Annotated in this window: 38 protein-coding genes, 1 rRNA gene and 1 pseudogene; 12 read left to right on the top strand and 28 right to left on the bottom strand. The window is 74.0% G+C overall.

Annotated elements, in window-relative coordinates; translation table 11 throughout:
• Both AB0O82_RS32340 and AB0O82_RS32345 read right to left on the bottom strand, forming a co-directional pair.
• A 16S ribosomal RNA gene (locus AB0O82_RS32340) occupies window positions 1-83 on the bottom strand; the annotation flags it as partial.
• 572 nt (window positions 84-655) lie between these two features.
• Window positions 656-1,660, bottom strand: a complete 1,005-nt coding sequence (locus AB0O82_RS32345; RefSeq protein ID WP_063349146.1) for a stage II sporulation protein M — start codon at window positions 1,658-1,660, stop codon at window positions 656-658.
• 294 nt (window positions 1,661-1,954) lie between these two features.
• Here AB0O82_RS32345 and AB0O82_RS32350 point away from each other — a divergent pair, with 294 nt between their 5' ends.
• The gene (locus AB0O82_RS32350; protein ID WP_363587580.1) at window positions 1,955-2,971 is read left to right on the top strand and encodes an RDD family protein; all 1,017 of its coding nucleotides are present in this window, start codon (window positions 1,955-1,957) and stop codon (window positions 2,969-2,971) included.
• 46 nt (window positions 2,972-3,017) lie between these two features.
• Here AB0O82_RS32350 and AB0O82_RS32355 read toward each other — a convergent pair whose 3' ends face one another.
• Window positions 3,018-3,668, bottom strand: a complete 651-nt coding sequence (locus tag AB0O82_RS32355) for a hypothetical protein (RefSeq protein ID WP_350886472.1) — start codon at window positions 3,666-3,668, stop codon at window positions 3,018-3,020.
• 112 nt (window positions 3,669-3,780) lie between these two features.
• On the opposite strand from AB0O82_RS32355, the gene AB0O82_RS32360 reads away from it, so the two are divergent.
• Complete coding sequence (locus AB0O82_RS32360) at window positions 3,781-4,680, top strand: sigma factor (protein WP_363587582.1); 900 nt, start codon at window positions 3,781-3,783, stop codon at window positions 4,678-4,680.
• Window positions 4,681-4,760: 80 nt separating this feature from the next.
• Here the strand turns inward: AB0O82_RS32360 and ahcY are convergent, their stop codons facing one another.
• From ahcY to AB0O82_RS32390, 6 genes are all read right to left on the bottom strand, one after another.
• Complete coding sequence (gene ahcY / locus AB0O82_RS32365) at window positions 4,761-6,209, bottom strand: adenosylhomocysteinase (RefSeq protein WP_363587584.1); 1,449 nt, start codon at window positions 6,207-6,209, stop codon at window positions 4,761-4,763.
• Window positions 6,210-6,561: 352 nt separating this feature from the next.
• Entirely contained in the window at window positions 6,562-7,539 is a 978-nt protein-coding gene (locus AB0O82_RS32370; protein WP_363587586.1) for a cation diffusion facilitator family transporter, read from the bottom strand.
• Window positions 7,540-7,616: 77 nt separating this feature from the next.
• On the bottom strand, window positions 7,617-8,891 hold the full coding sequence (locus tag AB0O82_RS32375; protein WP_363587588.1) for an SIS domain-containing protein: 1,275 nt from the start codon (window positions 8,889-8,891) through the stop codon (window positions 7,617-7,619).
• A gap of 66 nt (window positions 8,892-8,957) precedes the next feature.
• The gene (locus tag AB0O82_RS32380) at window positions 8,958-9,140 is read right to left on the bottom strand and encodes a Trm112 family protein (protein WP_280686052.1); all 183 of its coding nucleotides are present in this window, start codon (window positions 9,138-9,140) and stop codon (window positions 8,958-8,960) included.
• An 83-nt stretch (window positions 9,141-9,223) separates the two neighbouring features.
• Window positions 9,224-10,609, bottom strand: a complete 1,386-nt coding sequence (locus tag AB0O82_RS32385; protein ID WP_363587590.1) for a phosphomannomutase/phosphoglucomutase — start codon at window positions 10,607-10,609, stop codon at window positions 9,224-9,226.
• 190 nt (window positions 10,610-10,799) lie between these two features.
• Window positions 10,800-11,243, bottom strand: coding sequence for a DUF3499 domain-containing protein (locus AB0O82_RS32390; protein ID WP_079136306.1), 444 nt, complete (start codon window positions 11,241-11,243; stop codon window positions 10,800-10,802).
• Window positions 11,244-11,327: 84 nt separating this feature from the next.
• Here AB0O82_RS32390 and AB0O82_RS32395 point away from each other — a divergent pair, with 84 nt between their 5' ends.
• Window positions 11,328-11,780, top strand: a complete 453-nt coding sequence (locus AB0O82_RS32395) for a metallopeptidase family protein (RefSeq protein WP_079135840.1) — start codon at window positions 11,328-11,330, stop codon at window positions 11,778-11,780.
• Window positions 11,781-11,833: 53 nt separating this feature from the next.
• Here AB0O82_RS32395 and AB0O82_RS32400 read toward each other — a convergent pair whose 3' ends face one another.
• The 3 genes from AB0O82_RS32400 to AB0O82_RS32410 all read right to left on the bottom strand — a co-directional run bounded on the left by AB0O82_RS32400 (window position 11,834) and on the right by AB0O82_RS32410 (window position 17,894).
• Entirely contained in the window at window positions 11,834-13,546 is a 1,713-nt protein-coding gene (locus AB0O82_RS32400; RefSeq protein ID WP_363587592.1) for a DUF5719 family protein, read from the bottom strand.
• A gap of 6 nt (window positions 13,547-13,552) precedes the next feature.
• Window positions 13,553-17,404 (bottom strand): glycosyltransferase family 2 protein, encoded by a 3,852-nt coding sequence (locus AB0O82_RS32405; protein WP_363587594.1) that lies wholly within the window; start codon window positions 17,402-17,404, stop codon window positions 13,553-13,555.
• A 217-nt stretch (window positions 17,405-17,621) separates the two neighbouring features.
• The gene (locus tag AB0O82_RS32410) at window positions 17,622-17,894 is read right to left on the bottom strand and encodes a WhiB family transcriptional regulator (RefSeq protein WP_045702141.1); all 273 of its coding nucleotides are present in this window, start codon (window positions 17,892-17,894) and stop codon (window positions 17,622-17,624) included.
• Window positions 17,895-18,516: 622 nt separating this feature from the next.
• Here AB0O82_RS32410 and AB0O82_RS32415 point away from each other — a divergent pair.
• The 3 genes and pseudogenes from AB0O82_RS32415 to AB0O82_RS32425 all read left to right on the top strand — a co-directional run.
• Window positions 18,517-19,140, top strand: a complete 624-nt coding sequence (locus tag AB0O82_RS32415) for a cysteine dioxygenase family protein (RefSeq protein WP_363587596.1) — start codon at window positions 18,517-18,519, stop codon at window positions 19,138-19,140.
• 92 nt (window positions 19,141-19,232) lie between these two features.
• On the top strand, window positions 19,233-20,192 hold the full coding sequence (gene cofD / locus AB0O82_RS32420; RefSeq protein ID WP_363587598.1) for a 2-phospho-L-lactate transferase: 960 nt from the start codon (window positions 19,233-19,235) through the stop codon (window positions 20,190-20,192).
• Between the two features lie 25 nt (window positions 20,193-20,217).
• Window positions 20,218-21,513 (top strand): annotated as a pseudogene (locus tag AB0O82_RS32425) (coenzyme F420-0:L-glutamate ligase); the annotation flags it as partial.
• Between the two features lie 4 nt (window positions 21,514-21,517).
• On the opposite strand, the gene AB0O82_RS32430 reads toward AB0O82_RS32425, so the two are convergent.
• The 3 genes from AB0O82_RS32430 to AB0O82_RS32440 are packed head-to-tail and all read right to left on the bottom strand — an operon-like array spanning window position 21,518 to window position 23,020.
• The gene (locus AB0O82_RS32430; RefSeq protein WP_363587600.1) at window positions 21,518-21,787 is read right to left on the bottom strand and encodes a type II toxin-antitoxin system RelE/ParE family toxin; all 270 of its coding nucleotides are present in this window, start codon (window positions 21,785-21,787) and stop codon (window positions 21,518-21,520) included.
• Window positions 21,784-22,056, bottom strand: coding sequence for a type II toxin-antitoxin system Phd/YefM family antitoxin (locus AB0O82_RS32435; RefSeq protein ID WP_363587602.1), 273 nt, complete (start codon window positions 22,054-22,056; stop codon window positions 21,784-21,786). Before AB0O82_RS32435 ends, AB0O82_RS32430 begins: the two co-directional genes overlap by 4 nt.
• A 46-nt stretch (window positions 22,057-22,102) precedes the next feature.
• Window positions 22,103-23,020 carry a DNA-3-methyladenine glycosylase gene (locus tag AB0O82_RS32440; RefSeq protein WP_107452921.1) on the bottom strand — a complete coding sequence of 306 codons (918 nt, stop codon included), beginning with the start codon at window positions 23,018-23,020 and terminating at the stop codon, window positions 22,103-22,105.
• A gap of 54 nt (window positions 23,021-23,074) precedes the next feature.
• Between AB0O82_RS32440 and AB0O82_RS32445 the strand changes: the two genes are divergently transcribed.
• Window positions 23,075-23,566 carry an SgcJ/EcaC family oxidoreductase gene (locus tag AB0O82_RS32445; protein ID WP_363587604.1) on the top strand — a complete coding sequence of 164 codons (492 nt, stop codon included), beginning with the start codon at window positions 23,075-23,077 and terminating at the stop codon, window positions 23,564-23,566.
• Between the two features lie 19 nt (window positions 23,567-23,585).
• On the opposite strand, the gene AB0O82_RS32450 is transcribed toward AB0O82_RS32445, so the two are convergent.
• Window positions 23,586-24,698, bottom strand: coding sequence for an N-acetylmuramoyl-L-alanine amidase (locus AB0O82_RS32450; RefSeq protein WP_363587606.1), 1,113 nt, complete (start codon window positions 24,696-24,698; stop codon window positions 23,586-23,588).
• A gap of 104 nt (window positions 24,699-24,802) precedes the next feature.
• Between AB0O82_RS32450 and AB0O82_RS32455 the strand changes: the two genes are divergently transcribed.
• The 3 genes from AB0O82_RS32455 (at window position 24,803) to AB0O82_RS32465 (ending at window position 28,804) form a co-directional block, all read left to right on the top strand.
• A complete protein-coding gene (locus tag AB0O82_RS32455) occupies window positions 24,803-25,594 on the top strand; it encodes a TIGR03089 family protein (RefSeq protein ID WP_363587608.1) in 792 nt (263 codons plus the stop codon).
• A 36-nt stretch (window positions 25,595-25,630) separates the two neighbouring features.
• Window positions 25,631-26,956 carry an LCP family protein gene (locus AB0O82_RS32460; protein WP_363587610.1) on the top strand — a complete coding sequence of 442 codons (1,326 nt, stop codon included), beginning with the start codon at window positions 25,631-25,633 and terminating at the stop codon, window positions 26,954-26,956.
• A 192-nt stretch (window positions 26,957-27,148) separates the two neighbouring features.
• Window positions 27,149-28,804: an LCP family protein gene (locus AB0O82_RS32465; RefSeq protein ID WP_363587612.1), complete on the top strand. Its 1,656-nt coding sequence runs from the start codon at window positions 27,149-27,151 to the stop codon at window positions 28,802-28,804.
• A 25-nt stretch (window positions 28,805-28,829) separates the two neighbouring features.
• On the opposite strand, the gene AB0O82_RS32470 is transcribed toward AB0O82_RS32465, so the two are convergent.
• From AB0O82_RS32470 to ssuE, 6 genes are all read right to left on the bottom strand, one after another.
• Entirely contained in the window at window positions 28,830-29,444 is a 615-nt protein-coding gene (locus AB0O82_RS32470) for an acyltransferase (protein WP_363587614.1), read from the bottom strand.
• A gap of 97 nt (window positions 29,445-29,541) precedes the next feature.
• Window positions 29,542-30,582, bottom strand: coding sequence for a glycosyltransferase family 2 protein (locus tag AB0O82_RS32475; RefSeq protein WP_063349120.1), 1,041 nt, complete (start codon window positions 30,580-30,582; stop codon window positions 29,542-29,544).
• A gap of 236 nt (window positions 30,583-30,818) precedes the next feature.
• Window positions 30,819-32,819: a hypothetical protein gene (locus tag AB0O82_RS32480; RefSeq protein WP_363587616.1), complete on the bottom strand. Its 2,001-nt coding sequence runs from the start codon at window positions 32,817-32,819 to the stop codon at window positions 30,819-30,821.
• Between the two features lie 176 nt (window positions 32,820-32,995).
• The gene (locus AB0O82_RS32485; protein ID WP_363587618.1) at window positions 32,996-35,563 is read right to left on the bottom strand and encodes an FtsX-like permease family protein; all 2,568 of its coding nucleotides are present in this window, start codon (window positions 35,561-35,563) and stop codon (window positions 32,996-32,998) included.
• A gap of 18 nt (window positions 35,564-35,581) precedes the next feature.
• On the bottom strand, window positions 35,582-36,370 hold the full coding sequence (locus AB0O82_RS32490) for an ABC transporter ATP-binding protein (RefSeq protein WP_363587620.1): 789 nt from the start codon (window positions 36,368-36,370) through the stop codon (window positions 35,582-35,584).
• A 333-nt stretch (window positions 36,371-36,703) separates the two neighbouring features.
• Window positions 36,704-37,258 (bottom strand): NADPH-dependent FMN reductase, encoded by a 555-nt coding sequence (gene ssuE / locus AB0O82_RS32495; RefSeq protein WP_363587622.1) that lies wholly within the window; start codon window positions 37,256-37,258, stop codon window positions 36,704-36,706.
• A 921-nt stretch (window positions 37,259-38,179) separates the two neighbouring features.
• Between ssuE and AB0O82_RS32500 the strand changes: the two genes are divergently transcribed.
• Window positions 38,180-39,112, top strand: a complete 933-nt coding sequence (locus tag AB0O82_RS32500; RefSeq protein ID WP_363587624.1) for an LCP family protein — start codon at window positions 38,180-38,182, stop codon at window positions 39,110-39,112.
• A 71-nt stretch (window positions 39,113-39,183) separates the two neighbouring features.
• Here the strand turns inward: AB0O82_RS32500 and AB0O82_RS32505 are convergent, their stop codons facing one another.
• Window positions 39,184-39,741, bottom strand: a complete 558-nt coding sequence (locus AB0O82_RS32505; protein ID WP_363587626.1) for a hypothetical protein — start codon at window positions 39,739-39,741, stop codon at window positions 39,184-39,186.
• Between the two features lie 225 nt (window positions 39,742-39,966).
• On the bottom strand, window positions 39,967-40,461 hold the full coding sequence (locus AB0O82_RS32510; RefSeq protein WP_363587628.1) for a peptidylprolyl isomerase: 495 nt from the start codon (window positions 40,459-40,461) through the stop codon (window positions 39,967-39,969).
• A gap of 152 nt (window positions 40,462-40,613) precedes the next feature.
• On the opposite strand from AB0O82_RS32510, the gene AB0O82_RS32515 reads away from it, so the two are divergent.
• Window positions 40,614-41,006 (top strand): MerR family transcriptional regulator, encoded by a 393-nt coding sequence (locus AB0O82_RS32515; protein ID WP_363587630.1) that lies wholly within the window; start codon window positions 40,614-40,616, stop codon window positions 41,004-41,006.
• Between the two features lie 83 nt (window positions 41,007-41,089).
• On the opposite strand, the gene AB0O82_RS32520 is transcribed toward AB0O82_RS32515, so the two are convergent.
• From AB0O82_RS32520 to AB0O82_RS32535, 4 genes are all read right to left on the bottom strand, one after another.
• Window positions 41,090-41,539, bottom strand: coding sequence for a MarR family transcriptional regulator (locus AB0O82_RS32520; protein WP_363587632.1), 450 nt, complete (start codon window positions 41,537-41,539; stop codon window positions 41,090-41,092).
• An 86-nt stretch (window positions 41,540-41,625) separates the two neighbouring features.
• A complete protein-coding gene (locus tag AB0O82_RS32525; protein ID WP_363587634.1) occupies window positions 41,626-43,218 on the bottom strand; it encodes an alpha/beta hydrolase in 1,593 nt (530 codons plus the stop codon).
• A 121-nt stretch (window positions 43,219-43,339) separates the two neighbouring features.
• Entirely contained in the window at window positions 43,340-43,993 is a 654-nt protein-coding gene (locus AB0O82_RS32530) for a class I SAM-dependent methyltransferase (RefSeq protein WP_363587636.1), read from the bottom strand.
• 142 nt (window positions 43,994-44,135) lie between these two features.
• A partial coding sequence (locus AB0O82_RS32535; RefSeq protein WP_157849844.1) for an acyl-CoA dehydrogenase family protein occupies window positions 44,136-44,231 on the bottom strand: 96 nt, incomplete at its 5' end.

Here is a 44,231-nt window from a genome sequence, read left to right on the forward strand (position 1 = left end):
CCCGAAGGGCTTCACCGTTCGACTTGCATGTGTTAAGCACGCCGCCAGCGTTCGTCCTGAGCCAGGATCAAACTCTCCGTGAATGTCTACCCGCAATCGGGCGGCACTCGCGTTGAGCGGCACGGCAACCACCGGAATAGGGCGGTCCCGCGCACTGCGTCCTCGCTAGTGTTTTACTTCAAAAGGAATCTCCAACCCCGATCAAACGATCGAGGCCGGGGATGTCAACATATCTGGCGTTGACTTTTGGCACGCTGTTGAGTTCTCAAGGAACGGACACTTCCTTCGGACCGCCTTCCAGCGGGCCCTCCGGGCGCTTCGTTCTTTCGTGTTTCCAGCTTATCAGATCCTCGCGGCCGTTCTTACCGGCTTCGTTTCTCCGAATTCCCGCTGGCGGGATTTCCTTCGAACTTCGCTCCGAAGCTTATCAAAGCTTTCGATGTGCTCAGTCCGCGGGATTTTGCTTCGTCGAAGGATGCGCATTCATAAAACGCGCTCACCTCGATTTGGCGGTGTCGTAGACACTAACGCCCGGGACTGACCGTTGTCCAGTCTGTCCCAACCGTTCAAACCTACTAGCCCACCCTCACCACGTCAATGGTTTGGTCGGGATGCGAGAAGACTACCAGGTCAGAGGCATGTCGATCACCTCGCCTCAGGCCGCGACGGGTTGCAGATCCGCCCGATCGGCCGCGTCCAGATCACCGACTTCGCCGGCCTCGGCGGCCTTTCGGCCCCACACCAGCGCGTAGAGAAGGAATGCCGCCTCGGCCAGCACTCCGATCGAGATGCGTGCCCAGGTGGGCAGCCCGGAAGGGGTGACGAACGCTTCGAGCACACCGGAAACGGCCAGCACCGTGGCAAGGCCGATGGACATGCCGATGATGGAGCGGCCCTGTTCGGCCAGGGCCGTTCCACGGGTGCGCGGGCCGGGGTCGATGACCGTCCAGCCGAGGCGCAGACCGAGGCCTCCGGCCACGAACACCGCGGTCAGCTCCAGCAGGCCGTGCGGGATGAGCAGGCCGAGGAAGACGTCGAGTCGCCCGGCGGAGGCCATCAGCCCGACGCCGACACCGAGGTTGACCACGTTGGTCCACATCACCCAGAGCACCGGGAGACCCAGCGCGATCCCGAACAGCAGGCACTGCACGGCGATCCAGGCGTTGTTCGTCCAGACCTGCGCGGCGAACGAACTCGCCGGGCGGTCCGAGTAGTACGACTCGTACTGCCCGCCCGGGCGGGTCATCTCCCGCAGGTGATCCGGGGCGACCAGGCTGTTGCGGACCTCGGGGTGGGTGGCCATCCACCAGGCGAGCACCGCGGTGGCCAGCAGCGAGACGACCGCGACCGGCACCCACCAGCGGCGCGCGCGGTACAGCGCGGCCGGGAAGCTCACCGTGTAGTACCGGGCGACGTCGTGCCATCCGCTGCTGCGCGATCCGGTCACCGCGCTGCGGGCCCGCGAGACCAGGCCGGTCAGCCGGCTGAGCAGGGCAGGGTCCGGTGCGGCGGCCTGGACCTTGGCCAGGTGGCCGGTGGCGCGCTGGTACAGGGTGACCAGTTCGTCGGCCTCCTCTCCGCTGAGCCGGCGCCGTCGGGCGAGGGCGTCCAGCCGTGCCCACTCCCCCTGGTGGGTGGCGACGAAGACGTCCAGGTCCATTCGGCGGCTCCATGGTCGGCGGTGGGCGCGAGGGGGCCCGGTCGCGGGCGGGTGGACGGGCGGGTACGTACGGATACGCGCGGCCCAGCATGCCAGCAGCGGTGGGCCCCCCGACCGCCGGGATCTCACTTCCCGTGCGACCACCGGGCGCCGTATGTTTGCGGCTGCGGATCAGACTGCGGAGAGCAGGTCGTGGGGGCCGGTCCGGATGACGCCCCTCCCCTCGTCCGTGCCGCCCTCGGCGGCCTCCATGAGTGAGCTGTACGGCTCCACGAACGTGAACGGACAGGTGTCTTGAGCGACCTGGTGACGGGTGAGGCGGTCGTCCTCGACCTGCAGACGGCGAAGCTTCCCAGCCGGGCGCTGGCGATCACGCTGGACCTGCTCGTGGAGTTCGCTGCCCTGTTCCTGGTCTCGCTCACCCTGAGCGTCGCCCTGATCGGACTGGACGGTGCGGCGCTGGCGGCCACCCTGATCGGGCTGCTGGTGTTCTTCCTGGTGGCCGTGCCGGTGATGGTCGAGACCTTCACCCACGGGCGCTCGCTCGGCAAGGCCGCGCTCGGCCTGCGGGTGGTGCGCACCGACGGCGGCCCGGTGCGGTTCCGGCACTCGCTGGTGCGCGGGCTGGTCGGCTTCATGGAGCTGGTCGCCATGACCGGCGTGCCGGCGGTGATCACCTCGGCCGTGAACGTGGACGGCAAGCGGCTGGGCGACATCTTCGCCGGGACGGTGGTCGTCCGCGAGCGCACCCCGGGCGGGGGGACGCCGCCGCTGCCGCCCGTGCACCCGCACCTGCTCCAGACGATGGGCCGGGAGCTGGTCGCGATGGACCTGTCCGCCGTGCCGGAGCCGCTCTGGCTGGCGATTCGCCAACTGCTGGGCCGCATAGGCCAGTTGGACCCCACGGTGGCGCTCCAGATGTCCACCCGGCTGGCCGGCGACCTGGCCGCCCGGACCGGTCATCCGGTGGCGCAGGGGCTGCACCCGGCGGCATACCTGGGCGCGGTGCTCACCGAGCGCCAGCGCCGGGAGTGGACGCGGGCCCAGGCCCAGTGGCAGCGGCAGCGGACCGCGGCCCCCGCACCCGCCGCGTGGCCGGCTCCCGCGCCCCAGCCGCCCACCGCGGACGGCGGGCCGCTGCGCGTCCTCGGCGTCCCGACGACGACCGCGGCAACGACCCCGACGACGCCCGTGGCCCCGGCCGCCCCCTCCTTCGAGAAGCCCGCCCCGCCCACCGCCGACCAGCCGTCCCCGACACCGGCCCCAGCCTCGACACCGGCCCCCGGCACCGGCTTCGCGCCGCCCGCCTAGGCTCACCGCGCCGTCGGGCCCGCCGCCCGACCCACTCAGCCCGGACCTACTCCCCGAACTGCGCCGGCCAGGCGTTCGGCGGCGACGCCAGCTCCTCCAGTTCGATCCCGTCGGCCGCCAGCACCACGTCCCCCGCGAGGTGCACGACCTGCTGCTCGCCGGTCTCCAGGTCCGCGACCTGGTACCGCTCGACCAGCAGCGGCCCGGAGTCGGTCTGGTGCGTGTCGACCCCCTCCAGCAGCCACCCCTGGTCGAAGGTGCGCGGCGCCAGCACCGGTTCGGTGAACGCGACCAGCCGCACCCGTGCACTCGCCCCCTCCCGCAGCCGCAGCAGCCGGGCGGTGGCGACCAGGAAGGCCGGCGAGCCGCCGGTGAACCCGTGCGCCCGGTCGTGCCCCTCCACGCTGTGCTCGCCGCCCGGGTCCGCCGCGTCCGTCCGGACCCAGGCGACGCCGTCCACCGCGCCGCCGCGCACCTGCCAGCCACCGGCCCGCAGCTCCATCCGCAGCGGGCGGGCCCGCGAGTCCAGGGTGAGGTCGACGCTGCCGATCACCCGCCCGTCCGGCGCGTAGGTCTTGGAGACGTACCGCCAGCCGGCCGCCCCGGGGGCGCAGCTGAAGCGCTCCTCCCCGAGCAGCACGCGGTCGTGACCCAGAGGAGTCATGGCTGTATGGAGCGAGTACCGGCCGTTGGGCATGCCCGAAAGCCTACGTGCGCACTTCGCATGCAACGTTCGGGGCGGGTGCCCGCATTAGGGGGGTGGACGGCGCGCACGAGCGCCGACGGTACGCGGGAGAAGGGGGGCGCAGATGGCGAAGCAGGCACGCGACGAGGAGTTCACGGAGTACGTGACTTCCAGGAGCGGCTGGCTGCGCAAGGTCGCCTATCTGCTGTGCGGGGACTGGCACCGCGCGGACGACCTGGTCCAGGAGACCATCACCAAGCTGTACGTGAACTGGTCGCGGGCAGGCCGCATGGAGAACCTGGACGGCTACGCCCGCAGGGTGCTGGTCAACACCTTCCTGGCCGAGCAGCGCACCTCCTGGTGGCGACGGACCAGCCGGCCGGGCACCGCCCTCGACACCGAGTCCGTGCCCGTCGACCTCGACGCCTCGCTGGACCTGCGCCACGCCCTGGCGACGCTGCCGGCCCGCCAACGGCGGCCGGCCTACTGGCTGGTCGACTCGGGCGGTACGGCCGCCCCGACGCTGCGCTGGCTGACCCCCGACGGCCGGTGGGCGGAGATCAGCGGAAACGGTGGCGGCCGCCTCGAAAACTTCTCCCAGGAGATTCTGCTCAGGGTCGCGGCCGATGTCCGGTACGGCCACTGGGACGTCCCCCTGCCGGTGCGGTTCACCGGCCTGCCCGAGACGTTCAAGGCCACCGACATCTCGCTCTGGCGGCCGGACACGGACGGCGTCGGCGCCTGGAGCCTGTGGCTGATGTTCCAGGTCGAGGGGAAGAACGTCTCGGTCACCCTGCGGCCGATCGGGCCGCGCCCGGTCTACACCAGCACGGACGGCTCGCCCTACACCGACCCGCACCCGCCCTTGGAGTCCGTCCAGAACGGGGTGGAGATCTCCATCGGCACCGGAGCCGGCGATCCGCCCTCCCTGGAGCAGCTCGGCGGCCTCCCCTGGATGCTCGCCCACACCGAGGCCCTCGGCCCGGACGCCACCGACTGGACCACCGACGTCATCGTGCCCTGAACCGCCGACGGCCGACCGAACGCGCCGGTGGCCGGCACCCCTGCGCAGGGGTGCCGGCCACCGGCGTACGGCTCACCGCATCAGTAGCGGTACTGCTCCGCCTTGTACGGGCCCTCGACCGGGACGCCGATGTAGTCGGCCTGCTCCTGGCTCAGGGTGGTCAGCTTCACGCCGAGCGCGTCGAGGTGCAGCCGGGCGACCTTCTCGTCCAGGTGCTTGGGCAGCACGTAGACGCCGATCGGGTACTGCTCGGTCTTCGTGAACAGCTCGATCTGGGCGATCGTCTGGTTCGCGAAGGAGTTGGACATCACGAACGACGGGTGGCCGGTCGCGTTGCCCAGGTTCAGCAGGCGGCCCTCGGAGAGGACGATGATGGTGCGGCCGTCGGCCTTGCGCCACTCGTGGACCTGCGGCTTGACCTCGGTCTTCACCACGCCGGGCAGCTGCGCCAGGCCGGCCATGTCGATCTCGTTGTCGAAGTGGCCGATGTTGCCGACGATGGCCTGGTGCTTCATCCGGGCCATGTGGGAGGCCATGATGATGTCCTTGTTGCCCGTGGTCGTGATGAAGATGTCGGCCGTCTCGACGACGTCCTCCAGGGTGGCGACCTGGTAGCCGTCCATCGCCGCCTGGAGCGCGCAGATCGGGTCGATCTCGGTGACGATGACGCGGGCGCCCTGGCCGCGCAGCGACTCGGCGCAGCCCTTGCCGACGTCGCCGTAGCCGCAGACGACGGCGACCTTGCCGCCGATCAGGACGTCGGTGGCGCGGTTGATGCCGTCGATGAGCGAGTGGCGGCAGCCGTACTTGTTGTCGAACTTCGACTTGGTGACCGAGTCGTTGACGTTGATCGCCGGGAACAGCAGCTGGCCGTCACGGTGCATCTCGTACAGGCGGTGGACACCGGTGGTGGTCTCCTCGGTCACGCCCTTGATGGTGGCGGCGACCTCGGTCCACTTGTTCGGGGAGTCCTTGAGGGTGCGGTTGAGCAGCTCCAGGATGATCCGGAACTCGTCGTTGTCCGCGGTGGACGGGTCCGGCGCGGCACCGGCCTTCTCGAACTCGACACCCTTGTGGATCAGCAGGGTGGCGTCGCCGCCGTCGTCCAGGATCATGTTCGGGGTCTTGCCCTCGGGCCAGGTCAGAGCCTGCTCGGTGCACCACCAGTACTCGTCCAGGGTCTCGCCCTTCCAGGCGAAGACCGGCACGCCCTGCGGGTTCTCCGGGGTGCCCTCCGGGCCGACCGCGATGGCGGCGGCCGCGTGGTCCTGGGTGGAGAAGATGTTGCAGGAGCACCAGCGGACCTCGGCGCCCAGGGCGGTCAGGGTCTCGATGAGGACGGCGGTCTGCACGGTCATGTGCAGCGAGCCGGTGATGCGGGCGCCGGTCAGCGGCTTCGACTCGGCGTACTCGGCTCGGATCGACATCAGGCCGGGCATCTCGTGCTCGGCCAGCTGGATCTCCTTGCGGCCGAACGGCGCCAGGGAAAGGTCGGCGACCTTGAAGTCACCGGTGGTGTCGGTCGACATGCGTCTGCTCCTCGCTGATGGGGTGGGCGTGGCCAAGGTCCTGTGTGTGCGGTCGCAGCGGGGGCGGGGCCGTACGGGTGCACGGCTACGCCGGGGCGGCCGGATCCGTGGTGGCGGACCGGTTCCCTGCTGCGCAGCACAAACCGTCGGAGGACCTCTCTCCCTCGACCGGGGCACACCCCACAGGGGCGGACCGCCGATCAACCGCCATCAGCAGCGACGTTCTGGCTCTGGTGACGAATCTACACCGGCGGCCCCACCGGCCGTCCGCCGATGAGCGATTTCGGCCTCGGACCGGACGGGTCCTCAAGCGGATCCCAGCCGACCCCGGCCGGCGGCGGACCGGCGCCGGTCAGTGCGAGGCGCCGGGCCCGGGCCCGCCGGGGGTGGCCGCCGGGTCCTCGCCCGCGGCGGCCTTCTCGGCGCTGTAGACGTCGGGCTCCAGGTAGATCGCCCGCGCGATCGGGACGGCGGCCCGGACCCGCTCCTCCGCCGCGTCGATCGCCCGCGCGACGCGGGCCGCGCTGTCCTCCGCGTTGACGGCGATCTTGGCGGCGACCAGCAGTTCCTCCGGCCCCAGGTGCAGGGTGCGCATGTGGATCACGCCGGTGACGGCCTCGCCGTCCACCAGCGCCTCGCGGATCCGGCGCACCGAATCCCGGTCGGCGGACTCGCCGAGCAGCAGCGACTTGGTCTCCAGGGCGAGCACCACCGCGATCAGCACCAGCAGGACGCCGATGCCCAGGGTGCCGACGCCGTCCCAGACGCCGTCGCCGGTGATCACGGTGAGCGAGACGCCGAGCAGCGCGAGCACCAGGCCGATCAGCGCGCCGGCGTCCTCCAGCAGCACCACCGGCAGCTCCGGGGCCTTGGCGGTGCGGATGAACTGCACCCAGCCCTGGCCGCCCTTGGCCTTCGCCGACTCGCGCATCGCGGTGAGGAAGGACCAGCCCTCCATCGCGACGGCGAAGATCAGCACGCCGACCGCCCAGCCCCAGGAGTCCAGCTTCTCCGGGTGGTTGACCTTGTGCCAGCCCTCGTAGATCGCGAACAGGCCGCCGACGCTGAAGAGGACGATCGCCACCAGGAAGCCGTAGATGTAACGCTCGCGGCCGTACCCGAACGGGTGCTCCTCGTCCGCCGCCCGGCGCGCCCGCTTGCCGCCGATCAGCAGCAGCACCTGGTTGCCCGAGTCGGCGACCGAGTGCACGCCCTCGGCCAGCATCGACGACGAGCCGGTGAAGCCGAAGGCGGTGAACTTGGCCGCCGCGATCGCCAGGTTCGCGGACAGTGCCGCGACCAGTGCCTTGGTGCCGCCTTCTGTACTCATGCTCCGGGTCCCTCCGCCGCAATGGCTGGTCGCGCTGCTCCGTCGAGCGCTTACCGTACCGGCCGTGCGACGCCGGCTCAGGACTGCGCGGCGGCGAGCCCGAGGTAGACGGCGGCGAAGTCGGTCAGCGCGACCAGGTCGGCGAGCGCGTGCAGCGGGTCCGGCCGGGTGGTCGCGTACTCGGTCAGCCGGACGTCGTGGGCGCCGGCCAGCCGGTGCGCGCGGGTGACGCCGAAGCTGCGCGGGCCCGCGTCGTCCTCCGGCACCTCGGCCGGCCCGTCCGCCTCGTCGGCCGCGCCGCCGGGCTGGGCCCCGGGCCGACCGCCGGGCGCCCCCGGGACGTGCCGCAGCAGCAGGACCTGGAGGTGCAGCGGATCCGGCTCGTCGACCCGGTCGCGGAAGAAGTCGTCCGGGTCCGCGCCCGCGCCCAACTGGCCGGTGAACATGCCGCGGTGGGCAGTGAGCACCTGCGGCAGCGGCCCGGCCAGCGCCGGGCGGCCGGCCCGTTCGGCGAGCTGGGCGGCGAAGCGGGTGGCGACGGCCCCGGCGATCGGGCCCTCGGCCCACAGCAGCGGGACCGTCCCGGCCAGCCGGGCGGCCAGGCCCTTGGCCGGGTTGGTGTACGCGGCGGCGTCGGGGCGGCAGCGGACGGCGGTCGCGTCCAGCAGGTCGGCGACGGCCGGCAGCGCGTCGTACGGCAGCTGGGTGATGCCGATCTTCTGGGCGAGCGCGAGCAGCGGGGTGAGGTGGGACCACAGCGCGGCCGGGTCCTCGGCGGGGAGGTCCGGCTCGGCGGCCGGGCGGGCGGGCGCCTCGTCCTCGGGCAGCGCGGAGGCCACGTACGGCAGCGGCAGCGCGCGCACCTGCAACGCGGCCTCGGCCAGCGGGCTGCCCACCGGGGCGGTGACCGCGATCGCGCAGCCGCGCGCGTAGGCCTGCTCGGCGAGGCTGACCAGGCCCGGTTCGCCGCCGTCGGCGGAGCTGACCACCAGGAGGTCCAGCGGGCCGGCCCAGCCGGGCAGTTGCCAGCCGAGCCCGGTGGTGAAGGCGGGCGGCGCGCCGGCCCGGTCGGCGCGCGGGGCGGCCGCCTCGGTCGGCGGCAGCGTGGTGATCAGGCCGGCGCTGCCGGCCAGCGCGGTCAGGATCTCGCCCGCCGTCAGGGCGCTGCCGTGGCCCGCGACCAGGACGGCGCGCGGGCGGCCGTCCGGGCGCAGCCGGTCCAGGCCGGCCGCGTCGGCCAGCCGCAGCGCGGTGCGGACCCGCGCACCGGCGCCGGCCAGGGCCAGCAGGGCGCGGTCGCGGTCGGCGCGCTGCAGGGCGGCCGGGTCGTCGAGCAGGGTGTCGTCGAGCATGCGGCGGGCCTCCGGCTGCTGTCCTGTGCGCGCTGGGCTGACGGGGTGGGGGCTTCGCCCCAAGGATCAGGCCGGGCGGCGGGCCTCGTCCACCAGCAGGACCGGAATGCCGTCCCGCACCGGGTACGCGAGGCCGCAGTCCGCGCCGGTGCAGACCAGCTCGGGCTGCTCCTCGGTGCCGCCCTCGGTGAGCGCGGCCCGGCACTGCGGGCAGACCAGGATCTCCAGCAGGAAGGATTCGAGCTTCATGGGGCTCTCCAAAAGTCGGGGGGTGGCACGGCGGTGCCCCGGCCGATAGGCAACCCTACCGGCCGGGGCACAGGAGGCCTCGGTCAGGCGCGGACGATGGCGAGCACGCCGTCGCGCAGCTCGGCCATCTTCGCCGGGTCCTTGGCCTCGGCGTTCAGGCGCAGCAGCGGCTCGGTGTTGGAGGCGCGCAGGTTGAACCACCAGTCCGGGCCGGCCACGGTGAGGCCGTCCAGCTCGTCGACGGTGGTGCCCTCCAGGCCGGCGTAGGCGGCGCGGACGGCGGCGGTGCTGGCGGCCTGGTCGGCGACGGTGCTGTTGATCTCGCCGGAGGCGGCGTAGCGGTCGTACTCGGCGGTGAGCGCGGACAGCGTGCCGGGCTGCCCGCCGAGCGCGGCCAGCACGTGCAGCGCGGCCAGCATGCCGGTGTCGGCGCGCCAGAAGTCGCGGAAGTAGTAGTGCGCGGAGTGCTCGCCGCCGAAGACGGCGTCGGTGACGGCCATCTCCTGCTTGATGAAGGAGTGGCCGACCCGGGTGCGCACCGGGTTGGCGCCGAGCTCGCGGACCACCTCGGGGACGGTCCAGGAGGTGATCAGGTTGTGGATGACGGTCGGCTCGGCCTCGCCGGCGGCCTGGGCGCGGGCGATCTCGCGGGCGGCGACCAGGGCGGTGATGGCGGACGGGGAGACCGGCTCGCCGCGCTCGTCGACGACGAAGCAGCGGTCGGCGTCGCCGTCGAAGGCCAGACCGAGGTCGGCGCCGACCTCACGGACCCTGGCCTGGAGGTCGACGATGTTCTTCGGGTCGAGCGGGTTGGCCTCGTGGTTGGGGAAGGTCCCGTCCAGCTCGAAGTACATCGGGACGAGCTCGATCGGCAGGCCGTCGAAGACGGTCGGCACGGTGTGGCCGCCCATGCCGTTGCCCGCGTCCACGACGACCTTGAGCGGACGGATCGCGGTGAGGTCGACCAGGCCCAGCAGGTGGTCGGCGTAGCCGCGCAGGGTGTCCTGCTCGGACAGCGCGCCCGGCTTGACGTCCTTGGCCGGGACGGTGACGGTGTCGTCCTCACCCGTCCAGGACTCGACCAGCTCGCGGATCTCGGCGAGGCCGGTGTCCTGGCCGACCGGGGCGGCGCCGGCCCGGCACAGCTTGATGCCGTTGTACTGGGCCGGGTTGTGGCTGGCGGTGAACATCGCGCCGGGCAGGTCGAGCTTGCCGCTGGCGTAGTAGAGCTGGTCGGTCGAGCAGAGGCCGATCTGGACGACGTCAGCGCCGTAGGCGGCGGCGCCCTCGGCGAACGCCCGGGTGAGCGACGGGGAGGAGGGGCGCATGTCGTGGCCGACGACGATCGCGGACGCGCCGGTGACCTGCACGAACGCGGCGCCGAAGGCCCGGGACAGGTGCTCGTCCCACTGGTCCGGGACGACGCCTCGGACGTCGTAGGCCTTCACGAGCTGCTTGAGGTCGCGCACTGCGGCTCCACCCTGGTCTCTGTACTGGTCGGTGTGCGTGTGATCGGCGGCTGGCCGCCCACGGTCACGATACGTCGGGGTCACCGCCCGTTCGGTCGACGGTCCGCGGTGACGGTAGACGGGCAGCGTACCCAAGTCGGACGAACGCCCGGTGCGGGCCCGGGCGGGGTACGGCGTCGGCTGTGCGGCGTCAGTTGTCCGGCGAGCGCAGGACGCGCAGGTGGCCGCGGCGGCCGCCCTCGGTGGACTCGCCCTCGGACCCGCGGCCCTGACGGGGGGTCTGCGGCCGGGCGGCCTCGCGGACGGCGTTGGCGAGGGCCTCCAGGTCGTCGCTGCTGCGGCGCAGCGGCCCGGCCTCGGCGGCCAGCCGGACGACCTCCCAGCCGCGCGGGGCGGTGAGGCGCTCGGCGTGCTCTGCGCACAGGTCGTAGCAGTGCGGCTCGGCGTAGGTGGCGAGCGGGCCCAGGACGGCGGTGGAGTCCGCGTAGACGTACGTCAGCGTCGCGACGGCCGGCCGGCCGCACGCGGTCCGCGAACAACGACGTACAGAGCTCACGAGGGTGGACGGTACCGCACTCCTCGCCGGGGAGCGAAGACCGCCTGTCCGGCGGGTGTGCCGTGTCGCGGTCCGCACGCCGGTCCGCGCCCCGCCGCCCCGGGCGTTTCCCCGTCGGAGTAGTCCACTTCCGACCGTCCAAGGACTACCCTCGGCAGTGATATGGACAGCTCTGCACCGCAGTCATCGACGGGACCCTCGCGCCGTCCCCGGCATCGCGACCGGCACGGCAGGGGGCTGCGCGGCCCGCTGGCGCCGCCCCAGGTGCCGATCTCGCTCACCCGCTCCGAACTGTTCGACGACTACGTGCGCGAATCGGTGGAGCGTCTTGAACGGCGCTGGCCGCAGTTGATCGAAGTGGAGTTCGCCGTCCAGGAGGTGCCGCTGCACGAGCCCGACGCGGCCGACGGCGAGGACGGCGTGCCGCTGGGGCGGGTGTTGCCGGGCAAGCAGGGGCGCAAGAGCCAGATCGTGGTGTACCGGCGGCCGGTGGAGATCCGGGCGAAGACCCGGGAGGACCGCGCGGCGCTGGTGCACGAGATCCTGATCGAGCAGGTGGCGGAGCTGCTGGGGCTGTCCCCGGACGCCATCGACCCGCGCTACGACGAGGACTGAGCACGCGGACGGGGCGGTACCCGGGCCTGCCGGGTACCGCCCCGTCCGACCGGTCAGCGCAGGACGACGCCCGGATCCTGCCCGGCCCGCGGGACCCTGACGGTGCTGTGGTCGTCGCGCAGCGACTGGATGGTGAACATCGGCACGTCCTTGGCGGGCAGCGAGAGCATCCGGGCGGCCATCACCGGGCCGCCTGAGACGGTCTCGACGGTGAGCGCGAAGCTGCCGTTCAGCCCGCCGGGCTCGGGCGCCGGGAGGGCGACCGTGCCGCCGGCCGGCAGCTGGACGTCCTTGCTCACCGGGGTGCCGCCGCCGCTGCCGGCCGAGGCGGTGACCCGGACGGTGGCGGCGTCGCCGGCGGAGGTCAGGAACAGCGTGGACGCGCCGGCCCGGTTGTCGGCGACCGTGGCGCGGGCGCCGACCGGGCCGGTGCCGGTGAGCCAGGCGGCGTCGCTCTTGCCGCCGCCCCCGGCCCGGTCGACCCGCAGGCCGGCCACGACCGGGGTCGGGTGCTTGTCGTCGGTGGGCGACAGCCGCAGCCCGGCGACCTCGTCGCGGGTGACCTTGCCGAGGTCGACGGCGGCCACCATGCCCGCCTTGATGTGGATGGACTCGTTGCCGGCCGGGGTGAACCAGCCGTTCTTGCCGGACAGCTGGATCTTCAGGTCGGCGTCGTCCTCCGGCGGCGCCCAGACCACCAGGTGGGCGGCGGAGGTGTCGGCGGGCAGGCCGGGCAGCACCTGGGTGGCCGCCGGCTCAGCCGAGGCCGGGATCCAGTCGGCGCCCCTGCCGCCGTCGGCGGCGTGCAGCGCGGCGCCCACCCGCCCGCTGCGGGCGACCACGTGCACGGCGAGGTCGTTGACCGCGCCCTTGCTGATCGTCGGCAGCAGCACGGACTGGGAGCTGCCGGGGGCGACGGTGATGCCGTTGGCGGCGTCGTTCTCGATCAGGCCCTTGTCGCCGTACAGCTTGATGTCGACCACGGCGGCGGAGGACTCGGTGTTCACCAGGCTGACGTAGTCGACCCGGTCGCCGGCCGTGCTGGCCCCGGCGAACCAGAAGCTGGTCCCCGCGGGGGTGCAGGTGAGGCCGGACAGGCCGAGGCCGCGCTGCTCGGTGACCACGGTGGTCTGGGTGACGGTGAAGCCGGGGGCGAGGGCGCCGGTGGCGACGGCCCCGGTGCCGGGCGCGGTGTCGCCGTTGGCGGCCGGGCCGGTGGCCGGGGTGCCGGGCTTGGCCAGGGTCAGCCGGGCGTCGGCGGGCGCGGCGCCCTTGTCCGGGCCGGCCGGGGCGGCCGAGCCGGACGGCGCGGCGGGGGCGCCGGCCGCCGGGGCGGAGGGCGCGGTGGTCGGCGGGGTCGCGGGCGCGGCGGCGTCGGAGAGCCAGCCGGCCCCGCCGGTGGCGCCGCCCGTCCCGGGCGGGGTGTAGGCGGTGAGCGTGGTCGAGCCGGTCAGGCCCTGGAGCGGCTGCGGGCAGACCGCCGCCGTCCGCTCGACCTGCGCGGTGGTCGGGGCGACGCCACCGTCCGCCTTGGCGGGGGCGGCCGGCGGGCGCGTCTCGGCGATCCCGAACACCGCCGCGAGCACGACGGCCGCGGCCAGCAGGGACTGCGTGGTCCTGGTGCCCCCGGACCGCCCGGCCGGCCGGGCGGAGGCCGCGGGCTCCGGCGCCTGGGCCGGGGCGTGCCCGGACTGCCCGGCCTCGGCGGCCTCCGTCGGCTCGACGGCCTCGGGCGCGGACTTCTTCCTGAATGCGGGCTTCTTCATCGCGGGTCAGCTCCCCGATCCGTGCTGGTGCGGGTACCGGCCCGTGCCGTTGGGGTCGTTCGGGTCGTTGGGGTCGTAGTAGGGCTCGGCCTGCGGCTGCCCCGGCACCCACGGCTGCTGGTGCTCCGTCTGCTGGTAGGGCTGCTGCTCGTAGCCGTACTGCTGCTCCTGCGGGTACGGCTGCTGCTCGTAGCCCTGCTGCGGGTACGCCTGCGGCTGGTAGCCCTCGTAGCCCTGGCCGTCGTACCCCTGGCCGCCGTACGGCGCGGCCACCGGCTGCTGGGCCGCGTACTGGTCGTAGCTGTACGGGTCGGCCTGCTGGTACGTCTGGTACGGGTCGGTGTACGGCTCGGTCTCCTGGACGGCCGCGGCCGCCTGGACCGCTTCGGCCACCGGCTCGCCGGCGGGCTGCGCCGGGATCGCGCCCGGCGGGCCCTCGTACACCCCGCCGTCCTCGCCGCCCTCGCCGCGCTCGGCCATCCGGCGGGCCCGGCGGCTGCCGGGGGCGGGCGCCTGCGCCTGGGCCGCGGCGGCCAGCGCGGCGGCGGCCACCACCTCCTCGGGCAGGTCGTCGTCCTTGTGGCTGCGGCGTCCGGGCAGGGCCAGCACGAGAATGGTCAGGCCGAGCAGCACCTGGGCCCAGATCCAGCCGGTGTGCGCGAGGCCGTCCTCCCGGGTGACGGACAGCTTGCCGCCGCCGGCCGGGAGCTTGAAGCCCTGCGCCCAGCCGTCGACCGTGACGGACTCCAGCGCGGTGCCGCCCACGGTGGCCTTCCACTCGGGGGCGGCGGACTCGGCGAGCCGCAGCACCCGGCCGTCCGGGCCGGCCGGGACGGTGGCGGTGAGGTCGCGGGCCCCGGCCGGGACGACCACCGGGGCGGCGCCCGGGGCGGTGATCACCGCGCGGACGGCGGGGGCGCCGGTGACCTGCCAGAGCGCGGAGTCGCCGTCCTGGTTGGCCTTGACCAGGCCGGGGGTGGTGTCCAGGACGTCCTTGTAGGTGGCGATCACCGACTTCTGGACCAGCACGTAGGCGATGCCGTAGCCGGAGAGCGCACCGGCCTGGTCGGCGCCGGAACCGGCCAGCAGGCTGCCGACCATCTTGTTCAGGCCGTCCTGGGTGCCGGTCGCCGGGTCGACGGTGGACTCGGCCTGGCCGAGCGTCAGGCCCGCGCCGCGGACCACGGTGTAGCGGACCGCGCCGCCGCCCGGGTCGCCGGTGACGACCAGGGTGCGGGACCGGTCGGTGGTGCCGGCCTCCTCCGCGATGAACGCGGGCACCTGGCCGGCCTGGGCCCGGTGCAGCGGCTTGCCGGCGCCGGTGAGCGCCCACCACAGGCCGGTGCCCAGCGGGGCCAGCACCGCGGCGGCCACCACCAGCGCGGCCACCGGCTGGCGCCAGCCGAAGGCGATCCCGGCCACGCGGGCGTTGGCGCCGTCGGCACCGATCGCGGCGGCCGCCAGCAGGGCGATCCCGGCGATCAGCGAGGCCGGGCCGGCCCAGGCGGGCACCGCCGGGCCGCCGGAGGCCGGGGTGACGGAGGTGCCCGCCACCGCGACCGCGAAGACCAGGCCCGCACCGGCCGCGCCCCAGGCGGCCAGCACCGCGCGGCGGCGGTCGGCGCGCAGCAGTGCGGCGAGCGCGGCGAGCACCACGCCGGCCGACAGCCAGACCGGCGGCACCCCGGCGCCGCCGGGGTTGACCAGCAGCAGGCCGGCCGCGCTCGCACCGGTGCCGTGCAGGCCGGGCAGGCCGGCCTCCAGCAGCAGCCACTGCGGGTGCGTCAGCACCGTCAGCGACCACGGCGCCAGCACCAGGACGGGCAGCGCGAGGATCACCAGGACGCGCAGGCCGAGCAGGCGCAGCGCGGCGCCGCCCGAGCCGAAGGCGCCGCCGCGGACCACCGCGACGACCAGCGTCGCCAGGCACAGCGGCAGCGCGAGCGCCCAGGTCAACGGCACGAAGGAGGTGGCCAGGGTGAGCAGCAGGACGGTCATCCAGACCGGCCGCCACCCCGGGCGGGCGCCCTTGGCGGCGCTCTCGTCGCGGATGCCGAGACCGGCCGCGATCGCGGCGGCGCGGGCCAGCGGCGGCAGCAGCACGGCGAGGACGGCGGTGCCGATCCGGCCCTGGGCGAGCGCGCCGGTCGCGGCGGGCAGCAGCGCGTAGGCGGCGCTGGCCCAGGCCCGGACCAGCTTGGAGTCCAGCAGCGGCCGGGACACCAGGTAGGCGCTGACCGCCGACAGCGGCACGGTGAGCACGACCAGCAGGGTGAGCGCGAGGTCGGCGTGGTCGAACAGCACCCAGGACAGCACCGCGAGCACGCCGAGGTACGGCGGCGCGGCGGCGGTGGAGCCGGTGCCGATCGGATGCCAGGCGTCCGCGTACATCGACCAGAGGCCGCCGGCGCCGTCGGTGGCCGGCAGCAGGGCGCCGCCGAACAGCTCGCCGCTGCCGAACAGGCCTCGGCAGGCGATCAGGGCGAACACCAGCAGGGCCGCGAACAGCACCGGCGCCGGACGCCGGGCCAGCTTCTTGATCAGCGTGAACTGCTCGACGACCAGGTCCTCGTCGTCCTCGCCGCCCGGCCCGGCCTCGACCGAGCCGTGCCGGCCGGTGTCGTCCTCTCCCCCTATGCCGAGGGAGCCGATCACGCCCTCGACGGCGAGCCGGGCGGTGGCGCCGGGCGGCGGGAAGAGCGTGCGGTCGTCCAGGGCGTCGGCGGCCCGGGTGCGGGCGCGCTGCTTGCGCGCGGCCAGCAGCCGGGGGAAGCGGACGAGTTCGTGGCCGAGGCCGGTGAGCTCGTCGAAGGCCTGGCGCGGGTCCTTGCCGAGCAGGTTGGTGGCGGCCCGCAGCAGGGTGCCGAGCACCAGCCGCAGCAGGACGTAGGGGAAGAGCGCCCCCTTGCAGTTGGCGAGCAGGGTGTAGACGGCGCCGGCCTTGTCCACCCGGTGCGGGTGGGCGGGGCCGCAGTCGATGGCGCGGCGCTCGCGGCTGGCCGCCTCGGCGTGCCGCAGCACGGCGTCGGGGGCGATCACCACGCGGTGGCCGGCGGCGTTGACCCGCCAGCAGAAGTCGGCGTCGTCGCGCATCAGCGGCAGCGCCTTGTCGAAGCCGCCGAGTTCCTCGAAGACGTCGCGGCGCACCAGCATGCCGGCGCTGGAGACGGCGAGCACCGGGCGGACCTGGTCGTGCTGGCCCTGGTCCTGCTCGCGGCGGTCGAGGCCGGTCCAGCGGCGGCCGGAGCGGGCGATGGTGACGCCGACCTCCAGCAGCTGGCGGCGGTCGTACCAGCTGCGCAGCTTGGGGCCGACCACGGCGGCGCTGGGGGTGGAGTCGGCGACCTGGAGCAGCCGGCGCAGCGCGTCGGTCTGCGGCTCGCAGTCGTCGTGCAGCAGCCAGAGCCATTCGACGGGCTGGGTCTCGCGCGGGCCGCCGCGGCCGAGGTCGTCCTCCTGGGCGAGCGGGTCGCCGAAGTCGTCCCAGCCGCCGGTGACCGGGTCGTAGCCGGAGGGGTCGAGCCGGTACGGCAGGTCCTCCGGGCGCAGCGGCGGGCTGCCGAAGACGGCTTCGGCGACGGCGGTGCCGAAGCCGGCCCGGCGGCCGAGGAGCAGCGGGCCGCTCTCGGGCAGCCAGTCCGCGAGGGTGTCCGCCAGCAGTTGCGGAGAGTTGTCGGTGGAACCGGTGTCGACCGCGAGCACCCGCTGGACCTGGCGGTCCTGGCCGAGCAGGCCGGCGAGGGCCTGCGGCAGCCAGCGGGCCCCGTCGTGCGAGACGATCACCGCGGTGACCAGGTGGCGCGGGTAGGCGGGCGGCCTGGCAGCGGTGAAGCCGCTCTGGTGGCTGTAGACGGTCATCGAGTGCGCGGGCCTCAGTTCTCGGTGGACACAGCCGGTGAACGGCAACCGGATGGCGCACCACACTAACGGCTCCGGATGGCGGCTTCGTCCGCGGTGCCGGTGCGGGACCGGTGAAGAGCCGGCAGGGAACACGAAAGCGCCCCACCGCCGCGGTGAGGCGCCCGTACTGCCGTGTGGTTGTCGAAGGGTCAGCGGGGGTCGGCGGCCGCCCCGGTCAGACCGCGCTCTTCTTGAGCCGGCGGCGCTCGCGCTCGGAGAGGCCGCCCCAGATGCCGAACCGCTCGTCATTGGCGAGGGCGTACTCCAGGCATTCCGAACGGACCTCGCAGGCGAGGCAGACCTTCTTGGCCTCGCGCGTGGAGCCGCCCTTCTCGGGGAAGAAGGACTCGGGGTCGGTCTGGGCGCACAACGCGCGCTCCTGCCAACCGAGTTCCTCTTCCTCCTCCGTGATGCCGTCACCGATCAACAGCTCAAAGAGCTCGCTCATGTGGCGCGCCTCCTCTGCCCCTACTTGGCGTCCCCGTGGTTGCCGTTGCCTCGTGCGGCCGACGACACGAGTGAAATTACAGTTGCGTCACTCTGGCTCAGTCAAGCCGAGCTCTGGTATTGGGGCGAGGATTCACTCCCCGGCACCAAGCCGTTACGAATAGTGTACATATTCGGACACATTGGACCTTCGATCCGAAAGCCCCGAACGGCGTCGAACCAGCCACAACCATTCGGCGAGTGACGCTCGGTCACCATCACAGGCCGGTCATCGCCCTGCCTTCCCGGCGATCTTCCCATCGAAACATAGAGCGTGATTTATCACCCCATCCGGGCAACTTCTTGGCGTAACCCCCTTGAATGCCGCATCCCTGTGTTTGACACCGGCCCCACGGATGCGGTCTCCTTTCCCCTATGTCAGAGTTCGCCAGCCCCCGGAGCGGTTCCACGCTCCGCCGTGCCGTGAGCTCTTGTTGTCGCCTCTGTTCCTGCTGTATCTAGGCGCCCGCGTCCCACCGCGCGCCGCCCCCAGGAAGCACAGAGGCCGCCCGCGATTCCCGTCCCAGGACATCCCGGATCCGGCTGATCCCCGACGAACAGCCGCCACTCCGAGGACGACTCCCGTGCGTATGACCCGTATCCGCAAGCGGAACCGCGACCGCAGCAAACTCGCCCGCCGAAGCCCCGCGCCCACCGCCCCCACCGCGCCCGCCCGGGGCTGGACCGACGGCCTCAGCGACGTCTCCATCGCCGGCGACCCGCTCGCCTTCCCGCACCTGGCCCGCACCGACCTGCCCCGCCACCCCACCACCGTGGCCGGCCACGCCCGGCTGATCCGCGAGATCGCCGCCGACCGCGCCCGCTGGGAACCCCTGGTCCGCTACGACGCGCTCACCCGCTGGTACGCCCGGCTGGAGACCGGCCCCGGCTACGAGGTCTGGCTGCTCAGCTGGCTGCCCGGCCAGAGCAGCGGCTTCCACGACCACGGCGAGTCCTCCGGCGTGATGACCGTCGTCCAGGGCGAGCTGATCGAACGCTCGCTCACCCGCGCCGGCGAGGGAGCCCGCACCCTGCGCCCCGGCGGGCAGCGGGTCTTCTCCTCCGGCTACCTCCACGAGGTGGTCAACGGCACGCTCGAACCCGCCGTCTCCATCCACCTCTACACCCCGGGCCTCACCGAGATGAACCAGTACGGCGGCACCGCCGTCCCCGAGCAGCACCCGCAGGCCCAGGCCGAGGCGCACTGAGCACCCGCCCACGTCGGCCCGGCCGTCGCACCCGCCGACGGCCGGCCCGGCGACCGGGCTGACGGGCAGTCGGACCGTGGCAGGATGAACCCATGCGCATCGTGGCACTGGCAGGCGGAATCGGCGGAGCGCGCTTCCTGCGCGGACTCCTCGCGGCGGTCGGACCGCAGGACGAGATCACCGTCATCGGCAACACCGGCGACGACATCCACCTCTACGGCCTCAAGGTCTGTCCCGACCTCGACACCGTGATGTACACCCTCGGCGGCGGCATCCACGAGGAGCAGGGCTGGGGCCGTACCGACGAGACCTGGTCGATCAAGGCCGAGATGAAGGAGTACGGCGTCGGCCCCGAGTGGTTCGGGCTCGGCGACCGCGACTTCGCCACCCACCTCGTCCGCAGCCAGATGCTCACCGCCGGCTACAGCCTCAGCCAGGTCACCGAGGCGTTGTGCGTGCGCTGGAAGCCCGGCGTACGGCTGCTGCCGATGAGCGACGACCGGGTCGAGACCCACGTGCGGATCACCGACGAGCAGGGCACCCGGGCGATCCACTTCCAGGAGTACTGGGTCAGGCTGCACGCCGCCGTCGACGCCGAGGCGATCATCCCGGTCGGCGCCGACACCGCGAAGCCCGCGCCCGGCGTCCTGGAGGCCCTCGCCGCCGCCGACGTCATCCTCTTCCCGCCGTCCAACCCGGTCGTCTCCATCGGCACCATCCTCGCCGTCCCCGGCATCCGGGAGGCCGTCGCCGCCGCCCCCGCCCCCGTCGTCGGGCTCTCCCCGATCATCGGCGGCGCCCCGGTGCGCGGCATGGCCGACAAGGTGCTCGCCGCCGTCGGCGTCGAGGCCACCGCGGAGGCGGTCGCGCTGAACTACGGCGCCGCACTCATCGACGGCTGGCTCGTCGACACCGCCGACCAGGCCTCGGTCGCCGCCGTCGAAGCCGCCGGGATCGCCTGCCGGGCCGTCCCGCTGCTGATGACCGACGTCGAGGCCACCGCCGAGATGGCCCGGGCCGCCCTCGCCCTCGCCGAGCAGGTGCGCAAGTGAGCGGGCGCGGGCGCAGCGGGGCGGGCGCATGAGCCTGCGGATCCTGCCGGTCGAGGGGCTGCCGGAGATCGACGCCGGGACCGACCTCGCCGCGCTGCTCGCCAAGGCCGGCGAGTACCAGGACGGCGACATCCTGATCGTCACCTCGAAGATCGTCAGCAAGGCCGAGGGCCGGCTGCTGCACGCCGCCGACCGCGAGGCCGCGATCGAGGCCGAGACCGTCCGGGTGGTCGCCCGGCGCGGCCACGCCCGGATCGTCGAGAACCGCAACGGCTTCGTCATGGCCGCCGCCGGCGTCGACGCCTCCAACACCGCCCCCGGCACCGTCCTGCTGCTGCCCGAGGACCCGGACGCCTCCGCCCGCGCCCTGCGCGGGCGGCTCCAGCAGCTCACCGGCCGCCGGCTCGCCGTCGTCGTCACCGACACCTTCGGCCGGCCCTGGCGCAACGGGCTCACCGACGTCGCCATCGGCGCCGCCGGGCTGTCCGTGCTGGAGGACCACCGCGGGCGCACCGACAGCCACGGCAACGAGCTGGCGCTCACCGTCACCGCCACCGCCGACGAACTCGCCGCCGCCGCCGACCTGGTGAAGGGCAAGACCAGCGGCGTGCCGGTCGCCGTCGTCCGCGGGCTCGGCCACCTCGTCACCGCCGAGGACGGCGACGGCACCCGGCCGCTGGTCCGCCCCGCCGTCGACGACATGTTCCGGCTCGGCACCTCCGAGGCGCTGCGCCGGGCCGTCACCCTGCGGCGCACCGTCCGCTCCTTCACCGACGCCCCGGTCGACCCCGGCGCCGTGCGCCGCGCCGTCGCCGCCGCCGTCACCGCGCCCGCCCCGCACCACACCACGCCGTGGCGGTTCGTCCTGCTGGAGACGGCGCGGGCCCGCACCCGGCTGCTCGACGCGATGCTCGCCGCCTGGCAGCGCGACCTGCGCGAACTCGACGGCTGGGACGACGCCCGGATCGCCCGCCGCACCGCCCGCGGCGACGTCCTGCGCGACGCGCCCTACCTGGTGGTGCCCTGCCTCGTCATGGACGGCTCGCACCACTACCCCGACCAGCGGCGCGCCGCCGCCGAACGGGAGATGTTCACCGTCGCCGCCGGCGCCGCCGTGCAGAACCTCCTGGTCGCCCTCGCCGGCGAGGGCTACGGCTCCGCCTGGGTGTCGTCCACCATGTTCTGCCGCGACACCGTCCGCGCGGCCCTCGACCTCCCGGACGGCTGGGACCCGATGGGCGCCATCGCCGTCGGCCGCCCCGCCGAACCCCCGCGCGAACGCCCGGAACGCGACGCCGACGCCTTCATCGAGGTGCGGTAGCGGTTCAGAGACCGCGATGGATCTCGCGGCGATTTCCAACGGCCACCACGAGGATCACCAACACGCCGTCGTGGATCTCGTAGGCCACACGGTGGACGCCGACGCGGAGACGGTAGAGGCCGACGTGACCCGCCAGCATCTTGGCATCCGGGCCATCGACGTACGGGTCCTCGCCGAGAACGGTGAGTGCGGTGAGGATCCGCATCGCGTCGACCTGGCTGATGTCACGCAGTTGGCGCTTGGCATGCGCGGTGAAGCGGAACGCGCACTTCACGCAGCGCTCCCGGACGGGTCCCTGGGCGAGTCGAACAGGTCGGCCAGGAGCTCGGCCATGGTCACGGTGGGATCGTTCCGGTGCTGCTCGGCCTCACGGGCGAGCAGTTCGTCGGCGGCATCCTCGATGGCGTCGAGGATCTCGATCGGTACGACCGCTCCGACCCGCTCGCCCTTCCGAGTGATCACGGTGATCTCGCCGGCCTCGGCCTGGTTGACCACCTCGGCGATGTTCGCACGCAGTTCCCGGATGCTCAGTGCGTCAGTCACGCGTCAAGCGTACACACCGGCGTGTACACCGCACAGCGCTTCCGGCTCATCGCCGCCGGTGGTCGTTGGGGGTGAGGCGGGGGCCGTAGCGGGGGGCGTGGGGGGTGGTGGCCAGCAGGAGGCGGCAGAGGCGGTGGCGGTGCGGGCGGTAGGGCTCCAGCAGGGCGAGCATCTGGGCGTCGTCGCTGCGGGGGCGGCCGGCCAGGGCCCAGCCGACCAGGTTGGGCAGGTGGAAGTCGCCGACCGAGACCGCGTCCGGATCGCCGTTGCTGCGTTGCAGGGTCTCGGCGGCCGTCCAGGGGCCGATCCCCGGGACGGCGGTGAGCCGGGCGAAGGCCTCGGCGTGGTCCATCGCGGCGGCCTCCTCCAGCCGGGGCGCCAGCCGGACGGCGCGCATGACCGTCGCCGAGCGCTTCGGGTCCACCCCCGCGCGGTGCCACTCCCAGCTCGGCACCAGCGCCCACTCCCGGGCCGACGGCGCCACCCGCATGCCCTCGGCCGGGCCCGGCGCCGCGGTGCCGAAGTCCCGTAGCAGGGTGCGCCAGGCGCGGTAGGCCTCGTCGGTGGTCACCTTCTGTTCCAGGATCGCCGGGACGAGGGACTCCAGGACCAGCCCGGTGCGGGTGAGGCGGACCGCGGCGGTGCGGCGCTGGGCGTCCCGCAGCGGGCCGGGCGGCAGCACCAGGGCCTCCGGGTCGTCCTGCGCGCCCAGCAGCACCGGCAGCCGCTCCAACAGCCACGGCGCACCCGGGCCCCAGGCGGTCGCCTCCACCTCGCCGGCGGCCGGGCGCGCCAGCACCCGCAGCGTGCCGATCCCGGCCGGGGTCCGGGACGCCCGCCAGAGCGCGCCGTCGCCGGTGGTGCGGTACGCCGGGTCGGCGGGGCCCCGGCGCAGCGGCAGCAGCGTCCGGGCGACGTCCAGCGGGAAACCCGGCCGCCAGCGCCGTACCGACTCGCCCGTCACCGCCGCGCACCTCCTCCGCTGTCCGGCTCCACCGCCTTCGTCGACCATGGGGATATGAACGATACGCGGCTGCCGGAGCTGTCCTCCGGGGACGAGAGCGCGGTGCGGGCGCTGTACCACCGGGCGCTGGACGGGTGGAACCAGCGGGACGGTTCGGCCTTCGCCGGGCCGTTCGCCGAGGACGGGGAGGTGATCGGCTTCGACGGCACCCGGCACTGCGGGCGGTCGGTGATCGCCGCCGAACTGGGGCGGCTCTTCGCGGACCACGCGACGCCGGAGTACGTGGCCAGGGTGCGCCGGGTCCGCGCGCTGGGGCCCGGGGTGGCGCAGCTGGACGCCGTCGCGGGGCTGGTGCCGGACGCCGCGGAGGACCTGGACCCGGCGCTCAACGCGGTGCAGACGGTGATCGCGGTGAACGCCGGGGCGGGCTGGCGGATCGGACTGCTGCAGAACACGCCGGCGCGCTACGACCTCCGGCCGGACCTGGCGGCGGCGTTGACGGCGGAGCTGCGGGGGCTGGTCGGGCGGGGGCCCGGGCCGGCGTAGGGCGGTGCGGTGCGGCGCGTCAGGGGGCCTGGAGGTGGGCCGCGGCCGTGCGGAGGGCGGGGAGCCGGGCGTAGAGGGCGTTGCCGGGGCATTCGGTGTTGAAGGCGTCGCGGTGGCCGGAGACGGCGTCGAAGTCGACGACGGTGCCCTTGGGGTAGCGGCTGGCGTCGGAGGCGGAGGTGAGCTTGGTGCGGCCGTCGGCGGGGTGGCCGGCGAGGCCGAGCTTCCAGCCTGCGATGGCGGCCAGGCCGTCCAGGAGGGGCTGGGGCGGGGCGTCGCCGACGTAGGTGCCGATGGCGGCGACGCCGGCCGAGTCGGTGTTGAAGCCGAGGGTGTGGGCGCCGTGGACGGGCAGGTCGACGCCGCCGGCCCGGCCCTCGTAGACGGTGCCGCAACGGTCGACCAGGAAGTTGTAGCCGATGTCCCGCCAGCCGCTGCTCTGAACGTGGTACTGGTAGATCGACCTGATCACCCGGGGGGCGTCGGAGCAGGCGTAGTCGGTGGCGGTGGCGGTGTGGTGGATGAACACCTCGTGGACCGGGCCGGTGTACTCGAAGGTCCGGTCGCGCAGGGACTCGTCCGCGCCCCAGCCGGCCCGGGCGACGATGGCGGGGCGCGGGGCCTGGCGGCCGTCGGCGGGGCGGCGGGGCAGGACCCGGGCGGCGGGCGAGGGCGCGCCCTGACCGGGGTCGACCAGGTCGAGCCGCAGGCCGGGCGGGGGCCCGGCGGGGCCGGGACGCACCTCGACGGCGACGCCGTCGCTGCGGCCCGTCCACAGGGGCGCGGTGGCGCCGCGCGGGGCGCGGTCGGGGCCGTCCTCGGTGTCGGCCTCCAGGTCGTGCCAGTCGCCCCAGCGGCCGGTGGCCGCGTCCCGGGTGCGGACCCGGACGGCGCCGCCGGCCAGCGCGTCCGCCGGGCCGTCCCAGCCGACGCCGAGGAGTTCGAACGGCCGGGTGGTGCGCGGGGCCAGGGCGGGGCCGGGGCCGAGCGGCAGCGAGGTGACCGACCCGCCGCCGGCGGAGCCGCGGCGCCGGGCGCCGTCGGGGTCGGCCGGGCCGGCGGTGGCGGCGGGCTGGAGGAGCAGGGCGACGGTGCAGCCGGCGAGCACGGCGGCCGGGAGGGAAAGGCGCATAAACCGGATGGTGGCGGCAAATCGGGCCGCTCGCCACGTCGCCTCGCGCCCGGTCCGCCACCCCTCCCGACGGCCCACTCGAAGGCCGTAGGCTGGGGCGCACCATGACTGCGCATTTCGCTGCCGATGCCCGCACCCCCGTCGAACTGCTGCACGCATATCTGCGAGGCGGCACGCCCACGGTCGATCCCGCGGCCCCGCTGGTCACCTTCTACGACGACGCCACCGGCGAACGGGTGGAGCTGTCCGCCCGGACCTTCGACAACTGGGTGGCCAAGACGGCCAACCTCCTCCAGGACGAGTTGAACGCCGGCCCGGGCGACCGGGCCGTACTGCTGCTCCCCGCCCACTGGCAGAGCGCCGTCTGGCTGCTGGCCTGCTGGTCGGTCGGGGTGACGGCGGTGCCCGGCGGCGACCCGGCCGACGCCGACCTGGTGGTCAGCGGTCCGGACGGACTGGCGGCCGCCCAGGCCTGCGAGGGCGAGCGGGTGGCCCTGGCCCTGCGCCCGCTCGGCGGACGCTTCCCGCAGCGCCCCGACGGCTTCCTCGACTACGCCGCCGAGGTGCCCGGCCAGGGCGACCGCTTCGCGCCGTACTCGCCCGTCGCCCCGGACGGCCACGCGCTGGAGACCGCCGTGGACGGGCTGCCGCTGAAGCTGACCGGCGAGCAGACCGTCGCGCTGGCCCGGGAGGGGGCCGCCCGGCTCGGGCTCAAGCCCGGCGACCGGGTGCTGTCCACCCTCTCGTTCGACGACTGGACCGGTCTGGAGGCCGGTCTGCTGGCGCCGCTGGCGGCCGGCGCCTCGGTGGTGCTGTGCCGCAACTCGCAGGGGCTCGAACCCGAGCAGTGGGAGAAGCGGACCGAATCCGAACGGGTGACACTGCGCCTCGGGTAACCCCCGGGTCGGACCGGGCGGGTAGGGATCCCTGCCATGGCCGAGGACGACACCGCGCACCTCCCGACCGACCCGCCCCCGACGGATGCGCACCCTTCCGAACCCGAACGCCCGCGTCGGCGCCGGCGGTGGCTGATGATCACCGCCGGCGTCGTCGCGTTCCTGCTGGTCGCCACCGGGGCACTGCTCTGGATCGCCTACCGCAAGCTGGACGGCAACATCCGCACCGACTCGGCCACCGACCGGTTGCTCGCCCGACTGGAGGCCGAGCGGCCGAGCCGGACCGCCGGGGCCAAGGGCTCCGAGAACATCCTGCTGATCGGCAGCGACGACCGCTCCGGCACCAACTCCTCGTACGGCGGCGAGCCGGGCACCCAGCGCTCGGACACCACGATCCTGCTGCACCTGGCCGCCGACCGGAAGCACGCGACGGCGGTCTCCCTCCCGCGCGACGTCATGGTCACCGTCCCCGTCTGCGAGAAGCCGGACGGCACCCGCAGCAAGGCCGGGCTGATGCAGTTCAACTGGGCGTTCGAGATGGGCGGCGCGGCCTGCTCGATCCGCACCGTCGAGCAGCTCAGCGGCATCCGGATCGACCACTACGTGATCCTCGACTTCAACGGCTTCAAGACGATGGTGAACGCGATCGGCGGGGTCGAGGTGTGCGTCCCGCAGGCGATCCACGACAAGGACGCCAGACTCGACCTGCCCGCCGGGCGGCAGACCCTGCACGGCGAGCAGGCACTCGGCTACGTCCGGGCCCGGGAGAGCCTGGGCGACGGCAGCGACACCCAGCGGATGGGCCGTCAGCAGCAGTTCCTGGCCGCGCTGATCCGCAAGGTGCAGTCGCAGGGCGTGCTGCTGAACCCGGCGCGGCTGTGGCCGGTGCTGGACGCGGCCACCTCCTCGGTCAAGGCGGACGGGGGGCTGTCCTCGCTCGGGGCGCTGTACGACCTCACCCAGGACCTGCGGGACATCCCCTCGGCGGACGTGGTGCTCCTGACCGCGCCGCGCCGCCCGTACCGGTACGACTCGGACCGGGACGAGTTCGTGCAGCCGCAGACCACCCAGCTGTTCACCGCGCTGCGGGACGACCGGTCGGTCGCCGTCCGGCCGCCCGGTTCGGCGCCGTCGCCGAGCGCCTTCGCCGGGGCAGGCGTCGGGGCCGGGGCGGGCGTCGGGGCCGGGGCGGGTGCGAGCCCGAGCCCGGTGGCGACGGGTGCAGGTGCGGGCGCGGGGTCGGACGGGGCGGCCGGGGCCGTGGGGGCTGCGGGGGCACCGGCGAAGGCGTCACCTTCGGCGGACGCCTCGCCCACCTTCGAGGGACGCACGGCCGACGTGGACGCCTGCGCGCAGCACTGACCGCGGCTGCGCCGCAGGTCGGCACGGGTTTTCCGGAAATCCCGCACACCCAGGGAACTTTACCCGGCCATTACCTGAACATGGCGCAGATCACACCGGCGCGATTCCGCCGTTCGGCTCGTCTAGTGTGTCCGGATCGGCCCGCCGAACGGGCGAGCCGGAGCCGTGACCGGTCGGAGGTAGGGAACCCCCGTGCAGCAGGACAAACCGGAGGTCGATCCCGCCGACCAGTGGACGCGCGACCCGGAAACCGGCCAGTACCGCCTCGACCCGGCCGCCGGAATCCCCGGGCAGCGCCGCCGGACGGCCGAACGGAGAGCCGCCGAGGAGACGCCGGCCACCGAGTCCGGGACCGGGACCGCCGGCACCCCCGGGCCGGGCCGCCGCGACTCCCGGCGCCGGGCGGCCGCCGCCGCCAAGCGGACCCGGCGCCGCCGGGCGCTCAAGTGGACCGCCGGGGCCGGCGCCCTGGTGATGGTCGCGGGCTGCGGCGGGGCGTACTACCTGTACCAGCACTTCAACAGCAACCTGACCTCCGTCAAGGTCCAGCTGGGCAACGAGGAGGAGCGGCCCAAGGCCGCCGGGGACGCGCTCAACATCCTGGTGCTGGGCACCGACAGCCGGCAGGGCCTCGGCCGCGACTACGGCGACGAGGGCAGCGCCGGGCACGCCGACACCACGCTGCTGTTCCACATCTCCAAGGACCGCTCCAACGCGACCGCGATCAGCATCCCGCGCGACCTGATGGTGCCGATCCCGGAGTGCCAGAGCAGCGGCGGCAAGAAGATCCCCGGCTCCGCGCGGGACATGTTCAACAACAGCCTCGGCCAGGAGGGGCGCGACCCGGGCTGCACCTGGAAGACCGTCGAGAAGATGACCGGGATCCGGGTCGACCACTTCGTGCAGGTCAACTTCGAGGCGGTGAAGACGCTGTCCAGCGCCGTCGGCGGGGTCGAGGTCTGCGCGGCCAAGGACATCAACGACACGGACTCGCACCTGAAGATGAGCAAGGGCCGGCACGTGGTCCAGGGCGACGAGGCGCTGGCCTTCGTCCGCACCCGGCACGCCGTCGGCTTCGGGGGCGACCTCACCCGCATCCCGCTCCAGCAGCAGTTCATCAGCTCGATGATCCGCAAGATCAAGAGCGACGACACCCTGACCAGCCCGAGCAAGCTCTACAAGCTCGCCGACGCCGCCACCAAGGCGCTCACCGTGGACTCCGGGATCGGCAGCGTCGACAAGCTCAAGGACCTCGCGCTGGACCTCAGCAAGGTCGACACCAAGAACATCACCTTCGCCACCGTGCCGGTCCTGGACGACCCCAAGGACAAGGACCGGCTGGTGCTCAAGCAGCCGGACGCCGGGCAGCTGTTCTCGATGGTCGCGGGCGACCGCTCGCTGACCGAGACCGCCGCGCCCGCCGACGCCGCCACGGCCGCACCGGAGACCGCGGCGGCGGCCCCGACCGCCGCCGCCCCGACGGTGGACCCCAAGGACGTCCGGGTGACGGTGCGCAACGGCAGCGGGACGCGCGGGCAGTCGGGGCCCACCGTGGACAAGCTCCGCAGCAAGGGCTTCGCCAAGGCCACGACCGCCCCCGACGCGCCCGTCACCGCGACCACCGCGGTGTCCTTCCCGGCCGGGCAGGACGCCGCGGCCGCCGCCCTGGCCGCCGCGCTCGGCCTGCCGGGCGACGCCGTCCGGCCGGACCCGAAGGCGGATCCGAAGGGCCCGCTGGTGCTGGTGCTGGGCAAGGACGTCCTCGCCGCTCCGGCGGCGGCCCCGACCGAGGCACCGAAGGACCTCCAGCGGGTGCAGGCGGACGACACCGACGCGTGCGCCAAGTAGGACGTGTGCGCCGAGTGGTCAGGCCCTACGCCGGCGCGAGGGTTCCGTCCGTCTCCCGGTAGTGCTCGCCGGTGCGGGGGCAGTGCCAGCGGCCGTCGCCGGCGGGCTCCAGCGGCTCGCCGGCGCGGCCGACCCAGCCGATCCGGCGGGCCGGGACGCCGGCGGCCAGGGCGAAGTCCGGGACGTCCCGGTGGACCACCGCGCCGGCCGCGACCAGCGCCCAGCGGCCGACCGTCACCCCGGCGACCAGGACCGCCCGGCCGCCGATCGAACAGCCCTGACGGAGCGTCACCCCTTCGGCGCGCCAGTCCTGTTGACGCTTGGGCCGACCGTCCGGGGTCACCGCGCGGGGGTGGCGGTCGTTGGTGAGGACGGCCGCGGGGCCGATGAACACCCCGTCCTCGACCAGCGCGGGCTCGTACACCAGCGCGTGGTTCTGCAGTTTGACCCGGTCCCCGATCCGGACGCCTGGGCCGACGTAGGCGCCGCGGCCGATCACGCACTCGGCGCCGATCACCGCGTCCTCGCGGACCTGGGCGAGGTGCCAGACCGTCGTCCCCGCGCCGATGACGGCCCGTTCGTCGACGTCCGCGCTCGGCTCGATCCGGGCCGCGCCGGGCCCGCCCTCAACTGTCGCCATGCGCACCGACGATAGCGGTGCGGGCTCGACTCTCAGGGTTCGTCCGACAATTCGCGCGCCCGGCGGAAATTGTCGGACGAACCCTGCCGGGTCGGCGTCAGCTCGCCCTGGAGAGCACGTCCTTGGCGGCCGGTCCGACGCTGCCTATCACCCGGCGGGCCAGTGAGCGGGGCGAGGTGAGGAAGCCGAAGCCCCAGCTGAGGTGCATGGTGGCGAGCGCCACCGGCAGCATCGCCCTGGCCTTGAAGGACAGGCCGCGGCCGCCGACCAGCCCACCGCCGAGGATGCCCAGCAGGTAGGCGCCGGGCACCGCGAGGAGGGCCGGGTGGACGGCGACGCCCAGCACCAGCCCGAGGGTGACGGCCAGCAGGGCGGTCGGCGGGGCCAGGTAGCGGAGGTTGACCGAGCCGCGGTGGTAGCGGGTGACCACCCGGCGCCAACGGCCGTAGTCCTTGTACTGCTTGGCCAGCGCCTTCACCGACGGCCGGGGCCGGTAGGTCACCTTGAGCTGCGGGGTGAACCAGACCAGCCCGCCGTCCTGGCGGATCCGGTAGTTGAGCTCCCAGTCCTGGGCGCGGATGAACTCCTCGTTGTAGCCGCCGAGCTTCTCCAGCACCTCGCGCCGGAACACCCCGAGGTAGACGGTGTCCGCCGGGCCGGCCAGGCCGCCGGTGTGGAAGGCGGCGTTGCCGACACCGATCTTGGAGGTCATCGCGGCGGCGACCGCGTTCTCCCACTCGGTCTCGCCCTCGGCGTGCATGATGCCGCCGACGTTGGCGGCGTCCATCTCGTCGAGCAGCCGGACCGCGGTGGTGATGTAGCCGGGGGTGAGCAGGCCGTGGCCGTCCACGCGCACCACTATCGGATGGCGCGAGCCACGGATCGCGGCGTTCAGCCCCGCGGGGGTGCGACCGGTGGGATTCGGCACGGTCCGTACCCGCGGGTCCTCCGCCACCAGTTCGGCCGCGATCTCCGCGGTCCGGTCGGTGGACGGACCGAGGGCGATCACCACCTCCATCGGCCCGGGGTACTCCTGGTCCAGGATGCGCCGGACCGCCGTCCGCAGGTGTCGTTCCTCGTTGAGCACCGGCATGATCACGGAGACAGCCGGCAGCTCCTCAGCAGCCTTGGTGTTCATCGGGGCCAACCGTACCGGTGCGGACACGTCTCCGTCTTGTCCCGGTCCGGGCCGCTGCACGCAGCCCGCGACGCCCGGTTGGGCTCCTTGATCACGCCCACCGTACTCCGCTCCCCGTACGGGCCCGCAGCCGGGTCGGAACGGGCGGTTTCCGGAGGACGGGACGGAGCCCGGGAGGGCGCCCCCGGCGGGGTTCGGCGGCGGCCGCGCGGGTTCGGTGCAGGTTCGGCGCAGGTTCAGAGCAGGTGGTGAACGATGGTGAAGAGCGCGTAGCCGGCCAGCGACAACCGGTTCAGCAGGTGCTGCGGGCCGCCCAGCCGGTCCGGCAGCGACCGGTGCGGGCGCAGGTCCGGCCGGTGGGCGGCGGTCGCGACGGCCCGGGCCAGCTCCACCGGGTCGTAGCGGTCCCCGAAGTGTCCGGCCAGCCAGGCGGCCGGGCGGCTGCCGACGGTGACCTCCTCGCCCGAGCGCAGCTGGACGGTGAGCAGGTTGCGGTGGACCGCGGCCGCGTTGATCTCCTGCCACCGGAAGGTCCGGGTGCGCAGCGCGGTGGCCATCCGCAGGCCGTCCCGGTCGACGACCATCTGCCAGGAGAGGGTGCGGCCGCAGGCGAGGATCGCCACCGTGCCGGTCAGGAGCGGGTGCACCAGCCCGCCCCACCAGCCGCTCCTGCCGAGCAGCACGACGAGGCCCGCGAGCAGCAGTGCGGGCACCGGACCGGCCACCGCCCGCAGCGGCAGCGGCATCTCCCAGCGCCGGGCGGGCACCGGTTCGGCGTCCGGCCCGGCCGCGGGGGCGGCGGCCACCGTCCCCGCTGTCAGGGCGGCGACGGCCAGTTCCCGCTCCCGGTAGCCCTCGGTGCGCCGGCCCGGCCGTGGGGCCTGGGCGGCGGGGGCGACCACGGCCGCCACCCAGCGCGGGTCGTGGTCCAGCAGTCCGGGGCGGACCAGGAGCTGCTGCTCCGGCCCGTCGGGCCCCCGGTACAGCACGGCCGGCACGCTCCGGCCGGCGCGGGCGAGCCAGGCGGCGGCCTGCTCCGGGGTCAGCCGGTCGAAGACGTCCCCGAGCTCCTCCTCTTCCTCGTCGTAGGAGACCTCGAGATCGAGGTGGTCGGCGTCGTCGTCCTCGGTCTCCAGGTGTTCGGGCACCCAGGCCGGGCCCTCGCCGCCCGGGGCGCCGTAGCGGGCCCAGCGGTAGCGGTCGCGCTCGACCAGCCGCCAGAGCGCGGGGCCGTCCGGCGGGCCGTCCAGCGGCTGCACCAGCAGGTCGCCCCGGGCGTCGGCGCGGACCCGGACGGCGAGGGCGGGCGCGGAGCCCGCGAAGGAGGGCCGGGAGCGGCGGGCGTTCGCGGTGGCGGCCGAGCCGAGCAGCAGCAATCCGGGCAGGGCGAGCAGGCCGCCGGCGGTCAGCGCGCCGGTGAGGTCGTAGTCGTCGCCGGCGGCGCGGACGGCTGCGCCGTCCACCAGCAGCGGGACGGCCTCGCCGGGCTGCGGCGGCCGGGCCCACCAGACGTCCAGCCGGGCGGTGCGTTCCGGGCCGCCGCCGGGCGGGTGGAAGCGGACGGTCAGGACGCCGTCCTGGTCGGTGTCGCCCGCGGTGCCGGTGACCTGGTCGGCCCGTTCGGCGCTCGCCTGCTGCCGGGCCTGTCCCCACAGCCCGTACAGCGGGAAGGCCAGGGCGGCGGCGAGCAGCAGGCCGCCGAGCGCGCGGCGCAGCACCGGTGGGCCGTCGGGGTGGACGGGTGAGGGCGCTCCGGCGGCGGTCCAGGGGAAGGGGACGGGCGGGGCCATCAGTTCGTCGAGCTGCTGGCGGGCGCGGCGGCGGCCGAGCTCGGCGCCGATCAGCGCGGCGGAGAGCAGCAGGTGGACCAGGACGGCCGTCCAGCGGCCGAGCGGGGTGACCAGGCCGTGCGGGGCGTACCAGAGCACCGCGAGGACGGCCGGCGGGACCAGCGCCCGGCCGCGGAACCGGCCGGCCAGCAGGACCACTTCGGCGAGCACCGACCAGGCGGCCAGCGTGGAGCCCCAGGTGTCCCGGCAGACGCCCTGGACGTTGCAGTCACCGGGGGTCGGCTCCACCGCGGTGGCCAGGATGACGAAGGCGGCCGGCAGCAGCGCCGACCAGCGGCTGTCCAGGCGCCAGGCGGTGCGGGCGGCGCGCCAGCGGGTGGCAGCGGCGGCGGTGAGGGGCGCGGCGCTGGGCAGCGGCGGGGCGTCCGGGGTATCCGGGGCGAACATCGGACGATCATCTCAGTCGGCCGGGGGCGGCCCGTGCCGCAGGGGCCGGGTGCTGCCCGCACCCGGCCCCTGCCCCCGTTCCCCCCTCGGCGGCCCCCCACCGCCGGGTCCTGCGGCCCGCGCCGCCCGGTCGGTCCGTCGCGATGGCCGCGGTCGGGCCGTCGCGACGGCCCCGGTCAGTCCGTCGCGATGGCCGCGAGGACGTTCATCCGCCCGGCCCGGAAGGCCGGGACGAGGGCGGCGACCAGTCCGATCACCACCGAGGCGACCAGCGTCACCGCGAGCGTGGTGGTCGGGACGGAGAGCGTGGCCAGACCTTGGTCACGCAGCACCCGCTGGGCGGTGACGCCCCAGGCCAGCCCGAGCCCGGTGCCCAGGACCGCGCCGAACACCGAGATCACCACGGCCTCCAGCCGGATCATCCGGCGCAGCTGGCGACGGGAGAGCCCGATCGCCCGCAGCAGGCCGATCTCCCTGGTCCGCTCGACCACCGACAGCGCCAGGGTGTTGACCACCCCGAGCACGGCGACCGTGATGGAGAGGCCGACCAGGCCGTAGATCAGGTAGAGCAGGGTGTTGACCTGGGACTGCACGACCTCCTTGTAGCCGGCCTGGTCCTTGATGGTCAGCTGCGGGTACTCCTTGAGCGCGCCCTCCAGGGCGGTCAGCGTCTTCGCGACGTCGGCTCCGGAGGAGGCCTTGGCGAAGAACGTCCAGACCGGCGGCTGCTCGGCGGCGGGCACGGCCTTGGCCATGGTGTCGAAGTCGACGAAGGAGCCGTCGCCGAACAGCGAGCCCTTCGCGAACACGGCGCCCACCGGCAGCACCTGGGTGCGGCCCTTGCCGTAGGCGACGGTCACCTGGTCGCCGACCTTCAGGCCGTGGTCCTTCGCGAAGGCCTCGCCGATCCCCAGCTCGCCCCGCCCGATCGCGTCCACCGAACCGGCGGTGACCGGGAGGTGGAAGTCGGTGCCGAAGAAGGCGGGCGGCGCGGCGGTGAGGTTGGTCTTCACGCTCCGGCCGTCCGGCAGCTGGAGCTTGGGGCTGAAGAACTTCTGGGTGGTGACGTGGTCGATGCCCGGGGTCCGGCGGACGGCGTCCAGCATCTCGGGGGTGATCGAGGTGCGGCCGCCCTGGACGATGTAGTCCGCGCCCACCGACCGGTCGATCTGCGCGTTGGCCGAGGTGACCGTCGAGGCGCTGAACACCGAGGAGCCGATCACCAGCGCCAGTCCGATCATCAGCGCGGCGGCGGTGGCCCCGGTACGACGCGGGTTGCGCATCGCGTTGCGCTGGGCGAGCCGGCCGGACGGGCCGAACAGCGCCGGCAGCAGCGCGCCCAGCACCCGCACCACGGCGGTGGCCAGCAGCGGGCCGAGCACCACGAAGCCGACCAGGGTGAGCAGCACGCCGAGACCCAGGTACTGGCCGCCGGTGGCCGCCTTCTCCGCCTGCGCGGCCAGCACCAGCAGACCGCCGCCGCCCGCCGTCAGGACCAGGCCGACCACCGTGCGGACCAGGTTGGCGCGGCCCTCGGCCGGCGTGCCGTGGTCGCGCAGCGCGGCCATCGGCGCGATCCGGCTCGCCCGGCGGGCCGGGACCCAGGCCGCCACCAGGGTCACCACGATGCCCAGGGCGTACCCGGCGAGGAACACCGTCGGACCGATCTTCAGGTCGCCCGCGTCGAGCTTCATGCCGATCGCGTTCATCAGCTTGATCAGGCCGACCGCGATGCCCAGACCGGCCGCGACCCCGAGGGTCGAGCCGAGCACGCCGAGGATCAGCGCCTCGACCAGGACCGAGCGGTTCACCTGCCGGCGGCTGCCGCCGATGGCGCGCAGCAGGCCGATCTCCCGGGTGCGCTGGGCGACCAGCATCGAGAAGGTGTTGATGATCAGGAAGCAGCCGACGAACGCCGAGATGAGCGAGAAGCCGAGCATCGCGTTCTTCATGAAGCCGAGGCCGCTGCCGATGCTCTTGGTGTTCTCGTCCTTCTGCTCGGCCGCGGTCTTCACCTGGTAGCCGGCGCCCAGCTTGGCCAGGGCGTCGGCCTTGAGCCGGTCGTTGCCGCGGCTGCCGTCGCCGAACGCCTCGACCGAGGTGTACGCCTGCTCGCCGAGCAGCACCTGCTGGGCGGTCGGGGTGTCCAGGAAGGCCAGCGCCGCACCGGGGTTGGTGGTGGTGAAGGAGGCGATGCCGGAGATCGTGAACTCGTGCCGGCCGTCGGCGTTGTCGACCCGGAGCTTGGCGCCGAGGCCGAGCCCGGCCTTCTTCGCGGTGTCCGCGTCCAGCACCGACTCGCCCGCGTTCTGGGGAGCGTGACCCTGGGTGAGGTGCACCGCGCTGCGCGGGGTCTCGGTCCAGTTGCCGACCAGGGTCGGCGCGCCGGACGTCGGGCCGACCAGCTTGTTGGTGGCCGGGTCGACCAGGGTCGCGTTCTCGACCATGACCTGGCCGACCGCCGACTTCACCCCCGGCACCGCGGCGACCTGCTGCGCGGCCGCCACCGGGACGGTCCGCGGCTTGTCGGAGGCCTGCTGGTCGTCGTCCTCGGCCGGCTTGGGCGGCTGGACGGAGACGTCGGAGGCGGTCGCGGCGAACAGCTTGTCGAAGGTACTGGTCGCGGTGTCGGAGAAGACCAGGGTGCCGGAGACGAACGCGACCGACAGCATCACGGCGATCAGGGAGAGCGCCATGCGGCCCTTGTGGGCGAAGAAGCTCCGCAGAGCGGTCTTGAGCAGCATCTGTCCCGTCCCGCCCGCTCAGCTGGTCCGCTTGCCGTCGAAACGGCGCATGCGTTCGAGGACGGAGTCGGCGGTGGGCGCGTGCATCTCGTCGACGATCACGCCGTCGGCGAGGAAGAGCACGCGGTCCGCGTAGCCCGCGGCGACCGGGTCGTGGGTCACCATCACGATGGTCTGGCCCAGTTCGTCGACCGAGCGGCGCAGGAAGGTGAGCACCTCGGCGCCGGCCCGGGAGTCCAGGTTGCCGGTGGGCTCGTCGCCGAAGATGATCTCGGGCCGGGCGGCCAGCGCCCGGGCCACCGCGACGCGCTGCTGCTGGCCGCCGGAGAGCTGCGCCGGGCGGTGCTTGAGCCGGCCGGCCAGGCCGACGGTCTCCACCACCTGGTCCAGCCAGGCCTGGTCCGGCCGACGGCCGGCGATGTCCATCGGCAGCGTGATGTTCTCCAGCGCGGACAGCGTCGGGAGCAGGTTGAACGCCTGGAAGATGAAGCCGATCTTGTCCCGGCGCAGCCTGGTCAGCTGCTTGTCCTTGAGGCCGGTGATCTCGGTGTCGCCGATCCAGATCCGCCCGTCGCTGACCGTGTCCAGGCCGGCCAGGCAGTGCATCAGGGTCGACTTCCCGGAGCCCGACGGGCCCATGATCGCGGTGAAGCGGCCACGCTGGATGTCGACGTCCACCGCGTCGAGCGCGGTGACCCTGGTCTCGCCCGCGCCGTACGCCTTGCTGACCTGACGGGCCGCGGCGGCGACGGCGGGTGCGCCGCCGGGAAGCTGGGGGTCGTACACGGCTGTGGCTGCCGTCGTCACTGGAGTCTCCTAAGAAGTGGGCCCGACCGTCGACCCCGGCCGGCCCTCCGTGCGCGGGCATGCCGCAGGACGCGGGCATGGCGCGGGAAGGGTCGTCGACCGGGAGTTGACCCCACCCACCGGGCCCGGCGGGCGCCGGCTCCCGGGAGAACCTCGCCCCTCGTCGGCACGAGCGGGGACGTCCACAACGTTAGGAGCAACGGCGGGCGCGCTCGTCATCCGCCGGAATGAAGCCGTCCAACCAAGGATCTACGGGGCGCGGCACCCCCTCCCCCTAAGGGGTGCCGCGCCCCGTCTCGGGGACGCCCCGTACGGGGCCCGGGCCCCGGTCCCTCAGCCGGTCAGCGCCGGTACGGCCAGCCGCTCCAGGGCCTGCGCGAAACCCTCCACGACCGGGGCCAGCAGGGCGTCGGTCTCGCGCTCGACCAGGGTCGTCCCGTCCTCCCCGGTGGTGATGTGGCGGTCGAGCACGAACCAGCCCTGGGTGATGTGGCCGGCGCCCATCGAGCTGAGCACCGGGCGCAGCGCGTAGTCCACCGCCAGCACGTGCGCGGGCGAGCCGCCGGTGGCCAGCGGCAGGACGGCCTTGCCGGCCAACGCGTACTGCGGGAGCACGTCCAGCAGGGCCTTCAACAGGCCCGAGTAGGCGGCCTTGTAGACGGGGGTGCCGATCACGACGCCGTCCGCCCGGGCGAACAACTCGGTCACGGCGACGATCTCCGGGTGGTCGAAGTCGCCCGACAGCAGCGCGTGCGCGGGCAGGCTGCGCGCCTCGAACGGGACGACGTGGTGGCCGCGGGCCTCCAGCCCGGCGTCGACGTGGCGCAGCAGGCGGGTGGTGCGGGAGGTGGCGGACGGGGAGCCGGAAACGGACAGGACGGTGGCCATGGGGTTCACCTTTGGCTGGAAGCGGGGGCGGCGCCACGCGGCGCAGGAGGACCGCTGCGGGTCGGAGCCCTGGAAGGTGTTTCGACGTGCTCGACGTGCTCGACGTGCTCGACGTGCTCGACGCGTTCGAGGTGAGGTGCTCGGCGCGGGTGGGGTGACGCCGAGGTGATCCGGTGGGCGCGCTTCAGCCGCGACAGAGCGAACAGGCCACACCACGCCGCAGGTCGACGTGCCGCCGACGCGTGAGTGCCCAACGCTGATCCATACCCGAAATGCAAACACGCTGCGTTCGAGCCGGTCAAGAATCGTTTCGCCAGTTGAACGGCGGGTGACGTGACGCGTGGTGACCGGGCTCACGTCGACCCGGCGCCCGCGCCGCCCGTCCCCACCGTCGTACGGCGGCGCGGAAGTTGCGGCGGAACGATCCGACCCGTGCATCAAAACTGCTACAAGCGACCTGGTGGAGTACCCCGGGGGGAGTCAGCACGAGCGGGGTCGGGCATCCTCGACGACATGAACACGTGGCAGGAGGGCCGCCCGGGAGGCGGCGGGAACCCGTACCGAGACGGGAACCCGTATGGGGGCGGCGGCAACGGCGGCGCGTACGGGCGCGGCGGGGGCGGCGCGGCGGCCGAACCGCCGCTGCCGTCGTCGATGAACCCGCGCGGGCCGGGTGCGCCCGCGCCACGACAGCCGGAGCCGTCCCGGCTCGGCGGCGTCCCGCCGCAGGGTCCGGGCGGGCAGCCCGCCGTCCGCCCCGGTGGGCCTGGGGGCCCCGGCGGTCCTGGCGGTCCCGGTGGTCCCGGACGACCGGGTGGGCCCGGGGGGCCGGGCGGCGCCCAGCCGGGCGGTATACAGACCAAGCGGTGGCCGCGGCGCCGGATCGTCAAGTGGTCGGTCTTCGGCCTCCTGATCGCCGTCATGGTCACCGCCGTCTCGACCTGGTTCTGGGCCGACTCCAAGCTCAACCACGAGAACGTGCTCGCCGACTACCCCGGCCGCCCGCCGGCCGGCAAGGGCACCAACTGGCTGATCGTCGGCTCCGACAGCCGCCAGGGCCTCACCGACTCGGAACAGGACGACCTGCACACCGGTCACGACACCGAGGGCAAGCGCAGCGACTCGATGATGATCCTGCACGTCGGGGACAACGGGAACACCCTGATGAGCATCCCGCGCGACTCCTGGGTGCCGATCCCCGAGTACAAGAGCAGCAGCGGCAAGACCCTCAAGGGCACCACCTCGAAGATCAACTCGGCCTTCGGCAACGGCGGCGGCCGCCTCCTCGTCCAGACCGTCGAGCTGAACACCGGCATCCGCATCGACCACTACGCCGAGATCGGCTTCGCCGGCTTCGTCGGCATCGTCGACTCCATCGGCGGCGTCGAGATGCACATCGACCAGGACCTCAAGGACAAGGACTCCGGTCTCGACCTCAAGGCCGGCGACCAGACCCTCAGCGGCAAGCAGGCCCTCGCCTTCGTCCGCCAGCGCCACCAGATGGCCGACCAGGACCTCGGCCGGATGCGCAACCAGCAGAAGTTCCTCGGCGCCCTCGCCCACCAGGCGGCCTCCCCCGGCACCGTGCTGAACCCGTTCACCTTCTACCCGCTGGTCGACTCCGCCCTCGGCACCCTCATCGTCGACGACGACGCCGGCCTCACCGACCTCGGCTCGCTCTTCCTCGCCATGAAGGACGTCAACGGCGGCGGCGGCAAGACCCTGACCGTCCCGATCGGCAACCCGGACTACCGGACCAAGACCGGGGAGTCGGCGGTGCTGTGGGACGCCGCCAAGTCCAAGCAGGTCTTCGACGCCTTCAAGAACGACACCGCGGTACCGGACATCAAGTAGCCCGTCGTGACGTGAAGTGGCCACGCCGACACCATGGGTGGATGTCGGCCCGGGCCGCGGGCCGCGGTCGCCTAACCCGCCTGCGGGAGCAGGCCGGTGCCGCACTCGGGGAAGCGGACCAGCCACTCCCCCTCGCCGCCGGCGGCCTCGGTGGCGCCCGCGTAGCCGTAGTGGATCAGCCGCCCCTCGCCGCCCGCCAGCCAGCGGGCGCCGGTCAGGTGCACGGTCAGGGCCGCCGGGCGGTGCGGGTCGGGCCGCTCCAGCACCAGTTCGTGCTCGGCCTCGCCCGGCCGGAAGGCCACCGCGGTCTCCGTGGCCGGCCGGCGCGGGCTGCCGCCCTCCCGGTACGTCCAGTACGCGGCCACCGTCACGGTGAGCGCGCCGTCCACCCCGCCGGTGCCCGGCCGCACGTACTCCTCGTCCGGCACCCAGCGCGAGTGGTGGCGGATCTCCTCCGGCCCCCAGCGCTCGTCCCAGCGCACCCAGTAGCCCGCCACCCGCTTGACCGTCATGACCTCGCAGGCGACCCGCACCGCGATCCGCGCCGGATTGACCGGCTCGCACGAGGCCAGCGAGACCACCGTCACCTGCTCGTACGTCACCGCGCCGTCGTCGGCGTCCTGTTCCATCGGTGAACCACCTTGCCGGAGTGTCGAGTTCGCCGCGGCTCCGACCGCGCACGGAGAGCCTAGAGCGACCGGGTCGGCACACGGAGTGATTGCGCGGTTCCGGCCCGCCCGCCTGCTCACCGGGCTACCCTGCCCCCGGACACGCCACCGCCCCGGAGCGGGAAGTCGGCTGATCGGACTTCCCCGGCCGGGGCGGTGTGCGGTTTCGAACTGATGAACCGGTGACTACTCGACGATGCCGGACTTGGCGATGGTGACCTTCGCCGAGGTGCGGCCGCTCTGCGAGCCGAGCTTCTCGACCGCCGTCACGACGTCCATGCCCTCGACGACCTCGCCGAAGACGACGTGCTTGCCGTCCAGCCAGTCGGTGACGATGGTGGTAATGAAGAACTGCGAGCCGTTGGTGTTGCGGCCGGCGTTGGCCATCGACAGCAGGCCCGGGCGGGTGTGCTTGATCTTGAAGTTCTCGTCGGCGAACTTCTCGCCGTAGATGCTCTTGCCACCGGTGCCGTTGTGGTTGGTGAAGTCACCGCCCTGCAGCATGAACTGCGGGATCACGCGGTGGAAGCCGGAGCCCTCGTAGCCGAAGCCGTTCTGGCCGGTCGCGAGCTCGCGGAAGTTCCGGGCGGTCTTGGGGACGACGTCGTCGTACAGCTTGAAGACGATGCGGCCCGACGGAACGCCGTCGATCTCGATGTCGAAGAAAACGTTGGAAGCCATGCAGGGATCATGGCACGACCCGTCGGCCGACGCGCGTCACCCCCGGCCCGCCGCCGGGTGGCGTCCCCGTGTTATCCGGCCGGCGCGAGGACCGCGGAAGCTACCATCGCCGTCGGGTTCAGGCGTTCGGTCACGGCGACGGGGTGGACGGCATGCGGATCGGTGAACTGGCCAGGCGGACGGGCGTGAGCGAGCGCTCGCTGCGCTACTACGAGCAGCAGGGCCTGCTGGTCGCCCGGCGGACCGACGGCGGGCACCGGGAGTACCCGGAGCCGGCGGTGGACCGGGTCGTGCTGATCCAGGAGCTGTTCGCGGCCGGGCTGCACAGCCGCACGATCTACAAGATCCTCCCCTGCATGCGCGACTCCGACGGCGGCCCGAACGAGATCGCCACCCCGCTGCTGGTCGAGGAGCTGGCCTCCGAACGGGACCGGATCGACCGGATGATCACCGACCTGCTCCGCTCCCGCGAGGTGCTGGACGAGGTGATCGCGACCGCCTCCGGCCGGCCGCGGGCCGGGGCGGCGGAGGCCGACGCGGTGTAGCCGAGACGGCGGAGGCCCGAGACCGCGGAGGCCGCGGAGGCCCGGGGCTCAGGGCTCAGGGCTCAGGGCTCAGGGCTCAGGGCTCAGGCCTTCAGCTTGCGCCAGACCGCCTCCAGGGCCGCGATGTCGCCCTCGTCGAGCCGGTCGGTGAAGACCGGCGCGAGGACGGCCCGCCGGGTGGCGTCGGCCTCGGCGAAGGCGGCGCGGCCCTGCCCGGTCAGTTCGATCCGCACCGACCGGGCGTCGGAGGCGGAGGGCGTGCGGGCCACCAGGCCGCGTGCGGCCAGGACGTCGACCACCCGGGAGACCTGGCTGCGGCTGAGCATCGTCTTCGCGCCCAGGTCGGAGGCGGCGACCGGCTCCTGCTGCCCGTTGAGCCAGAGCATCACCTCGAACCAGGACAGCGACAGCCCGTGCACCCGGGTGAGCTCGCGGTCCACCTGGGCGGCGAGGGTGGTGCCGGCCCAGACCAGGCCGTAGAAGGCGTGGTCCTGCTCGGACAGCGGGCCCAGGGAGAGGTCGGCACGGTTCATGACGTTCATCGTACCGAGGTGCGTGCGCGTGCACGGACTCCGCGCACGCGCACGACTCCGGCGGCTGCACCGCCAGAGCGTCCTGGCTAGAACGCCTGGTGGTCCGGCTCGCAGACCGTGCCGGGCGGCGGGAGTTCACCGCTGACCAGGTACCGCTGCTCGCGGTCCCAGGCGCAGGCGCTCGGGTTGCCCAGCGCCGTGTGGCCGTAGCCGTGGACGGTCAGCAGGCGGCCGCGGGCGAGGGTGTCGGCCAGCGCGCGGGACCCTTCGTAGGGCCAGGCCGGGTCGCCGGTGAGGGCCACGACCAGGATCGGCGCGGAGGTCGGCCGGTTCCACGGGCCGGTGTAGCGGTCCCGGGCGGCCTCGGCCGGCCAGGCGGCGCAGCGCTGGTTCTGCCAGACCAGGTACGGGCCGGTGGCGCCCGCACGGGCCCGGACGAGGGCGGACAGCGCCGGGTACGTGGTGTCGGCGGCCGGGTCGGCACCGGAGACAGGCGGGTTGACGGTGTCGGCGCAGAGCGCCCCGAGGGTCTGCGCCTGCTTGGGCTGGCCGCCGGTCGGCAGCGGCGCCGAGGCGTCCGGGGCGGCGGTCCACAGCTGCTGGAGCAGTCCGCCCAGCGCCGGCCAGCCGGTGCCGGGGGCGTTCGGCACCGGGGTGGCGGCGTAGAGCATCGGCAGGACGGTGGAGGCGGTGGAGGCCTGGTCGAAGGTGACCGCCGCCGGCGGGGTGCCGAGCGTCACCGGCGTCCGGCCCAGCCGGTCGAGCAGTTCGGCGAACTTGGCGCGGGTGGCGTCCCGGTCCGCCGCCGCGAAGGCGCAGGCGGCGGGGCCGGCGTCGGCGCACTGGTCGAGGAAGGCGTCGAGGGTGCGGGCGCCGGCGAGGTCGCTGCCGGTGCGCAGGAACGGCGGCAGGGCGCGCTGCTGCGGCGAGCGCCCGGTGGACCAGGCGACCGGGTCGGGGGCGCTGTCCAGCAGCATCGCGCGCACCCGGGTCGGGAAGAGGTTGGCGTAGGTGGCGCCCAGGTAGCTGCCGTACGAGGTGCCGAGGTAGCTCAGCCGGCGGTCGCCGACGGCGGCGCGCAGCAGGTCCAGGTCGCGGGCCGTGTCGGCGGTGGACAGGTGGGCGAGCAGGCCGGTCCGCTCGTTGTCGGCGCACTGGCGGCCGAAGCGCGCGTACGTCGTCGCCCAGGCCGACTCCTGGGCGGCGCCGACCGGGTAGCCGGCCGGCAGCCCGGCGAGCAGGCCCTGCTCGGCCGCCGCGTCCGGGAAGCACTGCGGCACGGTGGAGTCGCCGACGCCGCGCGGGTCGAAGCTGACCAGGTCGAACCGCTCCCGCACCTGCTCCGGGAGCATCCCGTACACGGCGGGCAGCGCCTGGGTGCCGGGCACGCCCGGGCCGCCGGGGTTGAAGAACAGCGAGCCGATCCGGTGCGCCGGGTCGGTCGCGGGGTGCCGGATGACGGCCAGCTCGACGGTGCGCCCGGCCGGGTCGCGGTAGTCCATCGGCACCGTGGCGCGGGCGCAGTCGAAGTCCGGTACGCAGGACCGCCAGTCCAGCCGGGGCACCGGCGCCGCGAGGGCATCCGCCGCCGCGGCGGCCGGGGCGAGACCGGCCAGCAGCAGCCCGGTGGCCGCGGCGGCGCCGGTTCTGAGGGCGGAGGTGAGGCGGGGTCGGGACATGGACGAGTCTCCCGTTCGGCGGACTGACGTGCAGTCACTAAGGCTCGGGGCGACCGCTGCCAGACCTCTCACATCCCACCGGCACCACTGTCAGGCCGCTGTCACCGCCGCCCCGCGCGGCTCAGGCGGGCTTGCGGGCCAGCAGGTAGGCCTGCGGGGTCGGCTGCACGCCCTCCTCCGGCTCCCGGAGCGTGCGGGAGGTGAGCCGCAGGCCGGCCGCGCGGACCAATTCCGCGATCCGGTCCGGCTGCTGGCGGCGGAAGTCCAGCGCCACCGGGTGGCCGAAGGGCTGGTCGATCCGCAGGGGCTCGTCACCGACCTGGAAGGCGAGCAGCAGGTGGCCGCCCGGGGCGAGCACCCGCGCGAACTCGGCGAACACCTCCGGCAGGCGCTCCGCCGGGGTGTGGATGATCGAGTACCAGGCGACCGCGCCGGTCAACTCGCCGTCCCGCAGCGGGAGGTCGAACAGCGAACCCTCGGTGAAGTCCAGCCCGGGGTACGTCGCGCGGGCCAGCTCGACCATCCTCGGCGACAGGTCGATGCCGCGGACGTCGAGGCCGAGGCCGTGCAGGTGGTGCGTCACCCGGCCTGGGCCGCAGCCCAGTTCGGCTGCCAGTCCGTCGACGCGCTCGGCACGGACCAGCTCGGCGAAGGCCGCGAGCACCGCCCGGGACAGCGGTTCGCCGGCCAGTTCGTCGCGGAAGCGGTCGGCGTAGTCGACGGCGATGGCGTCGTAGAACGCCCTGGTCGTGGCGAGGAAGTCCGGCTCGGTCATGGTCCGGCACCCTACTCGTCACCGCCGGGTCTGGCGCGCGGCCGGCTCCAACTCCCGCTCCACCGCCGTCTGGTCGCCGCTCGTCTCGCCGGTCGGCGTCGACGAGCAGGCGCCAGAGGCCGGAGCGGGGGCGGTCGTCCGGCTACGGCAGGTTGCGGGCCATGACGATGCGCTGGACCTGGTTGGTCCCCTCGTAGATCTGGGTGATCTTCGCGTCCCGCATCATCCGCTCCACCGG

The organism is Kitasatospora sp. NPDC088264 (genome assembly GCF_040685715.1).
Taxonomy (GTDB): Bacteria; Actinomycetota; Actinomycetes; order Streptomycetales; family Streptomycetaceae; genus Kitasatospora.

Bases quoted from the DNA above. Each gene is read 5' to 3' on its own strand.
- AB0O82_RS32345 (WP_063349146.1), bottom strand. From the start codon at position 1,660: ATGGACCTGGACGTCTTCGTCGCCACCCACCAGGGGGAGTGGGCACGG.
- AB0O82_RS32355 (WP_350886472.1), bottom strand. From the start codon at position 3,668: ATGCCCAACGGCCGGTACTCGCTCCATACAGCCATGACTCCTCTGGGT.
- AB0O82_RS32360 (WP_363587582.1), top strand. From the start codon at position 3,781: ATGGCGAAGCAGGCACGCGACGAGGAGTTCACGGAGTACGTGACTTCC.
- ahcY (WP_363587584.1), bottom strand. From the start codon at position 6,209: ATGTCGACCGACACCACCGGTGACTTCAAGGTCGCCGACCTTTCCCTG.
- AB0O82_RS32370 (WP_363587586.1), bottom strand. From the start codon at position 7,539: ATGAGTACAGAAGGCGGCACCAAGGCACTGGTCGCGGCACTGTCCGCG.
- AB0O82_RS32375 (WP_363587588.1), bottom strand. From the start codon at position 8,891: ATGCTCGACGACACCCTGCTCGACGACCCGGCCGCCCTGCAGCGCGCC.
- AB0O82_RS32380 (WP_280686052.1), bottom strand. From the start codon at position 9,140: ATGAAGCTCGAATCCTTCCTGCTGGAGATCCTGGTCTGCCCGCAGTGC.
- AB0O82_RS32395 (WP_079135840.1), top strand. From the start codon at position 11,328: ATGGACAGCTCTGCACCGCAGTCATCGACGGGACCCTCGCGCCGTCCC.
- AB0O82_RS32400 (WP_363587592.1), bottom strand. From the start codon at position 13,546: ATGAAGAAGCCCGCATTCAGGAAGAAGTCCGCGCCCGAGGCCGTCGAG.
- AB0O82_RS32405 (WP_363587594.1), bottom strand. From the start codon at position 17,404: ATGACCGTCTACAGCCACCAGAGCGGCTTCACCGCTGCCAGGCCGCCC.
- AB0O82_RS32410 (WP_045702141.1), bottom strand. From the start codon at position 17,894: ATGAGCGAGCTCTTTGAGCTGTTGATCGGTGACGGCATCACGGAGGAG.
- cofD (WP_363587598.1), top strand. From the start codon at position 19,233: ATGCGCATCGTGGCACTGGCAGGCGGAATCGGCGGAGCGCGCTTCCTG.
- AB0O82_RS32445 (WP_363587604.1), top strand. From the start codon at position 23,075: ATGAACGATACGCGGCTGCCGGAGCTGTCCTCCGGGGACGAGAGCGCG.
- AB0O82_RS32450 (WP_363587606.1), bottom strand. From the start codon at position 24,698: ATGCGCCTTTCCCTCCCGGCCGCCGTGCTCGCCGGCTGCACCGTCGCC.
- AB0O82_RS32455 (WP_363587608.1), top strand. From the start codon at position 24,803: ATGACTGCGCATTTCGCTGCCGATGCCCGCACCCCCGTCGAACTGCTG.
- AB0O82_RS32460 (WP_363587610.1), top strand. From the start codon at position 25,631: ATGGCCGAGGACGACACCGCGCACCTCCCGACCGACCCGCCCCCGACG.
- AB0O82_RS32470 (WP_363587614.1), bottom strand. From the start codon at position 29,444: ATGGCGACAGTTGAGGGCGGGCCCGGCGCGGCCCGGATCGAGCCGAGC.
- AB0O82_RS32475 (WP_063349120.1), bottom strand. From the start codon at position 30,582: ATGAACACCAAGGCTGCTGAGGAGCTGCCGGCTGTCTCCGTGATCATG.
- AB0O82_RS32480 (WP_363587616.1), bottom strand. From the start codon at position 32,819: ATGTTCGCCCCGGATACCCCGGACGCCCCGCCGCTGCCCAGCGCCGCG.
- AB0O82_RS32485 (WP_363587618.1), bottom strand. From the start codon at position 35,563: ATGCTGCTCAAGACCGCTCTGCGGAGCTTCTTCGCCCACAAGGGCCGC.
- ssuE (WP_363587622.1), bottom strand. From the start codon at position 37,258: ATGGCCACCGTCCTGTCCGTTTCCGGCTCCCCGTCCGCCACCTCCCGC.
- AB0O82_RS32500 (WP_363587624.1), top strand. From the start codon at position 38,180: ATGGTCACCGCCGTCTCGACCTGGTTCTGGGCCGACTCCAAGCTCAAC.
- AB0O82_RS32505 (WP_363587626.1), bottom strand. From the start codon at position 39,741: ATGGAACAGGACGCCGACGACGGCGCGGTGACGTACGAGCAGGTGACG.
- AB0O82_RS32510 (WP_363587628.1), bottom strand. From the start codon at position 40,461: ATGGCTTCCAACGTTTTCTTCGACATCGAGATCGACGGCGTTCCGTCG.
- AB0O82_RS32515 (WP_363587630.1), top strand. From the start codon at position 40,614: ATGCGGATCGGTGAACTGGCCAGGCGGACGGGCGTGAGCGAGCGCTCG.
- AB0O82_RS32520 (WP_363587632.1), bottom strand. From the start codon at position 41,539: ATGAACCGTGCCGACCTCTCCCTGGGCCCGCTGTCCGAGCAGGACCAC.
- AB0O82_RS32525 (WP_363587634.1), bottom strand. From the start codon at position 43,218: ATGTCCCGACCCCGCCTCACCTCCGCCCTCAGAACCGGCGCCGCCGCG.
- AB0O82_RS32530 (WP_363587636.1), bottom strand. From the start codon at position 43,993: ATGACCGAGCCGGACTTCCTCGCCACGACCAGGGCGTTCTACGACGCC.